49 protein-coding genes and 2 pseudogenes (1 of these 51 cut by a window edge) are annotated in these 55,968 nt (G+C 72.4%); 20 read left to right on the top strand and 31 right to left on the bottom strand.

What is annotated here, in order from left to right:
• Positions 1–2,365, top strand: a pseudogene (locus ACIOHG_RS09145) (fumarate reductase/succinate dehydrogenase flavoprotein subunit) (it extends 244 nt beyond the left edge of the window).
• Positions 2,366–2,459: 94 nt separating this feature from the next.
• On the opposite strand, the gene ACIOHG_RS09140 reads toward ACIOHG_RS09145, so the two are convergent.
• The 6 genes from ACIOHG_RS09140 to ACIOHG_RS09115 form a co-directional block, all read right to left on the bottom strand.
• Complete coding sequence (locus tag ACIOHG_RS09140; protein ID WP_400947326.1) at positions 2,460–2,885, bottom strand: cytotoxic translational repressor of toxin-antitoxin stability system; 426 nt, start codon at positions 2,883–2,885, stop codon at positions 2,460–2,462.
• A complete protein-coding gene (locus ACIOHG_RS09135) occupies positions 2,882–3,298 on the bottom strand; it encodes a prevent-host-death protein (protein ID WP_400947323.1) in 417 nt (138 codons plus the stop codon). Before ACIOHG_RS09135 ends, ACIOHG_RS09140 begins: the two co-directional genes overlap by 4 nt.
• Positions 3,299–3,359: 61 nt before the next feature.
• Positions 3,360–6,077 (bottom strand): poly(A) polymerase, encoded by a 2,718-nt coding sequence (locus tag ACIOHG_RS09130; protein WP_400947321.1) that lies wholly within the window; start codon positions 6,075–6,077, stop codon positions 3,360–3,362.
• The gene (locus tag ACIOHG_RS09125; RefSeq protein ID WP_400947317.1) at positions 6,077–7,768 is read right to left on the bottom strand and encodes an RNA ligase family protein; all 1,692 of its coding nucleotides are present in this window, start codon (positions 7,766–7,768) and stop codon (positions 6,077–6,079) included. Before ACIOHG_RS09125 ends, ACIOHG_RS09130 begins: the two co-directional genes overlap by 1 nt.
• A gap of 54 nt (positions 7,769–7,822) precedes the next feature.
• A complete protein-coding gene (mqnP, locus tag ACIOHG_RS09120; RefSeq protein ID WP_400947314.1) occupies positions 7,823–8,728 on the bottom strand; it encodes a menaquinone biosynthesis prenyltransferase MqnP in 906 nt (301 codons plus the stop codon).
• Positions 8,725–10,182, bottom strand: coding sequence for a menaquinone biosynthesis decarboxylase (locus tag ACIOHG_RS09115; RefSeq protein WP_400947311.1), 1,458 nt, complete (start codon positions 10,180–10,182; stop codon positions 8,725–8,727). The genes mqnP and ACIOHG_RS09115 overlap by 4 nt, the downstream gene beginning before the upstream one ends.
• 75 nt (positions 10,183–10,257) lie before the next feature.
• Between ACIOHG_RS09115 and ACIOHG_RS09110 the strand changes: the two genes are divergently transcribed.
• The 3 genes from ACIOHG_RS09110 (at position 10,258) to ACIOHG_RS09100 (ending at position 12,870) form a co-directional block, all read left to right on the top strand.
• A complete protein-coding gene (locus tag ACIOHG_RS09110; protein WP_400947309.1) occupies positions 10,258–10,668 on the top strand; it encodes a PLD nuclease N-terminal domain-containing protein in 411 nt (136 codons plus the stop codon).
• 351 nt (positions 10,669–11,019) lie between these two features.
• Positions 11,020–12,612, top strand: a complete 1,593-nt coding sequence (locus ACIOHG_RS09105; RefSeq protein WP_400947307.1) for an acyl-CoA carboxylase subunit beta — start codon at positions 11,020–11,022, stop codon at positions 12,610–12,612.
• 57 nt (positions 12,613–12,669) lie between these two features.
• Positions 12,670–12,870: an acyl-CoA carboxylase epsilon subunit gene (locus ACIOHG_RS09100; protein ID WP_400947305.1), complete on the top strand. Its 201-nt coding sequence runs from the start codon at positions 12,670–12,672 to the stop codon at positions 12,868–12,870.
• A gap of 219 nt (positions 12,871–13,089) precedes the next feature.
• Here ACIOHG_RS09100 and ACIOHG_RS09095 read toward each other — a convergent pair whose 3' ends face one another.
• The 7 genes from ACIOHG_RS09095 to hemL form a co-directional block, all read right to left on the bottom strand.
• Positions 13,090–13,494: a hypothetical protein gene (locus tag ACIOHG_RS09095; protein ID WP_400947303.1), complete on the bottom strand. Its 405-nt coding sequence runs from the start codon at positions 13,492–13,494 to the stop codon at positions 13,090–13,092.
• A gap of 56 nt (positions 13,495–13,550) precedes the next feature.
• On the bottom strand, positions 13,551–14,672 hold the full coding sequence (ccsB, locus tag ACIOHG_RS09090) for a c-type cytochrome biogenesis protein CcsB (RefSeq protein ID WP_400947301.1): 1,122 nt from the start codon (positions 14,670–14,672) through the stop codon (positions 13,551–13,553).
• A gap of 3 nt (positions 14,673–14,675) precedes the next feature.
• Complete coding sequence (locus tag ACIOHG_RS09085) at positions 14,676–16,445, bottom strand: cytochrome c biogenesis protein ResB (protein ID WP_400947298.1); 1,770 nt, start codon at positions 16,443–16,445, stop codon at positions 14,676–14,678.
• A 2-nt stretch (positions 16,446–16,447) separates the two neighbouring features.
• Positions 16,448–17,161 carry a cytochrome c biogenesis CcdA family protein gene (locus ACIOHG_RS09080; RefSeq protein ID WP_400947657.1) on the bottom strand — a complete coding sequence of 238 codons (714 nt, stop codon included), beginning with the start codon at positions 17,159–17,161 and terminating at the stop codon, positions 16,448–16,450.
• A gap of 59 nt (positions 17,162–17,220) precedes the next feature.
• A complete protein-coding gene (locus ACIOHG_RS09075) occupies positions 17,221–17,820 on the bottom strand; it encodes a TlpA family protein disulfide reductase (RefSeq protein WP_400947296.1) in 600 nt (199 codons plus the stop codon).
• A gap of 175 nt (positions 17,821–17,995) precedes the next feature.
• A complete protein-coding gene (locus ACIOHG_RS09070) occupies positions 17,996–18,646 on the bottom strand; it encodes a histidine phosphatase family protein (RefSeq protein ID WP_400947654.1) in 651 nt (216 codons plus the stop codon).
• 71 nt (positions 18,647–18,717) lie between these two features.
• The gene (gene hemL / locus ACIOHG_RS09065; RefSeq protein WP_400947294.1) at positions 18,718–20,058 is read right to left on the bottom strand and encodes a glutamate-1-semialdehyde 2,1-aminomutase; all 1,341 of its coding nucleotides are present in this window, start codon (positions 20,056–20,058) and stop codon (positions 18,718–18,720) included.
• Between the two features lie 368 nt (positions 20,059–20,426).
• On the opposite strand from hemL, the gene ACIOHG_RS09060 reads away from it, so the two are divergent.
• Entirely contained in the window at positions 20,427–20,915 is a 489-nt protein-coding gene (locus tag ACIOHG_RS09060) for a hypothetical protein (RefSeq protein WP_400947291.1), read from the top strand.
• A gap of 137 nt (positions 20,916–21,052) precedes the next feature.
• On the opposite strand, the gene ACIOHG_RS09055 is transcribed toward ACIOHG_RS09060, so the two are convergent.
• Positions 21,053–21,421, bottom strand: coding sequence for a hypothetical protein (locus ACIOHG_RS09055; protein ID WP_400947288.1), 369 nt, complete (start codon positions 21,419–21,421; stop codon positions 21,053–21,055).
• Between the two features lie 409 nt (positions 21,422–21,830).
• Here ACIOHG_RS09055 and ACIOHG_RS09050 point away from each other — a divergent pair, with 409 nt between their 5' ends.
• The 6 genes and pseudogenes from ACIOHG_RS09050 to ACIOHG_RS09025 all read left to right on the top strand — a co-directional run bounded on the left by ACIOHG_RS09050 (position 21,831) and on the right by ACIOHG_RS09025 (position 33,823).
• Positions 21,831–29,705: a ricin-type beta-trefoil lectin domain protein gene (locus tag ACIOHG_RS09050; RefSeq protein ID WP_400947285.1), complete on the top strand. Its 7,875-nt coding sequence runs from the start codon at positions 21,831–21,833 to the stop codon at positions 29,703–29,705.
• An 86-nt stretch (positions 29,706–29,791) separates the two neighbouring features.
• Positions 29,792–30,064, top strand: a complete 273-nt coding sequence (locus ACIOHG_RS09045) for a hypothetical protein (protein WP_400947283.1) — start codon at positions 29,792–29,794, stop codon at positions 30,062–30,064.
• A 221-nt stretch (positions 30,065–30,285) separates the two neighbouring features.
• A complete protein-coding gene (locus tag ACIOHG_RS09040; RefSeq protein ID WP_400947281.1) occupies positions 30,286–31,110 on the top strand; it encodes a tetratricopeptide repeat protein in 825 nt (274 codons plus the stop codon).
• A 209-nt stretch (positions 31,111–31,319) separates the two neighbouring features.
• Entirely contained in the window at positions 31,320–32,213 is an 894-nt protein-coding gene (locus ACIOHG_RS09035) for a hypothetical protein (RefSeq protein ID WP_400947280.1), read from the top strand.
• A gap of 55 nt (positions 32,214–32,268) precedes the next feature.
• Complete coding sequence (locus tag ACIOHG_RS09030; protein ID WP_400947277.1) at positions 32,269–32,736, top strand: hypothetical protein; 468 nt, start codon at positions 32,269–32,271, stop codon at positions 32,734–32,736.
• Between the two features lie 92 nt (positions 32,737–32,828).
• Positions 32,829–33,823, top strand: a pseudogene (locus tag ACIOHG_RS09025) (IS5 family transposase).
• Between the two features lie 19 nt (positions 33,824–33,842).
• On the opposite strand, the gene ACIOHG_RS09020 reads toward ACIOHG_RS09025, so the two are convergent.
• Both ACIOHG_RS09020 and ACIOHG_RS09015 read right to left on the bottom strand, forming a co-directional pair.
• Positions 33,843–34,661: a hypothetical protein gene (locus ACIOHG_RS09020; RefSeq protein ID WP_400947274.1), complete on the bottom strand. Its 819-nt coding sequence runs from the start codon at positions 34,659–34,661 to the stop codon at positions 33,843–33,845.
• A 301-nt stretch (positions 34,662–34,962) separates the two neighbouring features.
• A complete protein-coding gene (locus tag ACIOHG_RS09015) occupies positions 34,963–35,724 on the bottom strand; it encodes a GntR family transcriptional regulator (RefSeq protein WP_400947271.1) in 762 nt (253 codons plus the stop codon).
• A gap of 167 nt (positions 35,725–35,891) precedes the next feature.
• Here ACIOHG_RS09015 and ACIOHG_RS09010 point away from each other — a divergent pair, with 167 nt between their 5' ends.
• Entirely contained in the window at positions 35,892–36,425 is a 534-nt protein-coding gene (locus tag ACIOHG_RS09010; RefSeq protein WP_400947269.1) for an ATP-binding protein, read from the top strand.
• Between the two features lie 55 nt (positions 36,426–36,480).
• Here ACIOHG_RS09010 and ACIOHG_RS09005 read toward each other — a convergent pair whose 3' ends face one another.
• The 3 genes from ACIOHG_RS09005 to ACIOHG_RS08995 form a co-directional block, all read right to left on the bottom strand.
• Entirely contained in the window at positions 36,481–37,509 is a 1,029-nt protein-coding gene (locus ACIOHG_RS09005) for an N-acetylglucosamine kinase (RefSeq protein ID WP_400947267.1), read from the bottom strand.
• Positions 37,506–38,261 (bottom strand): sugar isomerase domain-containing protein, encoded by a 756-nt coding sequence (locus ACIOHG_RS09000; protein ID WP_400947265.1) that lies wholly within the window; start codon positions 38,259–38,261, stop codon positions 37,506–37,508. The genes ACIOHG_RS09005 and ACIOHG_RS09000 overlap by 4 nt, the downstream gene beginning before the upstream one ends.
• 121 nt (positions 38,262–38,382) lie before the next feature.
• Complete coding sequence (locus ACIOHG_RS08995; RefSeq protein ID WP_400947262.1) at positions 38,383–39,468, bottom strand: SMI1/KNR4 family protein; 1,086 nt, start codon at positions 39,466–39,468, stop codon at positions 38,383–38,385.
• Positions 39,469–39,543: 75 nt separating this feature from the next.
• Here ACIOHG_RS08995 and ACIOHG_RS08990 point away from each other — a divergent pair, with 75 nt between their 5' ends.
• Positions 39,544–40,122, top strand: coding sequence for a DUF4291 domain-containing protein (locus ACIOHG_RS08990; RefSeq protein ID WP_400947259.1), 579 nt, complete (start codon positions 39,544–39,546; stop codon positions 40,120–40,122).
• 9 nt (positions 40,123–40,131) lie between these two features.
• Here ACIOHG_RS08990 and ACIOHG_RS08985 read toward each other — a convergent pair whose 3' ends face one another.
• Positions 40,132–41,787 (bottom strand): RICIN domain-containing protein, encoded by a 1,656-nt coding sequence (locus ACIOHG_RS08985; protein ID WP_400947257.1) that lies wholly within the window; start codon positions 41,785–41,787, stop codon positions 40,132–40,134.
• 246 nt (positions 41,788–42,033) lie between these two features.
• Complete coding sequence (locus tag ACIOHG_RS08980) at positions 42,034–42,273, bottom strand: chaplin (protein WP_400947254.1); 240 nt, start codon at positions 42,271–42,273, stop codon at positions 42,034–42,036.
• Between the two features lie 546 nt (positions 42,274–42,819).
• Here ACIOHG_RS08980 and ACIOHG_RS08975 point away from each other — a divergent pair.
• The 3 genes from ACIOHG_RS08975 to ACIOHG_RS08965 all read left to right on the top strand — a co-directional run bounded on the left by ACIOHG_RS08975 (position 42,820) and on the right by ACIOHG_RS08965 (position 43,963).
• Positions 42,820–43,062 carry a chaplin gene (locus ACIOHG_RS08975; RefSeq protein WP_400708048.1) on the top strand — a complete coding sequence of 81 codons (243 nt, stop codon included), beginning with the start codon at positions 42,820–42,822 and terminating at the stop codon, positions 43,060–43,062.
• Positions 43,063–43,148: 86 nt separating this feature from the next.
• On the top strand, positions 43,149–43,424 hold the full coding sequence (locus ACIOHG_RS08970; RefSeq protein ID WP_400947251.1) for a chaplin: 276 nt from the start codon (positions 43,149–43,151) through the stop codon (positions 43,422–43,424).
• A 155-nt stretch (positions 43,425–43,579) separates the two neighbouring features.
• Complete coding sequence (locus ACIOHG_RS08965; RefSeq protein ID WP_400947248.1) at positions 43,580–43,963, top strand: hypothetical protein; 384 nt, start codon at positions 43,580–43,582, stop codon at positions 43,961–43,963.
• A gap of 109 nt (positions 43,964–44,072) precedes the next feature.
• Here ACIOHG_RS08965 and ACIOHG_RS08960 read toward each other — a convergent pair whose 3' ends face one another.
• A complete protein-coding gene (locus tag ACIOHG_RS08960; protein WP_400947245.1) occupies positions 44,073–44,780 on the bottom strand; it encodes a hypothetical protein in 708 nt (235 codons plus the stop codon).
• A 245-nt stretch (positions 44,781–45,025) separates the two neighbouring features.
• Between ACIOHG_RS08960 and ACIOHG_RS08955 the strand changes: the two genes are divergently transcribed.
• From ACIOHG_RS08955 to ACIOHG_RS08945, 3 genes are all read left to right on the top strand, one after another.
• A complete protein-coding gene (locus ACIOHG_RS08955; protein ID WP_400947243.1) occupies positions 45,026–45,370 on the top strand; it encodes a rodlet layer protein in 345 nt (114 codons plus the stop codon).
• Positions 45,371–45,512: 142 nt separating this feature from the next.
• Complete coding sequence (locus ACIOHG_RS08950; protein ID WP_400947240.1) at positions 45,513–45,857, top strand: rodlet layer protein; 345 nt, start codon at positions 45,513–45,515, stop codon at positions 45,855–45,857.
• Positions 45,858–46,057: 200 nt separating this feature from the next.
• A complete protein-coding gene (locus ACIOHG_RS08945; protein ID WP_400947238.1) occupies positions 46,058–46,315 on the top strand; it encodes a hypothetical protein in 258 nt (85 codons plus the stop codon).
• A gap of 88 nt (positions 46,316–46,403) precedes the next feature.
• Here the strand turns inward: ACIOHG_RS08945 and ACIOHG_RS08940 are convergent, their stop codons facing one another.
• Complete coding sequence (locus ACIOHG_RS08940) at positions 46,404–46,751, bottom strand: nuclear transport factor 2 family protein (RefSeq protein WP_400947235.1); 348 nt, start codon at positions 46,749–46,751, stop codon at positions 46,404–46,406.
• Entirely contained in the window at positions 46,748–47,347 is a 600-nt protein-coding gene (locus ACIOHG_RS08935; protein WP_400947233.1) for a TetR/AcrR family transcriptional regulator, read from the bottom strand. The genes ACIOHG_RS08940 and ACIOHG_RS08935 overlap by 4 nt, the downstream gene beginning before the upstream one ends.
• Positions 47,348–47,468: 121 nt before the next feature.
• On the opposite strand from ACIOHG_RS08935, the gene ACIOHG_RS08930 reads away from it, so the two are divergent.
• On the top strand, positions 47,469–48,284 hold the full coding sequence (locus ACIOHG_RS08930; protein WP_400947230.1) for a hypothetical protein: 816 nt from the start codon (positions 47,469–47,471) through the stop codon (positions 48,282–48,284).
• Positions 48,285–48,306: 22 nt separating this feature from the next.
• Here the strand turns inward: ACIOHG_RS08930 and hemB are convergent, their stop codons facing one another.
• From hemB to ACIOHG_RS08895, 7 genes are all read right to left on the bottom strand, one after another.
• Positions 48,307–49,287, bottom strand: coding sequence for a porphobilinogen synthase (hemB, locus tag ACIOHG_RS08925; protein ID WP_400947228.1), 981 nt, complete (start codon positions 49,285–49,287; stop codon positions 48,307–48,309).
• A 92-nt stretch (positions 49,288–49,379) separates the two neighbouring features.
• Entirely contained in the window at positions 49,380–50,999 is a 1,620-nt protein-coding gene (locus tag ACIOHG_RS08920; RefSeq protein ID WP_400947227.1) for a uroporphyrinogen-III synthase, read from the bottom strand.
• Positions 50,996–51,970, bottom strand: coding sequence for a hydroxymethylbilane synthase (gene hemC / locus ACIOHG_RS08915; RefSeq protein WP_400947225.1), 975 nt, complete (start codon positions 51,968–51,970; stop codon positions 50,996–50,998). Before hemC ends, ACIOHG_RS08920 begins: the two co-directional genes overlap by 4 nt.
• 40 nt (positions 51,971–52,010) lie before the next feature.
• Complete coding sequence (locus ACIOHG_RS08910; RefSeq protein WP_400947223.1) at positions 52,011–53,417, bottom strand: glutamyl-tRNA reductase; 1,407 nt, start codon at positions 53,415–53,417, stop codon at positions 52,011–52,013.
• A 31-nt stretch (positions 53,418–53,448) separates the two neighbouring features.
• Positions 53,449–54,336 carry a redox-sensing transcriptional repressor Rex gene (locus tag ACIOHG_RS08905; RefSeq protein ID WP_400947220.1) on the bottom strand — a complete coding sequence of 296 codons (888 nt, stop codon included), beginning with the start codon at positions 54,334–54,336 and terminating at the stop codon, positions 53,449–53,451.
• A 101-nt stretch (positions 54,337–54,437) separates the two neighbouring features.
• Positions 54,438–55,112: an exonuclease domain-containing protein gene (locus ACIOHG_RS08900; protein ID WP_400947217.1), complete on the bottom strand. Its 675-nt coding sequence runs from the start codon at positions 55,110–55,112 to the stop codon at positions 54,438–54,440.
• A gap of 547 nt (positions 55,113–55,659) precedes the next feature.
• Positions 55,660–55,932, bottom strand: a complete 273-nt coding sequence (locus ACIOHG_RS08895; protein WP_400947215.1) for a glutaredoxin family protein — start codon at positions 55,930–55,932, stop codon at positions 55,660–55,662.
• Positions 55,933–55,968: the final 36 nt, after the last annotated feature.

Raw genomic sequence — 55,968 nt, 5'->3', positions numbered from 1 at the left:
CGGAGAAGGTGCCGCACGGGCTGACCCGGCTGGAGGGCCTGGCGGAGACCCTGCACGAGCACGGCGAGTACGCGGTGCGGCAGGTGCACCGCTCCGGCTCGTACGTGCTGCCGATGCCGGAGGGCAAGGACGTCAAGAAGGTGCTGTACCGCGTGCTGCGGGAGCGCCGGATGCGCGAGAAGGTCACCATCGAGAACCGGGTGATGCCGGTCCGGGTGCTCACCTCCGGCGGCCGGGCGGTCGGCGCGGCCGGATTCGACACCCGCAGCGGCGAGTTCGTGCTGGTCTCGGCCGGGGCGGTGGTGCTGGCCACCGGCCCGTGCGGGCGGCTCGGCCTGCCCGCCAGCGGCTACCTGTACGGGACGTACGAGAACCCGACCAACGCGGGCGACGGCTACGCGATGGCGTACCACGCGGGCGCCGAGCTCTCCGGCATCGAGTGCTTCCAGATCAACCCGCTGATCAAGGACTACAACGGACCCGCCTGCGCGTACGTCGCCAACCCGTTCGGCGGCTACCAGGTGAACCGGCACGGCGAGCGGTTCGTCGACTCCGACTACTGGTCCGGGCAGATGATGGCCGAGTTCGCGGTCGAACTCGCCTCCGAGCGCGGCCCGGTGTACCTGCGGACCACCCACCTGCCGGAGGAGACCGTGCAGGCCCTGGAGTCGATCCTGCACACCACCGAGCGCCCCAGCCGGGGCACCTTCCACGCCGGGCGCGGCCACGACTACCGCACCCACGACGTGGAGATGCACATCTCCGAGATCGGCCTGTGCGGCGGCCACAGCGCCAGCGGCGTCTGGGTGGACGAGAACGCCGCGACCACGGTGCCGGGCCTGTACGCGGCCGGGGACCTGGCCTGCGTGCCGCACAACTACATGATCGGGGCGTTCGTCTTCGGCGAGCCGGCGGGCACCCATGCGGCCTCCCGACTGCCGGATTTTCCGGCGGAGTTGCCGGAGGAGCAGATCGCCGAGGCGCACCGGCTGGTCTACCGGGCGCTGGAGCACCCCGACGGGCCGCCGCAGCAGCAGGTCGAGTACAAGCTCCGGCGCTTCGTCAACGACTACGTGGCGCCGCCGAAGACCGGCGCCCGGCTGTCGGTCGCGCTCGACCACTTCGAGCGGATGCGCGGCGAGGTCGCCGGGATCGGCGCCCGCACCCCGCACGAGCTGATGCGGGCCGTCGAGGTCGACTTCATCCGGGACTGCGCCGAGATGGCGGCGCGCGCCTCGCCGGCCCGCGAGGAATCCCGCTGGGGCCTCTACCACCAGCGCCTGGACCGGCCCGCGCAGCACGACGACTCCTGGTTCCGGCCCCTCAACCTGCGCAAGCGCGCGGACGGCGCGATGGAGTTCCTGACCCGCCCCGTCGCCCCCTACCTGGTCCCGGTCGAGGGCCTGGAGCCCCCCGCCGGGGAGGTCGAACTGCTCGGCACCGTCGAGGCGATGGTGGTCGGCCGCACCGGGGCGAGCGCCACGGCCGCGGGCGGGGCGGCGGCGCCCGGGGCGGCCCGGCCGCAGGACCGCGTGCTGGAGGTGTTGCGGGCCGAGGGCGCCGAGATCGTGCGCTACCTGACGGACCGTGAGCCGGACGTCCGGCTGGCCGCCGTCGCCGCGCTCGGCGAGCACCTGCCCGAGGGCACCGGCCCCGCGCTGGTCGGCGCCCTGGCCGACGCCGACGCGCGGGTCCGGGCGGCGGCCGTCGCCGCGCTCCGCGAGCTGGTGGAAGTCCTGGACGCCTCGCTCGGCCCCGGCCTGGCCGCCGTCGCCGACTCCCCCGACCCCGTGGTGCGGGCCGGCGTCCTGGAGTCGGCCCGCGTCCTGCGCACCGGGACGGTCGGCCTGTTCGCGGCCTGCAGCCGGACCGGGAGATCCCCGTCCGGCTGCAGGCCGTCCGGGGCCTGGTCTCGCTGGACGCGGCGGCGGAGCTCGCGCTCGGCGCGACGGACCCGGCCCGGGAGGTGCGGGTCGCCGTCGGCGAGGGGCTCGGGGTGATCGGCTCGTTTTCCTCTGCGGAGGCACTGGCGACGCTGGCCCAGGACCCCGACCCGCTGGTCCGAGCCGGCGCGTTCACCGGCGCCGCCGGCCTGGGCGGCCCCGCGCCCCTGGCCGACCTGGCGGAACGCCCGGACGACGCCTGGCAGGTCCGGAAGGCCGCGGCGGCGACCCTGGGAGCGGCCGGGCGGTGGCACGCACTCGTTCCGCCGGCCACGGACGGCAACGGCGACGTCCGCAAGGCGGCGGTCCGCGCGCTGGCCGCCGGCACCGCGGAGACCGCGGTCGCGGCCGCCCTCCGCGAACGCCTCACGGACCCGGACGCGGACGTCCGCGCGTACGCGCGGCTCGCCCTGAACGCCTAGGCAGGCACATGGGTACTCAGGGGCCTGCTGGGAGCGGCGCTCCAGGAGCCCGGGGAACGGCGGGGATCCTGATTTCGCTCCCTGGAGCGCGGGTTCAGGTGCCGTCGGTCCAGAACTGGTTGAGCCGTTCGATCGCCCGGGCCTTGTCCAGCTCGGCCACCTGCTCCTCGGTGAGGCCCACTTGGCTGAGCAGCAGGTGGACGAGTTGGGCGGGCAGTGCCTCGCGCGGGAGCACGGGGGCGCCCCGGTTCGGCAGTACCGCGTCCAGGACACAGGCCCAGAACACGTCCTCTGTGACCTCGATCTGGTCCCGAAGGATGTGCGCCCACAGGCTCGGTCCGTATCCGGTGCGGTCCACCGGGTGCGAGATCCGGGTCCGGAGGATGCGTCCGTCCGGGAGGGTCAGCTCGTAGGTGACGTGGTGGGTGCCGGTGCGGCCCCGCGCGTCGCGTACGCGCTCCCACTCCTCGACCCGGCAGAACTTTTCGTGCCGTTCCCGGGTCGGCTCGGGCCAGGTCACTCGACGGCTCCCAGCACCCACGTCCGCAGCTGCGCGTCGTCACTGAGCGTGATCAACTGGACCAGTCCCCAGTTTCCCGCGTGGTTCGGGGCGTTGAGGAGACGCTCCTGCCAGTCCTCTGCGTACTCGCGCAGTGCGTCGACCAGCTCGTCGATGGCCTCTTCGAAGCTGGCGCCGTCCGCCGCGATCGGGAGGCCGGGAAAGAACGCCGACCAGCCGTCGCCCTCACGAACGACCTCGGCCCTGGACGTGCAGAGCAGTGAAAGGGCCCGGCGCAGCCGCCCGGCGTCGACCACGGCCGTGCGCTCGGCGTCCCGGCGGATCGTCGCGACACGCCCCTGCTCAGCCGCGTCCAGCAGATCCTTGAAGTGCTTTCTGGCCTCGGTGTAGCTCTCGTAATGGACCGACGTCATCGGAGCCCTCCCTCTGCTTGTTCCCCCACCATCACCGAGGCAGGTGAGTACGTCAAGTACGTCACGTACGTATGGCGCGTCCAGGCAGGTCATGCACGTCCAGGTCTCCGCCCGGGAGGTATTCCGCGGTGGTGCCCGGGACGGTGCGGAGCCAGGGGCGGAGGGTGGCGGTGAGGGTGGTGCGGTCCGGGGGGTGGGGGCCGAGGCCGATGGCGAGGGTGGGGCCGGGGAGGGGGTGGGGCCAGGCATGGGAGGTGGGGGGCAGGGCGGGGAGGAGGGCGCGGAGGCGGCTGCGGGTGGGGCCGAGGTGGGTGGGGGTGAGGAGGAGCCAGGCGGCGTGGCGGCGGTGGAGCGGGGGGAGGGTGCGGAGTTCGGGGTGGGTGGGGCCCAGCTCCCAGGCGCGGTAGAGCTCTTCGGTGATCAGGTCGCGGGTGGCGGCGCCGACGTGGGCGGTGCAGCTGCGGACGGGGGCGGTGGGGGTGAGGACGGTGAGCGGGTCGGGGTGCGGGGTGGCGGGGTCGCCGAGCAGGGTGACGGGGTGGTGCCAGTCCCAGGCGGCCCAGGTGGCGGTGAAGTGGCGGAAGAGCGTCGCGGGATCGTCCTCGCCGGGGTGTTCGCGGACGGTCCGGGCGGCGAGCACCGTCCAAGCGAGGGACGGGAGTTGGCCGAAGGGGGCGGAGTGCAGGCCGCGGGCCCGGGTCCAGGCCTTGACCTGGCGGGCGAGGGCCGCGAAGGCGGGGCGGCGGTCGCCGACGGCGGCGAGGATCGCCTCGGCGTCGGTGACGGCGCTGCGGGCGAGGTCGGCACCGGGCGGGGCGAGCACCAGGTCGACGGAGAGGCCGGCCACGTCCGCGCGCAGGCCGGGGACGCGGGCGCCGTGCACCTCGCGGAGGTCGCGGGCCTCGGGGAGGGCGGCGGCCAGCCGGGCGAGCAGGTCGGCGGGGTCGGGGTCGGCGGGGAGGGCGGCGACCAGGTCGAGGTCGGCGCCGTCGAGGTGGCAGTCGAGGCGCCGGGAGCCGACCTGGTGGAGCTCCGTCCCGGCGGGCAGGACGGCGGCGATCCGGCGGGTCAACTCCGCGCCGTCGACGGCGGGTTCGGCACGTTCGGGGAGCGGGCCCTCGGGGAGTTCGCGGATCTCGCCGGTGCCGAGCGCGACCACCGCGCGCGGCCGCATCGGGCCGCCGCCGCGCCGGGAGAGCACGACGAGTTCGCCGACGGTGGCGGTGCTGGTGCCGAGGGCGGCCGCGGCGTTCGCGGCGTCGGCCGGGTCGTGGGCCCGGCCGAGGGTCAGGTGCGGGTGGTAGCCCTCGCCGTGGGTGGGGCTGTCGGGGAAGCGGCGGGCCAGGGCGTGCCGGAGCGCGGCCCAGGGCGCGGCGGTGCCGACCGCGGGGTCGAGCCAGAGGGTGGTGGTCAGCCGGTGGGTGAAGGTGTGGACGCCGGACAGCGTGGTGCCGAACGGGGCGATCTCGGCGGCGGCCTCGGCGAGCAGCGGGAGGGCCCGGTCGAAGTGGTGCTCGGCGACGAAGCCGAAGAGCAGGTTGACGTGCGGCGGCCAGCGGTCGTACTGCGGGTCGCAGTCGGCGCGCAACTTCTGGACAGCGGGCAGGAGTTCGGCGGGCGGGAGCCAGGCGACGGCGGTCCGGGCGGTCGACGGGACGTCCAGTCGGCCGGTGTCCGGGGCGGGGGCGAGGTCGAGCTCGACGGCGAGGCCGTAGTGGTCGGAGGGGTGCAGGCCGGTGGCGTCGGGGCGGTCGCCGAGCAGCCGGGCGGCGGTGGCGCGGGCCGGGCCGGGGCGGAGCAGGACGCGGTCGAGCCGGCCGGGGCGGCCGCTGAGCGAGGCGACGGCGGCGAGCGGGTTGGCGACGGGGTCGAAGGTCGGGGTGTCGTCGTGCGGGCCGTGCACCTCCGCCCAGGTGTCGCGCAGGGCGAGGGCGGCGGCGGGGGTGCGAGTGCCGTCGTTGAAGTCGCCGAGCACCAGCAGGTCGCCCTCGATCTCGGCGAACCCCCGGGCCAGATCGGCGAGTTCGGCGGCGCGCCGGTCGGCGCCGCGCGGCGAGTGGTCGCTGCTGAGGTGGACGGCGGCGACGGTGAGCGGGGTGCTGCCGGTGTGCACGGCGATCGCGGTGACGGCCTTGTGCGGTCCGAGTTCGTGCCGGCCCGCCTCCAGCACGGGCAGCCGGGAGAGCAGCAGCAGGCCGTGGCCGTCGATCTCGCGGCCGAACGGGTCGGCACCCAGGGTGTAGCCGTCCCGGACCCAGTCCTGCGCCAGCAGCTGCTTGACCAGGGCGGGTTCGACCTCCTGAAGGGCGATCAGGTCGGCCTCGGCGGCTTCGAGTTCGGCGAGCAGCAGCGGGCGGCGGCGGGCGGTGCGGATCAGCTCGGGGTCGTAGCGGTCCCACAGGGTGTTCCAGCTGACCACCCGCAACTGCCGGGTGAACTGGCCGGGTTGGAAGTCGGCGGGGCGCCAGCCCCGGTCGCGGTGCCAGGCGTGCGGGGTGCTCGGGGTGAAGTACGGGGCGGGCAGGCCGCGCGGGGCGGTGCGCCGTCCGGCGTCGGTGGTGTCGAGCAGGTCGGTGCCGGTGGTGCGGTCCCAGACCACCTGGCCGTCGGCCTCGACGTACCGGACCCGGTGCCAGGGCACGTCCCCGGCGGCGGTGAAGGTCTCCAGCGGGACGCGCTTGGTGCGGTCGTCGCGCTGCCGGACGCCGAGCACGAACCGGGCCGGGTCGAAGCGGTCGTCCCAGCGGATGCGCCGGCAGATCTGCTCGATGGGGCGCATCAGTCCTCCTCGTCCAGGGATCCGGCGGTGTCCTGCACGGTGCCGTCGGCGCCGAGGTAGCGGGTGCGGTGGGCCTGGCCGGGGTAGGGCGGGTTCCAGCGGTGCAGCTGGGCCGTCAGCACCTCGGCGGGGACGGGGTGCGGGCGGACGGCGTTGCGGCGGAGCAGTTCGGCCTCGTCGACGACGGCGACCACCTGGGTGAGCAGCGCACCCCGGCGTTCGGCGATGCCGTGCACGTGGCCGCGCTGGTGGCGGTTGAGCGAGGTGGCGTCCCAGACGGCGGTGCCGTCGCCGGCCAGGGCCGCCTCCAGGGTGGTGAGACCCTCTCGCAGGAGTTCCGGGTTGTCACGCTGTTCGGCGCGGGAGCCGCGGGCGGCCCGCAGGTCGTCCAGCGAGATCCGCGTCCCGGGCAGCGTCGCCGCGTACGTCGACTTGCCGCTGCCGGACGGCCCGCACAGGTGGACCAGCCGGGGGAAGCGGCCGTCCCGCCGGGCCCAGCTGGCGGCGACGGCCTCCTCGACGGTGGAGATCCGGCCGCGCGCGTACGCCTCCCGGGCCTGCGCCCAGCAGCGGTCCCGGACGTCCGGGTCGAGGTCGGCCAGGGCCTCGCGCAGCCCGGCGCGCAGCCGGGCCAGCGGGTCGGGGCCGAGCAGTCCGGCGTCCTCCGCGTGCAGTGCGGACCAGGCCACCTGCTCGTCGCCGGGCAGTGCGGCGGCCGCGACGGCGTGCAGCACCCCGAGGTCGGCGGCGGCGGCCAGGCCGGTCAGTCCGGCCCGCCGCTCCTCGTCGGGGAAGGGCTGCCCGAGCCGCGGGTACAGGCCGACCAGGTCGGCGACCCGGCGGGCCTGCCGGAGGCCGAGCGGCCCGGCCAGCCGGGGCATCAGCTCGGCGCGGCGGGCGGTGCGCAGCCCGTGCGCGAGCACGCCGGCGAGCCGGGCGTCGCCGGTGCGGCCGAGCGCGTCCAACCGGGCGGTGACGTCGTCGAGTTCGGGGAGCAGCGGGAGGCCGAGCGCCGCACCGAGCCCGGCGGCGTCCGGCTCGCCGCCCGAACGGACGTGCCAGAGCGCGGAGTTCGGGCCGAGGCCGTTCTCCACCACGGCAGCGTGCATCCAGTGCGTGTCGGTCCGGACGTGGTGCGGCCGGACCCACTTGGCGACCCGCCGCCCGAACTCGGCGCGGTCGAACCCGGCGACGGTGCGGACGACGTAGCCCTCCTGGCGCTCCGGGTCGAGCTTCAGCGCGCGGATCGCCCGCTCCTCGTACCGGCCGCGCCACAGCACCCTGGGCGTCGGGACGCCGAGGCGGCCCAGGAAGCGGACGGTGGCGTCCCAGTCGAGGCAGCGGTCCTCGGCCGTCCAGACCGAGAAGCCGTAGAACCAGCTGTCCAGGTCGGTGTAGGCCAGCGAGTGCCGGGCGAACAGGTTCTCGCCGCAGATCCGCCAGCCCGCCGGGACGCCCGCACCGATCCGGCCCTGGAGGCCCTTCACCCAGGCCCGGGACGGGTGGTGCCCGGAGTCCGGCGAGCGGGCGTGCAGCCCGTCCGGGTACAGCGTGGTGTTCTCGCCGTCGAGCTTCTCGGTGACCACCACCTCGGCCCCGGCCAGGCCGGACAGGTCGCCGCTGCGGAGGTCGTCGGCGGCCGCCCCCGGCGACCACGGAAGGTGCGGAGTCCGGGGGTAGGAGACGCGCATGCCCGCCACCCTAGGGACGGGCGGCGGGCACGGGCCAGCGGATTAGTGCGGCCGTCAGACCGTCAGGCCGCGGGCGATCAGGTCGATCAGGGCGAAGGCGAACAGCGAGATGCCGACGAAGCCGTTGGTCGAGAAGAACGCCCGGTTCAGCCGGGACAGGTCGTTGGGCTTGACGATGGTGTGCTCGTAGACGAACGCGCCCGCGACGACGGCGAGGCCGCACCAGAAGAAGCCGCCCGCGTCGGTGCGGACGGCGTACCAGGCGAGCAGCGCGGTGGTGATCGCGTGGCAGACCCGGGCGCCGTTGATCGCGGCCGGGATGCCGAACCGGGCGGGCACCGAGCGGACGCCCATGCCCCGGTCGGCGGCGACGTCCTGGCAGGCGTAGATCAGGTCGAAGCCGCCGATCCAGATGCCGACGGCGAGGCCGAGCACCACCGCGTCCCAGGACCAGCTGCCGGTGACGGCCAGCCAGGCGCCGATCGGGCCCATCGCCTGCGCGAGGCCCAGGATGGCCTGCGGGAAGTCGGTGAACCGCTTGCCGTACGGGTAGACCACCATCGGGACGACGGCGACCGGGGCGAGCAGCAGGCAGAGCGTGTTCAGCAGCGCCGCCGAGCCGAGGAAGACCACCAGGGCGATCGCCGAGCCGATGTACGCGGTGCGCAGCGAGACGGCGCCGGTGACGAGTTCGCGGCCGGCGGTGCGCGGGTTCCGGGCGTCGATCTCGCGGTCGATGATCCGGTTGGCGGCCATCGCGAAGGTCCGCAGGCCGACCATGCAGACGGTGACCAGCAGCAGTTGGCCCCAGTGCACGGACTTGTCGGCGAGGAACATCGCGGTGAGCGCGGCGATGTAGGCGAAGGGCAGCGCGAACACCGAGTGCTCGATCGCGACCAGGCGCAGGAAGGCCCGGGTCCGGCTCGGCGGGGCCTCGAACGCGTCGGCGGTGGCGCTCACAGTCCGTACTCCTTCCAGCGGCGGGTGACCCGGGCGGCGGTCTCGGGGTCGGAGGAGACCATCTCGGGCCAGCCGCCGTCGCGGGTGTAGCCCTCCTCGGGGAGCTTGCGGGTGGCGTCGATGCCGGCCTTGCCGCCCCAGAACTGCTGGTAGGAGGCGTGGTCCAGGTGGTCGACCGGGCCCTCGACGACCGACAGGTCCCGGCTGTAGTCCACGTTGCCCAGGGCGCGCCAGGCGACCTCCTGGTAGTCGTGGACGTCGCAGTCGGCGTCGACCACGACGATCAGCTTGGTGAGCGACATCATGTGCGCGCCCCAGATGGCGTGCATGACCTTCTGCGCGTGCTTCGGGTACTTCTTGTCGATCGAGACGATCACGCAGTTGTGGAAGCCGCCGGCCTCGGGCAGGTCGTAGTCGACGATGTCCGGGATGATCACCTTGAGCAGCGGCAGGAAGAAGCGCTCGGTGAACTTGCCGAGCGGGCCGTCCTCGGTCGGCGGCCGGCCGACCACGATGGACTGCAGGACCGGGCGGCGGCGCATCGTCACGCAGTCGATGGTCAGCGCCGGGAACGGCTCCTGCGGGGTGTAGAAGCCGGTGTGGTCGCCGAACGGCCCCTCGGGCAGCAGCTCGCCGGGCTCCAGCCAGCCCTCCAGCACCACCTCGGCGTCCGCCGGGACCTGTAGCGGCACCGTCTTGCAGTCGACCATCCTGGTCCGCTCGCCCGCGACGAAGCCGGCGAACAGGTACTCGTCGATGTCGCCGGGCAGCGGCGCGGTGGCGGCGTAGGTGACGGCGGGCGGGCAGCCGAAGGCGATCGCCACGGGCAGCTTCTCGCCGCGCCTGGCGGCCACCGCGGCGTGGTTGCGGCTGTCCTTGTGGATCTGCCAGTGCATGCCGATGGTGCGCTTGTCGTGCCGCTGGAGGCGGTACAGGCCGAGGTTGCGGACGCCGGTGTCCGGGTCCTTGGTGTGGGTGAGGCCCAGGTTGAAGAAGGAGCCGCCGTCCAGCGGCCAGGTGAACAGCGCGGGCAGCTGCTCCAGGTCGACGTCCTCGCCGGTGAGCACCACCTCGTGCACGGGCGCATCGGCGGACTTCACGTTCCGCGGCGGCACGTGCGCCATCGAGGCCAGCTTGCCGAACGCCTCGCGGAACCCGGTGAAGCCCTGCGGCAGTTCGGGCTTGAGCAGGCCGCCGATCTTCTCGGCGATGTCGTCCGGCGACTTCAGGCCGAGCGCCTTGGAGAGCCGCCGCTCGGTGCCGAAGACGTTCATCGCCAGCGGCATCGCCGAGCCCTTGACGTTCTCGAACAGCAGCGCCGGGCCCTTGGCCTTCTGCACCCGGTCGACGATCTCGCCGACCTCCAGGTAGGGGTCGACCTCGACCTTGATCCGCTTCAGGTCGCCTTCCCGCTCCAGGGCCCGCAGGAAGGAACGGAGATCGTCGTATGCCATACCTGCCAGTATCGGGTACGGGCTACCCTGGGCCCGCCAAGGGTCCCGTTCGAACTTTCACCGGAGTTCCGCGCTGTGCTGAGAATCGTGCCCGTGGTGGCGCTGCTGGCCCTGTGGGTCTGGGCCTTCATCGACTGCCTGACCACTCCCGAGGACGAGGTCCGCCACCTGCCGAAGGTGGTGTGGGTGATCGTCGTGCTGTTCTTCCCGCTGCTCGGCTCGATCGCCTGGCTGGTCGCGGGCAAGGACCGGACGCGGCGCCGCCGGGTGCCGTGGCCGTCCGGCCCGACCGCCGGGTACCCGGAGTACGAGCGGCCCCGACCGCTCGCGCCGGACGACGACCCGGAGTTCCTGGCCTCGCTGAAGCGCGGCAACGAGCAGCACGAGGACATGCTCAAGCAGTGGGAGGCCGACCTGCGCCGCCGCGAGGAGGAGCTGCGCCGCGGCGAGGGCCGCGACCCGAAGGACGACGGCGCCGGGAGCTGATCACGCCTTTTGGCGCATCCCTACCATCCGGGCCCGCCCGGGCCCCGCTCCGCCTGTCCACCGCCCCTCGTGCGCCCCTCCCCGCCCGGCGCGGCCGGACGGCCCGCGCCCGGCCGCGATCACGCCGCTGACCTGCCGATTCGACCCCTCCCCTGCCCCTCGCCCGGGCCCCCCGGACGGCCCTGCCCGGAGCAACCCGGAAGTAGGGCCGCGCGCCCCCTTATGTGGGGCCTGTACAGCGATCGGCGTCCGACCTTGTACGGAATCGACGCCGAAACGCGGGCGTCCCGGCTCGTACTGTCGTAGCAGCAGAGGTGTTCGCTGCCCCACGCGAGCTTGGAGTGGTTCGAAATGACGGTCCTGCACGATGCGCCGGTCGGCGGCGAGGCTCCGGCGGACGCCCGTAGTCGGGTCGCCGAGCTGCACGAACTGCGCGAGCAGGTCCGCCGCGGTCCGAGCGAGAAGGCCACCGAGGCCCAGCACGCCAAGGGCAAGCTGACCGCGCGCGAGCGGATCGACCTGCTGCTGGACGAGGGCTCGTTCCACGAGGTGGAGCCGCTGCGCCGGCACCGGGCGCAGGGCTTCGGCCTGGAGGCGAAGAAGCCGCACACCGACGGCGTGATCGTCGGCTGGGGCACCGTGCACGGCCGCACCGTGTTCACCTACGCGCACGACTTCCGGATCTTCGGCGGCGCGCTGGGCGAGGCCCACGCGCAGAAGATCCACAAGATCATGGACATGGCCATCGCGGCCGGCGCGCCGCTGGTCTCGCTGAACGACGGCGCCGGGGCCCGGATCCAGGAGGGCGTCACCGCGCTGGCCGGCTACGGCGGCATCTTCCAGCGCAACACCCGCGCCTCCGGCGTGATCCCGCAGATCTCCGTGATGCTCGGTCCGTGCGCCGGCGGCGCCGCGTACTCCCCCGCGCTGACGGACTTCGTGTTCATGGTCCGCGAGACCTCGCAGATGTTCATCACCGGCCCGGACGTGGTCCAGGCCGTCACCGGCGAGAAGATCACCCAGAACGGCCTCGGCGGCGCCGACGTCCACTCCTCGGTGTCGGGCGTCTCGCACTTCGTCTACGACGACGAGCAGTCCTGCATCGAAGAGGTGCGCTACCTGCTCTCCCTGCTGCCGCAGAACAACCGCGAGATGCCGCCGACCGTCCCGAACGACGACCCGGTGGACCGCCGCAACGAGTCGCTGCTCGACCTGGTCCCCGCCGACGGCAACCGCCCGTACGACATGCGCAAGGTGATCGAGGAGATCGTCGACCACGGCGAGTACCTGGAGGTCCACGAGCGCTGGGCCACCAACGTGCTGTGCGCGCTGGCCCGGATCGACGGCCACGTGGTCGGCATCATCGCCAACCAGCCGCAGTCGCTGGCCGGCGTCCTGGACATCAACGCCAGCGAGAAGTCGGCGCGCTTCGTGCAGATGTGCGACGCCTTCAACATCCCGCTGGTCACCATGCTCGACGTCCCCGGCTTCCTGCCCGGCGTCGACCAGGAGCACGACGGCATCATCCGGCACGGCGCCAAGCTGCTCTACGCCTACTGCAACGCCACCGTCCCGCGCATCCAGCTGATCCTGCGCAAGGCCTACGGCGGCGCCTACATCGTGATGGACTCCCGCTCGATCGGCGCCGACCTCTCCTTCGCCTGGCCCACCAACGAGATCGCCGTGATGGGCGCCGAGGGCGCCGCCAACGTCATCTTCCGCCGCGACATCAACGGCGCCGAGGACCCCGAGGCGATGCGCGCGCAGAAGATCAAGGAGTACAAGAGCGAACTGATGCACCCGTACTACGCGGCCGAACGCGGCCTCGTCGACGACGTCATCGACCCCAGCGAAACCCGAGCCGTTCTCGCTTCCTCCCTGGCGATGCTCCGCACCAAGCACGCCGACCTGCCGAGCCGCAAGCACGGCAACCCGCCGATGTAACGGCCCGTCAAGCACGCCGAAACCATTCAGACTTCAGCCTGGGGGAGAACAGGAACCATGAGCGAACCTCTCGTCCGCATCGTCCGCGGCACTCTGAACGCCGAAGAACTCGCCGCCCTCACCGCCGTCCTGGCGGCCCGCGCCGCGGCCACCGCCCACGCGGCGGCCGCCCCGGCCGTCGAGCCCATCGCCACCTGGTCGCGCGTCGAGCGCCGACCGGCCTACTTCTCGCCGGTCAGCTGGCAGCAGGCGGCCTGATCCGGAAGGGCTTGCTTTCAGGGGCCCGCTGGGAGCGAAGCTCCAGGGGCCCGGGGAACGGCGGTGCCGAGGGGCGGTGCGCCGGAACCCGGCGGGGCGCCACGGGGCGTCGGCCGAGGACCTCGGGCCCGAAACGGAGTAGCCCCCCGCAGCTCGTCGGACACCAGCCCCTCGGCCCCGCCCGTTCCCCGGGCCCCTGATTGCTCCCGACCGTGTGCCTTACGCCGCCGCGAGGGCCGGGTGGCGCCCCGCGTGCATGGTGGTGAGGTTGGCGGCCAGGCGTTGCGGGTCCTGGGCCAGCCAGAGGCGGACCGCGGCTCCGAGCATGATGCAGGAGGAGCCGAGCCGGACGCCGGTGGACTGGGCGATCCGCGCGGTGGCGATGGTGAGCAGGTCGGCGAGCTCGGTGGGGAGCCAGACCGTGAGCGCGCACGGCGCCGGGGTGGTGAGGGCGGCGAGCAGCCGGTGCGCGTCCGCCGGGCAGTGCAGGGTGGGCAGGACGTCCAGGAGCCCGTCGGCGACGACTTCGGAGACGTCGCTGTGGTGGCCCTGGGCGAGCCGTCGCAGCAGCGTGCGTTCCGCTGCGGTGATTCGGACGGTCATGATGACCTCGTCGCACTCCATGGTGCGGCCCTCCTCGCGGCTTTGTGGTGCGTGGGTGAGGTGGTGGTGCGGAGGCGTCAGACGCCGGCGTAGGAGTGCTTGCCGGTGACGAAGATGTTGACGCCGTAGTAGTTGAAGAGCCAGCAGGCGAAGGCGAGCAGCGCCAGGTAGGCGGCCTTGCGGCCGCGCCAGCCGGCGGTGGCCCGGGCGTGCAGGTAGGCGGCGTAGGCGACCCAGGTGATGAAGGACCAGGTCTCCTTCGGGTCCCACTCCCAGTACTTGCCCCAGGCGGCCTCGGCCCAGATCGCGCCCGCGATGATGGTGAACGTCCAGAGCGGGAAGACCAGCGCGTTGATCCGGTAGGAGAGCTTGTCCAGGGTGCCGGAGGCGGGCAGCCGGTCCATGAAGTTCGCGGCGCGGACGGTCAGTCCGGCCGCGACCCGGTGCTCGTAGCGGTCCTTGAGCAGGTAGGTGCCGGTGGCGATGAAGGCCGCGAAGAAGGCGCCGCCGCAGATGATCGCGGTGGAGACGTGGATGCCCAGCCAGTACGAGTGCAGGGCCGGGACGAGCTGCTCGGAGTCGGTGTAGAGGACGGTCACCGCGATGCCGAGGAACAGCAGAGCGGCGATCACCACGGGCAGGCCGAGCCAGCGGACGTTCTTCTTGGCGGCCAGCATGGCGACGTAGGTGGCGACCATCATCAGCGCGAAGGCGCACGAGAACTCGTACATGTTGCCCCACGGCCAGCGCATCACCGACAGGCCGCGGGTGACCACGCCGCCGACGTGCAGCAGCAGGCCCAGGACGGTGAGCGAGACCGCGATCCGGCCGGCCAGGTCGGCCTTCTCGCTGGTGCCGGCCGGGCCGGGGCCGTCGGCCGGGGTGCCGTCGCCGCGGCCGCTGGTGACGGTGGTGGCGCCGGCGTCGGCGAGCGCGGTGCGGGTCAGAGTGGTGGTGCCGCCGCCCTGGGCGGCGACGGTGACGGTGACCTTGCGGACGCCCTTCGCCGCGGCCGCGGACTCGGCGACCGTCTCGGCCAGGGTGCTCTGCTGCGCGGAGCGGACCGCGACGCCGCCCTTGGCGCCGAACGTCCACTCGATCATCTGGGCGAACATGGCCAGGGTGTAGACGGCCATCGCCGAGTAGATCAGGTTGTTGGAGGTCTGGGCCAACTGGGTGTTGACCTGTGCGAGCAGCACCGTCTACTCCTTGGTTTCCGGGGCGGTGGGGACGGCTGCGGCCGGGGGTTCGGCGGCGGCCGGTGCGGCGTCTTCGGGGCGGTCGGGGTCTGGTGCTTCCTCGGCCGGTTCGTCGGCCGCCGGGGCGTCGTCCTGGAGCTCGACGGCAAGTTCGGCGAGTTCCTCGGCGGTGCGGGCGGACTCGCTGCGGCCCAGCCCGGCCACCTCGACCAGGGTGCGGCCGTCGGGGGCGGTCACCGCCCGGACCCAGATCCGGCGGCGCTGGACGAACAGCGAGCCGATCAGGCCGAGGATCGCGGCGACCGCGCCGACCAGCGCGACCGCGTTGCCGGGGCGGTGCGAGACGGTGAAGTTGGCCCACTGCTGGTAGCCGTCGAAGGTGACGCTGCCGTAGCCGTCGGGCAGCGTCCAGCCCTCGCCGACCTTGAGCGGGACGGAGGCGGGCGCGCCGTTGACCTTCAGCTGGGTCATCGCCTTGTCGTCGAGCTCGTACACGTTCTGCGGCAGGCCGCTGTCGGTGCGCAGGTCGCCGACGTAGGCGGTGATCAGCAGCATCGGGTTGGCCGCGGCGGGGAAGACCGAGACCGGGCGGCCGGTCTGCTTGAAGTCGGGCGCGGCGGTGGGCAGGAACATGCCGCTGAGGGCCAGTTGGGTCCGCTTGCCGTCGGGGCCGGTGCCGTAGTCGTTGACCTTGATCACGCCGGGCGAGGTGACGTTGGAGTCGCGCGGGAGGAACACCGTCGGGCCGCGGTAGACGACCTCGTTCGCGGCGTTCCGGACGGTGACCACCGGGGCGAAGCCATGCGCGGTCAGGAAGACCTTGGAGTCGCCCACCTCCAGCGGGTGGTTGACCTCGATCCGGGCGTTCTTCTGCTTGGACGCGTCGGCGCCCTCCCAGTAGCGGACGTTGGCGACGAACTCCTTGGCGGTGCCGGCCGCCGGGCCCTTGGTCTGGAAGTCGGCGGTGAAGCCGTCCAGCTTGAAGCCGAAGGCGTCCAGGTCGTCGACGCCGTAGAACCGGGAGCCGGTGAAGTCGTCCAGCTGGGTGGTGGTGTTGGAGTAGCCCTGGCCCTCCAGCACGATCTTGGTGCCGGATCCGCTGGCCAGGCTGGCCCAGGCGAACCCGGCCAGCAGGGCGAACAGCGCGAAGTGGAAGAGCAGGTTGCCGACCTCGCGCAGGTAGCCCTTCTCGGCGGCGACCGAGCCGGTGCCGAGGTGGGTGCGGAAGCCGCGCTTCTTCAGCAGCCGGTGCGCGGCGGCGTTCACCGCGTCGGGGGCGGCGTCGGTGTGCCAGGCCGCGTAGACCGGCATCCGGGTCAGGTTGCGCGGCGCGGCCGGCGGCGCGGCCCGCAGCACGCCGACGAACTGCCAGGTGCGCGGCAGGATGCAGCCGGCCAGCGAGAGGAACAGCAGGATGTAGATCGCGGAGAACCACACCGAGCTGTAGACGTCGAAGAGTTGGAGCTTCTCGAAGAGCGGGGCGACGCCCTTGTGGGCGTTCTTCCACTCGGCGACCTTGAAGGCGTTGGTGTTCTGCGGCACCAGTGAGCCGGGGATCGCGGCCAGCGAGAGCAGGAACAGCAGCAGCAGGGCGACCCGCATCGAGGTCAGCTGGCGCCAGAACCAGCGCAGCCAGCCGAACACGCCTATGCCGACCGGGGCGGTGTCGTTCTCCTCCGGCGCGGTGCTGAGCCGTTCGACGTCGGGTTCGGCCGCGGCGTCGGGTTCGTCCGCGGCGTCGGCCGGCGGCGGACTGGTCTTCGTGTCGCTCACGGTCAGATTCCGATCGAGAAGTTCTGGGTGAGGTACTGGAGCTGGTTGACCAGCGCGTCCCACACCCCCGTCACCAGGGCCAGGCCGACCGCGACGAGCATGCCGCCGCCGATCCGCATCACCCACTGGTAGTGGCGCTTGACCCAGCCGAAGGCGCCGAGCGCCCGGCGGAACGCCAGCGCGGCCAGGACGAACGGTACGCCGAGGCCGAGGCAGTAGGCCGTCATCAGCAGTGCGCCGCGCCCGGCGCTGGCCTGATTGAACGCCAGCGACTGGATCGCGGCCAGGGTCGGGCCGATGCACGGCGTCCAGCCGATGCCGAACACCAGGCCGAGCAGCGGGGCCCCGGCCAGGCCGATCGCCGGGCGACGGTGGCTGCGCAGCTCGCGCATCGTGAAGCCGGGCAGCAGGCCCATGAAGGCCAGGCCCATCAGCACGGTGAGCGCGCCCATCACGATCGACAGCACCCGGCGGTGCTGCTGCAGGGTCTCGCCGAAGGAGCCGAACAGCGCGCCGCCGGAGATGAACACCGCCGCGAAGCCGGCCACGAACAGCACCGCGCCGGCCAGCATCCGGCCGCGCCGGGCGCCCTTGGCGTCGGAGAGGTCGGCGGCGGAGAAGCCGGTGACGTAGCTGAGGTAGCCGGGCACCAGCGGGAGCACGCAGGGCGAGAAGAACGAGACCAGGCCGGCGGCGACCGCGATCGGCAGCGCCATCAGCAGGGCGCCGCTGCCGACGGTCTCGTTGTAGCCGACGCCGGCCGCGAGCGGAGTGCTCACTTCGACTCCGCCAGGACCGGCTCGATCATCCTGTCGAGGTCCTCGGTGGACAGCGCGCGCATCGCCCGGGCTGCCAGCTTGCCGTCCCGGTCGATCACGATGGTGGTCGGGATGGACTGCGGGTTCAGGCTCCCCTTGGGGAACTTGAGGATCTGGTTGCCGTCCGGGTCGTAGATGCTCGGGTAGGTCACCCCGAAGTTCTTCTCGAACGCGACGGCGTTGGCCGGGTCGGTGTCCCGGGTGTTGATGCCGAGGAACTGGGCCTTGTCGCCGTACTTCTCGGCCGCCGCCTGGAGTCCCTTGGCCTCGGCCCGGCAGGGGCTGCACCAGGAGCCCCAGATGTTCAGGACGACCACCTTGCCGCGGTAGTCGGCGAGCTTCAGCGCGCCGCTGCCGTCCAGCGAGGTGCCGGTGATGTCCGGGGCGTCGGTGCGCCGGCCGGCCGGGGCGGTGTCGATGCCGCCCTTGCCGGTGACGAAGCCCACACCGCCCTCACTGCTCGCGGTCCCGGAGCTGCTGCACCCGGCGAGGACCAGTGCGGTGGCCGCGCCGAGGGCGGCGGTGAGGCGGATGCGGCGGCTGGACGTCCGTGACATGTGAAAAGTTTCGCATGGCTCCGCGGCCCGTTTGAGGGGGGTCCGGCGCTGTCGACCGGACCCCCCTTGACCTGCGCTTTCTCCGCTTATGATCGTCTTAATTCGGGCATTTCACCGCCCCCGGACCTTACCTTCCGGGGGCCCGGTGTGAGCTACGCCCCGAAGCCGTTCCGGGCTACGCGCCGAAGCTCTTCCCGACCGGCTTGTCGCCCTTCTTCCCCTTGCCGACCAGGTGGGCCGGCAGCAGGTCGCGGGCCGGCTCGCGGTAGCCGATCGAGACGATCCGGTCGCCCTCGAAGGTGAAGCTGGTCAGCGAGGCCAGCGAGCACTGCCGGCGGCGCGGGTCGTGCCAGAGCCGCTGCCGCTCGGCGAAGGAGCGCAGGATCCAGATCGGCAGCTGGTGGCTGACGCAGACCGCCTCGTGCCCGCGCGCGGCGTCCCGGGCCCCGGCGATCGCGCCCATCATCCGCACCACCTGGTCGATGTACGGCTCGCCCCAGGACGGCTTGAACGGGTTGGTCAGGTACTTCCAGTACGAGGGATTGCGCAGCGAGCCGTCGCCGACGCCGAAGGTCTTGCCTTCGAAGATGTTCTCCGCCTCGATCAGCCGCGGGTCGGCCGCCACGTCCAGGCCGTGCGCCTTGGCGATCGGCTCGGCGGTCTCCTGGGCCCGCTCCAGCGGGGAGGCCACCACGTACGTGATGTCGCGGTCCTTCAGGTGCTCGGCCACCCGCTCGGCCATCTGCCGTCCCAGGTCGGACAGGTGGTAGCCCGGCAGGCGGCCGTACAGCACGCCCTCCGGGTTGTGCACCTCGCCGTGCCGCATCACGTGGACGACGGTGACGTCCTTGGTGCTGTCCTTGGTGCTGTCCTGCTGGCTGTCCTTGTTGCTGTCGGTCACTTGGACTCCTCGGTGGCCTCGGCGGCGGCGCGGGCGGCGGCGGGCAGGGCGGCGGCGATCCGCTCGATCGCGCGCTCGTCGTGCGCGGCGGAGACGAACCAGGACTCGAAGGCCGACGGCGGCAGGTAGACGCCCTGGCTCAGCATCGAGTGGAAGAACGGGTTGAAGCGGAACGCCTGCTGGGTGCGCGCCTCGTCGTAGTTCGTCACCCGCCGGTCGGTGAAGAAGACCGAGAACATGTTGCCCGCGGTCTGCAGCCGGTGCGCCACGCCCTCCTTGGCGAGCGCGGCGGTGACCAGGCCGGAGACCTCGGCGGCGACCTGGTCGACCGTCGCGTACACCTCGTCGGTGCAGTTCCGCAGCTGGGCCAGGCCGGCGGCGGTGGCGATCGGGTTCCCGGAGAGGGTGCCGGCCTGGTAGACCGGGCCGGCCGGGGCGAGGTGCGCCATCACGTCGGCACGGCCGCCGAAGGCCGCGGCCGGGAAGCCGCCGCCCATCACCTTGCCGAAGGTCAGCAGGTCGGGCGCCCAGCCCTCGTGCGCGGCCTCCAGGCCGTACCAGCCGGCCTTGGAGACCCGGAAGCCGGTCATCACCTCGTCCGAGATGAACAACGCGCCGTCGGCGCGGCAGAGTTCGGCCAGGCCGCGGTTGAAGCCGGGCAGCGGCGGGACGACGCCCATGTTGCCGGGCGAGGCCTCGGTGATCACGCAGGCGATCTGGCCGGGGTGGGCGGCGAAGGCTTCTCGCACCGCACTCAGGTCGTTGTACGGCAGCACGATGGTGTCGCCGGCCTGGGCGCCGGTGACGCCGGGGGTGTCCGGCAGGCCGAAGGTGGCGACGCCGGAACCGGCGGCGGCCAGCAGCGCGTCGACGTGACCGTGGTAACAACCGGCGAACTTGACCACCTTCGCGCGGCCGGTGAAGCCGCGGGCCAGCCGGATCGCCGACATGGTGGCCTCGGTGCCGCTGGAGACCAGGCGGACCTGCTCGACCGGGGCGATCCGGGCGACGATCTCCTCCGCCAGCTCGACCTCGCCCTGGCCGGGGGTGCCGAAGGAGGTGCCGTTGGCGACCGCCCGCTGCACCGCGTCGATCACCGCCGGGTGGGCGTGGCCGAGCAGCATCGGGCCCCAGGAGCACACCAGGTCGACGTACTCGCGGCCGTCCGCGTCGGTCAGGTACGGCCCGGTGCCGGACACCATGAAGCGGGGCGTGCCGCCGACCGCGCGGAAGGCCCGGACCGGCGAGTTGACGCCGCCGGGGGTGACCTCCAGCGCGCGCTCGAAGAGCGACTGGGAGTGGGGTGCTTCGTACGGGTAGCTCATCTGCTCGCTCATCCGTTGGGTCCGCGGGGTGGCCTGGAGCCTCTCTTACCCGCACATGGTCTCAAATCGTGTCCTGGCGTTCTGCATGTCCGGCCCGATCATCTGGAACGATGATCCGTGTGCTGTTCCCCTCACTGGCTGTGGCAAAGGTAAGGTCGAGTAGGCGCACGCTCGTGTAGCACGCCGGCAGGCGGGGTAAGGGGCATGTTCGGAGGGACACCGAGCATGCGGGGGTCTGTCGATTCCGGCGAGTTCCGGTGAGGATGGTCCGAGTGTCCGAGTGGCAGGACGGTTTCGACGAGGCTGCGGAGCGTACTCGCAGGCCGCGCGCGACCGGCGGGGGTACGGGAGCGGGCCGGCAGAGGAGGGGCGAGGGCAGAGTGGGGGTCACCTACAAGTACTTCGGCGCACCCGACCGAGCCACCGCCGCCAGAGTCCCCACCGCCCTCGGCCCCGGCGGCCTCGGTCTCGACGCCGGCGAGCTCGGCGCCCTCGGCCGGCTCGGCGACCTGATGGAGACCAGCGGCTCCGGCAACGGGCACCTCTCCACCAAGATCAAGCCGGAGACCATGAGCGCGATGGTCCTCACCGGCATCAAGGGCGTCCCGCTCCACCAGGTCCCCCCGCTCGAACTGGTCGTCCTGCACCCCGACTACGCGGTCGTCCAACTCCCCCACACGGTGGTCGAGCCCCTCCGCAAGGCCGACGAGACCGAGCTCGGCGCCGCCGCCTTCATCTGGTCCACCGTCCCCGACCGCCGCGGCCCCCGGGACGCCTTCGTCATCTACCAGATGCTCCACGAGTGGCAGGACTTCGCCAACCGCCTCCACGAGGCCGGCCACCAGCTCTACTGCCTCGTCTGGCCCTGACCGACCCGGCCCTCCACCCTTTGGGACAAGCACGGACGCGGGTCAGTGCTTCGCGCCGACCTCGGCCCAGAAGTCGCGGTCCGTGGGACGGAGAGGGGCAGAGGTGGAGGCGGCCGCGCTTGGCATTCCGCAAGAATTCATGACGCGATCTCGGTGATCGTTCCCGGTGGGGTGTACCCGATGTGACGATGCGCCCGTTCGCGCCGGTGCGGGCAACAAGCCGTATGGCGACGGGCTGCGATCCCGGATCGGGCCGCTGCCGCCGGCGCGGCCGCCAGGCCCGCGTCCGCTGGACGACCGGTTGTGCCCGCAGGGAATCCCGGAACGCTATCGGCCCCGGCAAGCTCCGCCACGTCGTCGAGCAGGCCTTTGCCCGACTCCGCCGGTTCAAACGCCTTGCCGTCCGCCGGGAGAAACACCTCGACCTCCACAATGCCTTCGCTCCACCCACCTGCGCACTCATCCGCCGACGACGCCTCGACCGGTCGGCCCAGTGATTGCGCCATGAGACCGCAGTTGACGAGACGTCAGTTCCCCCCGTCCGGGCGGCGGGTAGGTCGACATCGGCCTGAAGTGGCGACCTTGCAGGCCAAGGCCGAGCCGGAGAGCCCGTTGATGCGTCGATATGTCTCGATTTGCGAACCCTGGCGCGACCCGAATGCCTGAATCATGCAACATATACGGTTGGCGACCGAATTGTCTTCTATGCAATTAGATGTCGTCGATTGCGACCATCCCAAGGAAGATCGTCGCCAAATTGATATCGGCGACCACTGGACACATCGACGGCGCATGCGATCTTTAGTTTTTTGCACAGTCTTTGTGTTTGCTGTGCAATAAATTAAGACTTCCTGGGGAGTGACGTTGCAACGGAAGTTCCTGGCCTCACGCGTGTTCGCGGGTGGGGCCTTCACCATGCGCAGGACACGGCGGATAGCCGTGCTCGCTGCGCTCGGTCTGCTGGTGGAGAGCGGGGTGGCGCTGGACGCGCTGACCGCCGTTCCCGCCGCGGCCGCGGAGCCCGCAAGCTCTGCGCCACCCGCCAAGTCCTCGGCCACGGAGGCGCCGGACGAGGCGTCGGCGCTGATGGCGGCGCGGTTGAACAAGCGCCGGATCGAGGTGACCGGAGCGCGGACGGAGACGTCGACGCTGTGGGCGAACCCGGACGGCACACTGAGCCAGGAGATGGCCGCCGGTCCGATCCGGATGAGGGTCGGCGAGGCGTGGGTGCCGATCGACACCACGCTGGTGGAGACGGGTGACGGAAAGGTCGCTCCGAAGGTGCACCCGGAGGGCCTGGTGTTCTCCGGCGGCGATGCGAGGGTGACGGTCGGGGACGCGCTGCCGACTGCTGCTCCGGTCGCCGCACCGAGCGGATCGGCGGCACCGGAGGCCTCGGCCTCTCCGTCCTCAGCGGTCTCTCCGTCTCCGTCGGCCACGGTGTCCGCGAGTGCTTCGCCGTCCGCCTCGCCCACCGCGTCCACGTCGCCCGGCGCCTCGGCATCTGCGTCGGCGGACGAGCGTGCGTCACGCTCCCTGTCCCGCCTGGTCGTTCCCGCTGCCGACCCGGCTCCGGCGCCGTCTGCCGCGCCGGTCGAGCAGGAGTTGGTGAGGGTCGGCCACGGTGACGCGCAGGTGGAGCTGGGCTGGCAGGGCAAGCTGCCGAAGCCGAAGCTGTCCGGCAACACCGCCACGTATGTGGATGCCCGTCCGGGTGTGGACCTGGTGCTGGAGGCGACCCGGACCGGCTTCGAGCAGTACCTGGTCGTGAAGGACCGAGGCGCGGTCTCGCAGGCCGGCACCCTCACGATGCCGCTGGACACCACCGGTTACAAGGTGGAGCGGCAGGAGGACGGTTCGATCCACCTCACCGATGCGGCCGGCGGCAAGCCGACCGTGCGGATCCCGGCGCCGGTGATGTGGGACGCCGCGGTGGACGAGAAGTCCGGTGAGCACCTGCACCGCGGCGCGGTGTCGATGGAGCTGAAGGGCGAGGGCGCGGACGCGGAGCTGGTGTTCACCCCGGACGCCGCGTTCCTGGCCGACCCGGCGACGCAGTTCCCGGTGACCGTGGACCCGGTGGTCGACGTCGGCACGAACTTCGACACCTTCGTGCAGAGCGACTACACCTCCGACCAGTCCGGCTCGACCGAGCTGAAGATCGGCACGTACAACGGCGGTGCGGTCAAGGCCCGTTCCTTCCTGCACTTCCCCGGCGGCGGCTTCAACGGGAAGCAGATCCTCGGTGCCAAGCTGTACCTGGCGAACTTCCACTCCTACTCCTGCACGCCGAAGGACTGGGAGGTGTGGGCCGCCCAGTACGCGAGTACCAGCAGCCGCTGGGGCAACCAGCCCGGCCTGATCTCCCGCTACGCGGTCTCGAACGAGACGCGGGATGTCGCCGGCGACGGCGACGGCTACGACTGCTACGGCAGCGACGGCACCTACTGGGCGGGTGCGGACGTCACCAACCTGGTCCGGGACTGGGCCGGGATGGGCGCGGGCACCTACGCGCTCGGCCTGAAGGCCTCGAACGAGAACGACTCGTACAGCTGGAAGCGCTTCGAGTCCTCCGAGGGCGCGCACTCGCCGTACCTGTCGATCACGTACAACTCGGTTCCGCCGACCCCGTCGACGGTCGACGTGCTGCCCTCGCAGCAGGGCAACCCGCGCTACACCTCCTCCGCCAACCCGGTCTTCCAGGTGCTGGCCAGCGACCCCGACGGCGGCCCCGTCGGCGCGGACTTCGACCTCTACCGGGACGGCACGTTCGTCAAGCGGGTCTACAAGGAGGGCCCGAACGGCACCTACCTGCAGGTCCGCCCGACCGACTTCGGGCTGACCCGCCTGGACGAAGGCGTGTCGTACTCGATCGGCTCCCGTCTGTGGGACGGCCGGGTCAACTCCGGTTGGACGCCCAGCGTCACCGTCATCGCCGACACCGCCAAGCCCGGCGCGCCGTCCGTGTCCTCCGCGTCGTACCCGGCCGACGGACTGTGGCACGGCGCTGCGGGGCAGGCCGGCACGTTCACCTTCACCCCGGCCACCGGGGTGAGCGACCAGATCGCGTTCGTCTACAGCCTCGACGGCGCCGCCGCGGTCAACGTCGACGCCACCGGCACGGCGAACGCGACCATCACCCCGTCCGCGGACGGCCGCCACACGCTGAAGGTCCAGTCGAAGGACCGGGCGGGCAACCTGTCCGACCCGGCCTCGTACGCCTTCTCGGTCGGCCAGGCCGGCCTGGTCTCGCCGGTGGACGGCACCCAGTCCGCCAAGCGCGTCAAGCTGCAGGTCGACGCGCAGACCCAGTACAAGCGGGTGGTCTACCAGTACCGGCGCGGCCCCGGGGCGACCGAGTACAACGTGCCGCTCGCCAACCTGACCAAGGCCGACAACACCCCCGTCACCGACCCCAAGCCGCTGCTCGCCGACCTCGGCCCGCACGCCAACTGGACGGTCGTCGACACCCTCGGCAACGTCGGCGGCGTGGTCCAGATCCGCGCCCTGCTCTTCCCGCAGGACGGCTCCGGCACCGGCTACGCCACGGCCTGGAACACCATCACCGTCGACCGCAACGCCGACGGCGCCGCCGGCACGGGCGTCGGCCCGGGCTCGGTCAACCTGCTCACCGGCGACTACTCCGTCAACGTCACCGACGCGAACGAGTTCGGGGCCTCGGTGGCCCGCTCCTCCTCCTCGCGCGACCTCGCGCGCGGCTGGCAGCCGCAAGGCGAGCGCCTGATGCCCAATCAGCGCCAACTCACCTACGACACCAACGGCTACACGGCTGGTCAGAACACCCTGGAGCGCTCCACCGCGCGCGGCCACGACAACTCCACCGACTCGCTGCGGATCGTCCCCACCGGCCAGGACTCCTACGCCGCCATCGGTGACAACTCGATGGCCCTGGGCATGAAGCCGGGCAGGACCTACCGGCTCACCGGCTGGATCTACGTCCCCGCCGCCACCGGCCTCGGCCCCGACTACACCGACCGCGGCCTGCGCCTGGTCGGCTTCACCCGCACCGCGGCCGGCTACACCCAGATCGCGTCCAACAAGGCGTCCTTCACCGACGGCTGGCAGCAGCTGACCGTCGACCTGGCCGTCCCGCAGGGCGCCACCGAGGCGTTCTTCCGCCTCTACAACGGCTTCTCCGCCTCCGGCAAGGAAGTCTTCTTCGACGACCTGTCGCTGAAGGAGATCGTCGCCCCGTTCGGCCCGCAGTGGTCCGGCGGCCCCGACGCCGGCACCGGCTCCGACTACCGCTCACTGTCCTTCCCCGAGTCCGACCTCGCCGAGATCAAGCTCAACGACGACTCCTCGGTGACCTTCGCCAAGGGCGCCGACGGCAGCTTCTTCCCCGAGCCCGGCGCCGAGTCGCTCACCCTGACCGCCCAGCCCGGCGCGTCCGGCCCGATCACCACCCCGACCACCGGCCGCTGCCTGGACGTCAACGGCGGCAACACTGCCAACGGCGCCGCCGTCCAGACCTGGGACTGCAACGCCTCCGATCCGCAGAAGTGGACCCTGGCCGACGACGGCTCGCTCCGGGCGTTCGGCAAGTGCCTGGACGTCCCGAACGGCTCCACCGCCGACTATGTCAAGCTGGCCATCTGGGACTGCAACGGCGGCGGCAACCAGAAGTGGGAGCTGCGCCCCGACGGCAGTCTGATGAACGCCAACTCCGGCAAGTGCCTGGACGCTCCGGACTCCGGCGGTCAGGGCACCCAGGTCACCCAGCACTGGTGCCACGGCGGCCCGAACCAGAAGTGGAACCCGGCCAACACCGGCACCACCTACACCCTGACCGGCCTGGACGGCTCCGCCACCGTCTTCGCCCGCGGCTCCGGGACCGACCAGTTCCAGGTCCGCAGCGAGAGCGGCCCCGAAGCCGCGTCCACCACCCGCTACGTCTACGACGTCACGGACGGCCGGGTGCTGCCCAAGCGCGCGGTGCCCGCCGTCGAGCCGGGCGTGGACGACGCCAACAAGTGCACCGTGGACCCGCTGCCGCGCGGCTGCGAGGCAATGGACTACGAGTACGCGGTCACCACCACGGCGACCGCCGGGACCCCCGGTGACTTCACCGACCGGATCCGCGCGGTGAAGGCCTGGTCCTGGAACCCGGCCACGTCCAAGCAGGAGGCCGTCGAGGTCGCCCGCTACCTGTACGACGAGCAGGGCCGACTGGTGCAGGTCTGGGACCCGCGCCTGGCGCAACCGCTGAAGACCTCGTACGCGTACGACGCGGCGGGCCGGGTCACCCGGATCGCGCCCGCGGGCGAGCTGCCGTGGGACTTCGACTACGGCACGGCGGCCGGCGACCCGGACGCCGGGCGGCTCCTGAAGGCCCGCCGGGGCACCCTCGCCGCGGGTTCGAAGGACCAGGTCAACGGCGAGATCGCCACCAAGGTGGTCTACGGCGTTCCGCTGACCCGCGGCGCGGGCGGCCCGTACGACCTGTCCGGCGCGGACGTCGCGCAATGGGCGCAGACCGACGCCCCCACCGACGCCACCGCCGTGTTCGGGCCGGAGGACGAGCCGGGCACCCATACCGCGACGGCCACCGCCCCGGGCAAGGACGGCTACAAGCCGGCCGTGCTGCACTACCTCAACGCCTCCGGCAACGAGGTCAACACCGCCACCCCGTCGGTCGTCGACAAGGGCGACATCGACACCAGCGAGTACGACCGCTACGGCCACGTCGTGCGCACCCTGGACGCGACCAACCGCGCCATCGCGCTGGGCACCCACCCGGACGCCGCACGGTTCACCGCCGAGCTCAGCCTGCCCGCGGCCTCCGCGGACCGGGCCCGGCTGCTCGACACCCGCACCACCTACACCGCCGACGGCCTCGACGTCCTGGAGACCCTCGGTCCGCTCTACCGCGCCACCCTCGCCGAGAACGTCGCCGGCTCCACCAACCCCGCGACCGTCACGGTCGAGGGCGAGGACATGCCGCGCCTGGGCACCACCGCGCAGGTCGCCACCCAGACCGGCGACTCCACCTGGGTCGGCGGCGGAGGCTGGTCCGGCAACGCGCAGGTCATCCTGGTCGGCAGGCAGGCCGGCGACAGCGCCTCGTTCCGGGTGACCGTCCCGGAGAGCGGCCAATACCTGCTCTCCGCCAAGCTGACCAAGGCCGCCGACTACGGCACCGTCAAGTTCGTCCTCGACGGCACCGACGTCACCGGCACCTTCGACGGCTACAACAACGGCGTCACCACCACGCCCTGGTCCGCCGGGTCCCCCGTCCAACTCGCCGGCGGCGACCACCAGTTGGACCTGGTCGTCACCGGCACCAACCCGTCCGCCGTCTCGCCCTACTACCAGGCGGGCATCGACACCCTCACCCTGACCAAGACCACCCTCAACCCGTCCCTGGCCGCCGGAACCCCGGTCCTGGCCCGCGACCACAACACCAACACCTACGACGAGGGCAAGCCCGACGGGCAGGCGTACCACCTGGTCACCACCGCCACCGACGGCGCCCGCATCGACGGCTACGCGCAGGACGCCGAACTGCGGGTCACCAAGACCGGCTACGCCACACCGATCGGCGGCACCTCCGGCTGGACGCTGAAGAAGCCGACGTCGGTCACCACCGACGCCAGCGGTGCGGCGCTCACCAGCACCACTCGCTACGACGCGCAGGGCCGTACCCAGGAGACCCGGGTCCCCGGTTCCACAGCTGCGGACGCCACCACCGTGTTGAGCGTCTACTGGACCGCCGGCGCGAACACCGCCGACGCGGCCTGCGGCAACCACCCCGAGTGGGCGGGGCTGCCGTGCACCAGCGGCCCGGGCGCCGCTATCACCGGCGCGGACTCGGCACGGATGCCGACCACCCTGCCGGTCAAGCGCACCACCCGCTACTCCCGCTTCAACACCCCTGAGGAGACCACCGAGACCAACGCCGGCCAGACCCGCACCACCACCACCGTCTACGACACCGCCGGCCGCACCCTCTCCACCGAGATCACTGGCGGCCTCGGCCCGGCTGTCCCGAAGACGGTCACCGAGTACGACCCGGCCAGCGGTGCAGCGGTGAAGACCACGGCGGGTGGCAAGTCCGTCACCAAGGTCGTCGACCAGCTCGGCCGGACCATCTCGTACACCGACGGCGACGGCGCCACCACGGCCACCGTCTTCGACCGGTACGGCAAGCCGGTGACCGTCACCGACCCGACCGGGACGACGACCTACACCTACGACCGCGCCAAGGAACCCCGCGGCATGGTCACCTCCGTCAACGACAGCAAAGCGGGCGAGTTCACCGCCAAGTACGGACCGGACGGCCAGCTCACCGAGCAGACCTACCCCGGAGGCATCGTCCGCAAGGACACCTTCAACGCCTCCGGCAAGGCCGTCTCCCGCTCCTACATCCGCACCTCGGACAGCTCCGTGATCTGGTCGCAGTCCCAGGACCCGTCCACCCAGGGCCAGTTGGCCAAGGACACCAGTTCCACCGCGACCAAGTCCTACACCTACGACCGTCTCGGCCGCCTCACCAAGGCCGAGCAGACCACCGTCGGCACCGGCTGCACGACCCGGAGCTACACCTACGACACCCACTACAACCGCACCGGCAAGTCCGTCGCGGCCGCCGGCCCGACCGGATCCTGCACCACCGACAACGCGGTCACCGCCGTCCACACCTACGACAGCGCCGACCGGATCACTGATGCCGGCTACCAGTACGACGCGTTCGGCCGCACGGTGAAAACCGCCAGCGGCACGACGAACACCTACTGGAACAACGACCTGGTCGCCTCCCAGGAGACTGCCACCACCCGGCAGACCTGGACCCTCGACCCGGCCGGCCGCCTCGCCTCGACGACTACCGCCACCAAGCAGGGCGACGGCACCTGGGCGAGCGACGCCACCAAGCTCAACCACTACACCGGCAGCGGCGACGAACCGCAGTGGACCATCGAGGACACCGCCACCGGAGCCTGGACCCGCAACATCACCGGCCCCGACGGCAACCTCACCGCCACCGCCACCAACACCGGAGGCATCCAACTCCAACTCACCAACCTCTTCGGCAGCGTCGTCGTCACCACCGACACCGCCCTGACCACCCCGCTCGTCCTCGACCATGACGAGTTCGGCATCCCCTCCACCGGTCAGACGAACGTCCGCTACGGCTGGCTCGGCGGCAAGCAACGCTCCGCCGAAGCACTCGACGGCGTCATCCTCATGGGCGTCCGCCTCTACGACACCGCCGTCGGCCGCTTCCTCTCCGTCGACCCCGTCCACGGAGGCAACGCCAACGCCTACGACTACGTCTACGGCGACCCGACGGACAAGTACGACCTCGACGGCCGAATCTGCTGGAGCTGCGGCTGGAACAAGGCCAAGAAGGCAGTCGCCAACAAGTGGAATGAAACCTCCCGGGATTGGAAGAAGAACTGGAAACACAAGCTCGTGAACCTCGGCGTCGGTGTGGCAAGCGGCTTCCTGATCGGAGCATGTGCTGCCACAATCGCCTGCGGAATGGGCATGGTTGCCGTAGGGTCGGCGGCGATCTTCGCCGGCGGAATGGCTGGACACTACGCCGTTTCCAATAGCGCCGAACGGCGAAGGGGAATGGGGCAGTGGGTCCTTCCCACTCTGTATTCGCAAGCAAAGGGAATGGCCTGCGGATACGGAGGTGGATCCGGATGCCTCGGCGCACTTTTCAGGCCAAAGGCCAGTTCACCGTGGAGTGCGATCAGGGGACTCTCCGCTGCCAGCATGGTCTCTCGCATAAGCCAACTCTGGAAGCATCGCTGGGGATGGTAGCCTGATGCACCCGCGCGCTGCCCTCCCTATCCACAGGGAGGGCAGCGCGCGGGTGCGCAGGAATCAATGGACAGGAGGCTTGAGAAATGAAGAAATCGACGGATCGAAGTCCTTCCGAAGATACCCTTGCGCCCTCTTTTGGAATTGCCCATATCGGACTCTGCGCCACGATCGCAGCCTTGATTTTCATACTTCTGGTGTTCGGGATCGAGGGCGCCGCGATCGTCGCCGGCTGCTTCGCTGCGATTTTCGCCGCAGTCGTGGCCTGGAATCTCGCTCACCACAGGAGCTTTCGAGCCTCGCTGAAGCGAGCATACTTGCATACGTTCGGAATTTGGCAATGGTTCTCCGGATGGTGACCAAAAGTCTCTGTCGACATATTGAGCACTAGTCAGAATTGAGACGTTGTCACGCTGTACTTCGTGCTACTGAACTTGGACTCGTGATATCGGCTCAGGGTCTTGCCGCATCGGGGACGGCTGTCCCCCTGCGGCCTGCCTACGACAAACCGGTGCTCGGCAGCCATGGGGCGAAAGTCGCCGCGAAGTGTTGCAAGACTGCGAACAGCAGCATCCGCGTCTTGTCGGAGAAGACCTCTGCCTGCTTCTCCTCCTCGAAAGCGTGCAGAACCACGGTCGCGGCTGTCGGCCCGGGAGCTGGCCGTGCGGGCGAGGAAGGGCCCCACCCGGAACCAAGCGGCCTCACTGGGCTCGACATGCGTGGCCCGGCCTTCACCCGCACCGGTCCCGGCGGTGCGAGCGCAGTACAGATCGCTGTCGCACTCCCAGGTCGGCAAAGACAGGACGGTGATGCCGCCGCACCCGGCCGCCGCCTGGCGGAACTGCTGGAGGCGCGCGGGGACACGGCGGGCGCGGTCGACGCCTACCGCGCGTTCTCCGCGCAGTCGCCCCACCACGCGGCGGAGCTCGCGCACCTGCCGGCCCGGCACGGGCGCGGGGCCGTGGCGATCGAGTTGCTGCGCCGGCGGCGGACCGCCGAGCTGCTCGGGCGGCCGCTCGCGGAGGCGTCCGAGCCACCGAAGTCCTACGAACCCGAATACCTACCGGTGCCCTGCGTCCTGACGGTTGAGCAGCTGGTGGACTTCCCGTACCCGGAGGAGCTGCCGTCCGAACTGCGAACCCGGCTGGACAAGTTGATCGCGCAGCTCTCCCCCGGCGGCGACCCCGCCACCCGGGTTCCCGGCTGGAAGCTCGGCGGGCGGCCAACCTGGCACCTCAATCATCCGCACACACCCACGTGCGAGTCCTGCGGTCGACGGACGGAACTGCTGCTGACGATCGCCAGTGACGGCGCACCCGGGGTGTGCGTCGAGCGGTCGGGCGAGTTGCGGGTGTTCGGCTACCCCGGCGATCACGCGCACCCACTTGCCTTCGACCTGCACTGACGAGCAGAAGAGGTCACGGTCGGTCAGTTGCGGTCGTCAGCACGCTAGTTGGGCGTTCGGGCGGGACCGGGTTCGACCGTTGGGCGGTCGGGTTCGATCGGGTCGGCGGACGGGTGGTGCGTGTGCTACGTTCCGTCACCGTACGAGAAAAGATTGACCCCGGCAGCGCGCCAACGCTCCGGGGTCCGGCACAGGAGTAAGCCCCTCCCATGCGTATTCATCGTAGCGCCCACCGGCGCGACTTCATCGTGCTGCCGAACGTGACACTCCAGGATCGGCGGCTCTCCTACACCGCGCGCGGACTGCTCGTGGACCTGCTCTCCCGGCCGGACGACTGGCAGGAGGACGGGCGGCGGATGGCCGACAGCAGTCCGCAGGGGCGGGCGGCCGTCCGGAAAGCGCTCAAGGAGCTGACCGAGGCGGGCTATTACGTGGTCGAGACGTCCCGACTGGCGGACGGCACGATCGTCAGCGAGAACCACGTCTTCGACCTGCCGCCGCACGCCCGCACACCGGACGCTCAGCCACCGGGACCCGGTGGCCCGGGAGGCGATGCGCGTGACACCGTTCCAAAGAACCCGGAGAAAGAACCCTCCCTCCCGGCCGCCGAACCGGAGCTTGACGGATCGTCAGCGCATCCGGCTCCGGAAGGTCCGGAAGGGTGGGTCGCGGAGGCCGTCGCCCTGCTGTTCCGGGTGATCCGGCCGGAGCCGCGACTGCGGCTCGGGGCGGCCGAGGCCGAGAGTCTCGCTCCGCTGGTCGCCCAGTGGCTCGAACGCGGCAGCTCCGCCCATGACTTGGCGCACGCCCTGCTCCCCGGCCTGCCCGCCGCACTGCACTCCCCCGTGGCCATCCTCCGCCACCGCCTCACCCGCAAGATGCCACCCGTCCCGGGCCCGGCCGCATCCGTTCGCCCTCCCGAGTGCGCCCGCTGCCACGACCCCGTCCCCCGCCCGGGCATCTGCGGCCCCTGCGCGGGCCTGGGCCGACCGCAACCCGCCACCCGGATCGGCGGTGGCGCCGCCGCCACCGTCCTCGGCGCCGCCCGCGCCAGAGCGGCCCTGCGCGCCACCCGCTCCCCCGGCGCCCCCGCGTTCGGCTGAGCCCGCCGCCACCCGCATGCTTCGCACACAGTTCAATCCCGAGGGGGGATGGCTCGTGGCGATTCGCAAATCGGCGGTCTTCCGGTCGGCCGTCGCACTGAGCGCCGGAGTGGGGGCCGGGCCCTACCTGCTCCTCGCCCTGCTGCTCGCGCTGGACGGGGAGGTCGGGGTCGCATGCACGCTCGCGGCCATCGGCCTGATCACGGGGGTACTCCCCGGACTGGCCACCGGCGCGGCGCTGATCGTCGGCAGACCGGGCACGCCCACCCGCGACTGGCCGCTCCGGGCCGCCCTGGTGACGGGGCCCGTGTTCTTCACGGAGTACATCGTCGTATCGGGGTACGGCGGCCCGGCCTTCGCTGGCGTGGCGTTCTTCGGCACACCCATCGCCATGGCGATCGCCGCCCTGTGGGCCTCCGGCCAGACCAGCGCGGTCGGCGGCTACGCCTGGACCACCTCCGAGGAAGCCACCCGCCTCGCCCTGATCGCCCGGGGCAAGGCCCGCCAACGCGCCCGCTCCTGAAGAACCGGGGAGGGGGCTAGGGCTCGTATTCTGTTGTGATCATTCTGGGAAGTTGCTCTCGCGGCGCGGCCTGATCCGGTAGACCGTGTTCCGTGACGCGAGTGCAACTTTCCGATGCGGAGTGGGAGTTCATCGAGCCGTACCTGCCGATCGGCGAGTACGGTCCGTATCCCGAGGGGCTGCGCCGGCAGTTCGAGGGCGTGATCTGGCACTTCAGGACCGGCAGCCAGTGGCGTGAGACGCCCCGGGAGTTCGGTGCATGGTCGACCGTCCACAACCGGTTCCGACAGTGGAGGGACGCCGGCGTCTTCGAGGCCCTGCTGGAGGGCGCGATCGCGGAAGCCGCCAAGCGCGGCGAGGTGGACTTGTCCCTGGTCAGCGTGGACTCCACCACCGCCCGGGCCCATCAAGACGCTGCCGGGATGCACCTGGAGCCCGATGCCCTGGCCGCCTTGGAGAAAGCCGCCGAGGAGACGGACAGGGCCCGGCAAAAGGGGGCGGCCCGCAGGAACAAGACGGGCACGACGACCCGGAACGGGAAGAGCGGCGGCGCGTCCGACGCCGACGCAAGCTCCGCTTGAGGGCGGCCCTGATCGGACGTTCCAGGGGCGGGCAGACCAGCAAGGTCCACATCGCCGGGGAGCGAAACTGCCGCCCTCTGGCCTTCGTCCTGACCGAGGGCCAGGCCGCCGACAGCCCGCAGTTCATCACCGTGCTGAAGAGGATTCGTGTTCGCGGGCCCGTCGGCCGTCCCCGCACCCGGCCCGACGCGGTCGCCGGAGACAAGGCCTACTCGTCCCGCAGTAACCGCTCTCACCTGCGCAAACGTAGCATCAAGGCCGTCATCCCGGAGAAGGTCGACCAAGCCGCCAACCGCAAGAAGAAGGGCAGCAAGGGCGGTCGGCCCGTCAGTCACGACGCCGAGCTCTACAAGGACCGAAACACCGTCGAACGCCTGATCAACAAGATGAAGGCCTGGCGAGGCATAGCCACGCGCTACGACAAGACCCCGACGAGCTACCTCGCCGGCCTCCACCTTCGAGGCGCGATGATCTGGATCAAGGACCTCACCAGAATCGCCACTTGATCACGACCAAATACGCGCCCTAGGACGGCATGAGACAGCGAGTGGCGACAGTGAGGATGAGCCGGTCGATGGCCGCGCCGCTGCTGACGTCGATGAAGTGACGCCCTTCGTCATGCCTGGCATAGAGGAGCACGTCGGGCTGGTCATGCACCGTCTCGCGGTAGTCGGTGATGGTGAAGCCGTCCTTCTCAAGGCCGGCCTTGATCTTGCGGATGGCCTCCAACTGCTGGGTCCGCGAAAGGGGGCTGGTGACGTCATAGGCGAGGGTGTAGCGGCCGTCCTCAACCACCTCGCCGTTCCTGCCCTCGCAGTTGCTGAAGAAGGGCGTGGCACCGTCCGAGTCCAGGGTGATGCCAGCGCTCTGAGCCATGTACTCGGTCATCGTCCGCGCCCGGGTTTCGGCCTCACTCTTGGCCATGACGGGCAACGGCTCGTTCGGATCGGGACCGTTCATGCACGCACCCAGCAAGAGCGACAGGGGCAGAGCGACGGCGGCTGCCAGAACGCCGTGCCGAAAAGTTCTGCCCGGGGCCGGGTCTGCGCCGGTCTGCCCGCTCACTGGTCCCCCTCTGATCGATGGCACGAACCGCGAGCGTACGGTTGCGGCTCGGCAGGTCGCATCCGTATGAGTACTCAGGTTCAGTGTGCTGCGGCGGCGAGCCGGCCGGCGGGTCTGCGGGAGGGCCATCAGGGCCGGGTCACCAGTCAGCCGGTGGAGATCGAACTGATCGTTGTCGTAAGGGTGTTCCGGGCAGGCGACGACCATCGCCAGATCGATCGCACCGTCCGCGAGCAGGTCGAGCAGGTGCCCCGAGAGTCTCTTGGCGAGGGTCGGCACGATCCCCGGACGGGCCGTCAGGAGAGTCGGCCGGCGTAGCCGGGACGAGCGCGGCGTTGTACTCCATCCAGCAGGCTCACAGCCAGCGGGAACAGTGCGACGCCATGCAGGTCGGCGGTCATGGGCGGCAGGGCGGGCAGCATGGCCAGGGCGGCGGGCCCGCGCGGGGCGGGCGGGTTTCCCACCGGAAGGTCGGAGTTTTCCACAGGGCTGTGGAAAAACAGGCCCTCGGGGGGCGGTTTGTCCACAGGGTGCGCCCCCGTACGAACCGATCCGCCCTCGGGTGCGGAGCCGGCTCGGGTCAGGCGTCGAAGGAGTATTCGAGTATGTAGGAGGCCGAGTCGAGGACCATCTCGTTGACCTCGACCGCCTGGCCGTCCCCGGCGAAAGCGGTGCGGTGCACCAGGAAGACGGGGGTGCCCGGGACCAGCTCCAGCCGCTCGGCCTCCTCGCCGAGCGGCATCCGGGAGCGGATGTGCTCCTGGAAGTGCACCGGCTTGTGGCCGAGTTCGGCGAGCCGGGCGTAGGTGCCGCCCGGGCCGGTGTCCCGGTCGGTGATCCGGCTGCCGGCGACCAGCGCGGCCGGGAGGTAGGACTCGGAGAGCAGGACGGGCTTCCCGTCCAGCACGAAGCGGCGGCTGCGGACGCAGGCGGGCTCGCCCGGCTTCAGGCCCAGGACGGCGGCGATCCGCTCCGGCGCCTCCCGCTCGGTGACGTCGAGCTGGTCGACCGTCAGTTCGCGGCTCGCTATGTCCGCCGACCAGACCGAGGCGCCGCCGCCCCACTGGCGGTCGGAGAGCCGCTGGATGCCGCGCCGGCGTATCGGCCGGAACTCCCGCACGAAGACGCCGACGCCCTTGCGGGACTCCACCGCTCCCTCGGCCTTCAGCACGCCGAGCGCCTGACGGGCCGTCATCCTGGCCACGCCGTACGTCGCCATCAGGTCGTTCTCGCCCGGGAGGCGGTCGCCGGGCCGGTAGCGGCCGGAGTCGATCTCGCCCTTGAGGTCCTCGGCGATCCGCTGGTACTTGGGCTGCGCGCCCCGTGGGTGGCTGTTGTTCATGGCGGCGGACTTCCTTCCCTCTCTAGACATCCTACGCGCGGCAAGGGGCTTGACGCATTGACATCTCTAGAGATTTCAGCTTGTCTAGAGATGTCAGGATCTGACACACCCTCATATCGGCCGCCGAGTCACCCGCTCATCGGAGCGAACCGCGTGAGGAGTCCGCCATGTCCGTCCACCGTCGATGGTTCTCCCTGCCCCGCGAGCCCGCCACGGTCGCCACCGGACGACGCCGGGTGCGCGACCTCCTCACCGCCTGGGGCACCCCACTCGACGAGGACACCCGGTTCGCCCTCGACCTGATCACCTCCGAACTGCTCGGCAACGCCGTCCGCCACGCCAGCGGCCCCGCCGTCACGGTCGGCGTGCACGCCGACCCGCTGCACCGCCGCGCCGTGGTCGAGGTCTACGACTCCTCCCCCGCGCTGCCCGTCACCGGGCCGCCCGCCAGCGACGACGCCGAGTCCGGGCGCGGGCTGCTGCTGGTCACCGAACTCGCCCTCGCCCACGGGGTGGTGCGCAAACGCGGCGGCAAGTGGGTCTGGGCCGAGATCGCCCTGCCGGGCCGGACGGCCGACGGCGACGCCCCGGACGGCGAAGCCCGCCACCGGGGCCGGGCCGGCCGCCGAACCGAGGGACGGGCGAAGGGGTGGGCGGCGGCGCTCGGACGCTTCGCCCCCTGGGCGATGGCCCGCCCCTGACGGAATCCCTGGCGGAGCCCCCGACGGAGCCCCTGCCGGAGCACCTGACGGGGCTTCAGGACTGCCAGGACGTCAGGCGGCGGTGCAGTTCCGGTGTGCCGCGGCCGAGCGAGCGGGCCGCGAGCCAGGCCGCCGCGCCCGCGCCGTTGCCGGCCGGGTGCAGGGTCGCCCCGGGCCAGCGCGCGGCCAGGCGGGGGCGGAGCAGCGCGGCGAGCGGGGTGTCGGTGGTGAGCAGGCCGCCGGCCAGCACCACGGGCAGCGGGGAGTCCGGCTCGCGGATCAGCGCGAGGGTGTCGACCAGGTGGTCGGCCGCCCGGTCGAGCAGGGACAGTGCCACCGGGTCGCCCTTCGCCGCGTGGTCGAGGACGACCGGGGCGAAGCGGGCCAGCTTGGCGGGGGCCTGGGCGTGCGCCGCGGCGATCAGCGCGGACCGCGGCTCGCGGCCCGGGCCACCCTGGCTGCCCTGATCGGGTTCCGGTCCGAGCAGGGCGTCCGCGACCGCCGCCGCCAGGCCGGACAGCCGCAGCGGCGCGCCGTCCAGGGCGTCCAGGGGCAGCAGCCGGTCCACTGCGGTGAGGGTCGCCGAGACCGCCTCGCGGCCCAGCCAGAATCCGGAGCCGCGGTCGCCGAGCAGCCAGCCGTGGCCGTCCGCGGTGCGGCGCAGCCGGTGGTCGCGGAGCTCGGCGGCCACCGCGCCGGTGCCGCTGAGCAGCAGGTGGCCGTCCGGGGCGTCGGTGCCCGCCGCGTGCGCGAGTTCCGCATCGCTGATCAGGGCGGGGAGGACGGTCAGTCCGGTGGCGGGCCACAGGGCGAGCAGTTCCGGCGGGGCGACCAGGCCGCCGGCCAGGCCGATCACCCCGGCCGCCACCCGGGCCGGGTCGAGGTCGGCCAGCGCGGACCGGACCGCGCCGCCGATCTCCCGGACGGCCGCCTCGGCGCCGTGCGCGACCGGGTTGCCGCCGGCGCCGAGCGCGGTGCCGAGGACCCGCCCGTCCAGGTCGGCGACCAGTACCCGGGTGCTGGTGCCGCCCACGTCCAGTCCGAGCACCAGCGGCTCGGGGCAAGGGAATTGACGGTTCGTCATGCCGTGCGGCGGATGCGCCCGGCGTACAGCGCCTCCAGCTTGTTGTTGTGGGCGTCACCGGCCGGGATGTTCGCCGACAGGTAGACCGGCGGGACGCCGCCGGCCTCCTCGATCCGGCGGACCACCTCGGCGACCACCTGCTGGGCGAGCAGCGCGGCGGTGATCGAGGAGATGCCGCACGCCTTGCCGCCGGAGGCCATCGGCAGCACCGCGTCGCCGAACGGGGCGCCGTTGTCCAGCACCACGTCGGCGTAGTCGCGCAGCCGCAGGCCGGAGGGGTGCTTGGGTTCGACGCCCGCGGTGTGCTCGGCCGAGGTGACCACGATCAGCGGGTGCCCGTTCTCCTTGGCCAGCCGGGCGAGTTCGACCACGCAGCCGTTGACGCCGGAGTTGGAGGCGAGCACGAAGACGTCCGCCGGGTGCGGGTCGGTCAGCTCCCAGAGCAGTGCCGCCGATTCGGTGCCGCGCTCCAGTTCGGAACCCGCCAGGATCTCCACCGGGCGGCCGCCGAACAGCACCACGTCGCGCAGCGCGATCCGGTTGCTGGGCACCAGGCCGCCCGCGCGGCCCGCGATCTCCATCGCGAACGCCTCGGAGTGCCCCGTCCCGAACGCCTGGACGACGCCGTCGGCGGCGAGCGCGGCGGTGATCAGCTCGGCGGCCCGGGCGATCTCCCCGGCCTGCGAGGCGCTGACGCGGTCGATGGCGGCATGGGCGGCGGCGACGAAGTCCGCCGCGGAGGGGCTGGGCACCGGGATACCTCCAGGCTGGGCACTGCGGGACGGCTCACATCGTCGGCCCGCGCCACCACCGCTGTCAACGAAAGGACTAGACCAGTCGATCCACCCGGACCGGCCAGGTCACCCGGGCCGGTCAACCCACCCGGACCGGCCGGTCCGCTTCCCGGGGCTCGAACCGGGCGAGCTCGAACGGGTCGTCCTCCGGGTCCAGCCCTGGCAGCCCTTCCACGGACAGCCCGCCGCGCAGCCAGACCGTGAGCACCTCCACCAGGCCACCCGGCAGCGGCACCTCGCCCCGGACGTGCCGGGGCCGGACCACCACCGGCCAGCGCTCCGGGTCCGGCCCGGTCACCCGCCAGCCCAGCCGGTCGTTGTCGATGCTGCAGCCGATCGGCAGGAACCCGCCCGGCTCCGGCCAGCACGGGCCCGGCACCGAGCGGCCGATCCGCCCGGGCAGGCCGGCCAGGTCCTCGGGCGCGTACAGGCCCAGCCACTCCGACCAGTGCCCGGGGCCGTAACTCTCCAGCAGGGCCCGGTAGTCGGACGGCAGCGGGGTGCCGAGCTCCGCGCGCACCCGCGCCCAGTCGGGCTTCCGGACGGCCGTCGACGGCGGCGGGGCCAGCAGCCGCAGCGCGGGCAGCCCGGCCGGGCCGTGCAGGGCGAACTCCCGTTCGGCGGGCGTGAGTTCGCGGGGCGGGGGCGGGGCCCACGGCTCGGGTGCGTCCCAGGTCGGGCCGGCGGTGGCCGGCAGCGGGCCGAGGTGGCCGACCCGGTCCAGCACCACCGTCTCCAGGAACTCGGCCAGGCCGAGGCCGGAGTCCAGCACCGCTTCCGCCCGGGTCGGCCGGGTCGGGTCGCAGAGCACCACCGTCCAGCGCTCCGGGTCCGGGTCGGCGGTGTTCCAGAGCAGGGAGGTCCGCCCGCCGAGGGTGTGCCCCCACGGCAGCAGGCCGCCGGGCTCGGGGTGCAGCCGGACCGGGGCGAAGCCCGCCTCCCGCAGCTCGGTCCGGAGGTCGTGCTTGGCCCACGGCAGCGTGCCGAAGTGCGCCCGGACCGGGCCTCCCAGCACGATGCCGCCCCCGATCAGCACCGAGCCGCGGGCGGCCGACTCCCAGTAGTCGCGCGGCAGTCGGACGCCCAGCCAGGACTCGATCGCCGCCCGGTCCACCGGCAGCAGCGGGCGCGGGTCGTCGAAGCCCAACCGGGCGAGCAGGTCCACGCCCCCCACCCTACGGGCGTCCGCAACCGGAAAAACCGGAGGCGACGAAAGGGAGTGACCGGCCAGGATGCGGGGATGGACGATGTACCGACGCGGCAGGTCAGGGCGCGCTACGACGAGGGGACCGTGACGGTCTATCAGGCGTTCCGGGCGGAGATCGCCGGGCCGGCCGCCGCCGAGGGGCGGTTCCCGGCGGCCTTCGCGCTGGACCGGATGACCTGGGTCAAGCCCTCCTTCCGCTGGCTGATGCACCGCAGCGACTGGGCGCGGGCCGAGGGGCAGGAGCGGGTGCTCGGGGTGGTGATCCGGCGGGAGGGGTTCGACGCGGCGCTGGTGGCGGCGGTGCTGAGCTCGTACAAGCCGGGCGTGCACGCCTCGAAGGCGGACTGGCAGCGGGAGTCGCGCCGCAGCCAGGCCCGGGTGCAGTGGGACCCGGAGCGGGACCTCCACCTGCGGCCGCTGGCGCACCGCTCGCTCCAGCTCGGCCTGCGCGGGGAGCTGGTGCGCCGGTACGCCGGCGACTGGCTGGTCCGGATCGACGATCTGACCGACCTGGCCCGGGAGTTGCACGCGACGCGCGACCCGGCCCTGCTGCCGCCGGAGCGGCCGTACCCGGTGTGCGCGGGTACGGCCGCCCGGTTGGGGATGCGCTGACCGGCCGGGTCAGCCGTGCAGGTAGACGATGCCGAGCTTGGTGAGCTGCCAGTGCTGGGCGGCGGAGCCGTTGTCCGGGGCCAGCTGGACCAGCGGGTTGCCCTGGGCGTCGCTCTGCGGGCCGGCGGTGGCCAGCATGCCGGGGGCCTGGGAGTCGGCGAGCTTGTAGCTGCCGTCGCCGACCGGCTGGAGCAGCCAGTGCTGGTTGGCGCCGCCGTTGCAGCCCCACTGCTCGATCTTGGCGCCGGTCGAGGTGGCGGCCCCGGCCACGTCGAGGCACATGTTGCGGTTGCCGCTGAAGTCGAGCTCGTAGGAGCCGCCGGCCTTGATCTCGAACACGAAGGACTGGTTCAGGCCGCCGGTGGCCGGATAGGTGATGGCGGTCCGGCCGTTGGTGGAGTCGCCGTAGCTGCCGCCGCCGGAGAGGTCGAGCGCCTTGCCGTCGGCCCGGTTGGTGAGCTGGTACCAGGCGCCGTCCTCGGGGGCGTCGGGGAACGGCTTGCCGGGCGTGAGCGCGGTGATCGAGGTGCCGTCCTGCTGGTTGAGCGAGCAGAACGCCTGGGCGAGCGAGGACTGCTGGAAGAACTGGCGCAGGCAGGCGGCCTCGGCCGCGTACCCGGCGACCCGCAGGTGGTACGACTGCCGGACGTTGTTCATGCACAGGCCCGGGATGGAGATCGGGCTGTCGCAGCCGTTGCGGGTCTTCTCGGAGAGGTCGATCACGTCGCCGTTGGTGTACTCGTACGGCGAGCTGGTCCACTCCGCGCAGACCTCGTGGCCGAAGGCGACCCGGCGCTGGTCGAGGTAGCGCACCCCGGGGACGGCGGACGCGGCCTCGCGGAGCGCGTCGCTGAGCGTGGGGACCACCCAGTTGTGGCCCCAGGCGAGGTCCTCGGGGAAGGCCGGACAGCCGTCGGCGACCTTGCCCGCGTAGTCGTTGCGCCGGATGTCGGGCGTGATCGGGTTGAAGTACGACTGGTAGACCAGCTGGTAGGAGTCGTCGGCGTAGCCGGCCTTCCGCATGGTGGTGCGGATGTTGGTCAGCGCGGCCGTCACCTTGGGCTTGACCCCGGCGGCCCGGCGGAGGATCTCGGCGCTGCCGATGGTGTCCCGGCAGCCCTGGGACTTCGGGACCGGGAAGTACTGGGCCAGGCAGTCCATCATGATGCCCGCGAACTCGAAGTCGTCGTTCGCGCCGATCGTGACGACCACCATCTTCACGTCGTACTGGCTCGCGGTGGCGGCGAGTTGGACGTCCTGCTTGGGCTCGCCGAAGTCGCCGCTGCCCGGGCCGGTGACCTTCGCCAGCTCGGGGTCGCTGACCAGGTCGCCGGTCTGGGCACCGGAGCAGGCCAGGTCGATCGGGGTGACGCCGGGGAGCTGGGTCACGAAGATCTCGGACTTCGTGGAGCGGTGGCAGTAGTTGGTGGGGCTGTCGGTGCCGGGGACGTAGTCGTCGTTGGTGTCGGTGCCGGCGCCCTCGCCGGAGATGGCGCTGTCGCCGAGCGCGACGATCGCGGCGGGCTTGGCCGAGGTCGCGGGCGCGGCCGCGGCGCCGGTGGTCAGGCCGCTGCCGAGGCCGAGGGCGGCGAGCAGCGCGGCGGTGGCGAGCAGGGCGGGTGGCCGGCGGCGGCCGAACCGGCCGCGGGGTGAGGTCCTGGACACGCATGACTCCTTGCGAGGGTGGGGGGTTCGCCCGGCGGCTGCCGGGCGGCGCGGAGCATGGCGGAGCACCGGGCGTGGGGGCCCGGAAAACATGAGGCAGGCTCACATGCTAGGTACTGACAGGTAACCCAACAAGGGTCCGGACGTTCAACACTCGGTCAGGAGCCGTACGCACCAAAACAGTTGAGCCGCCGCCCGCACCCCCGGGAGGGGTGGGGCGGCGGCTCGACCGGCCGGAGCGTCGCGTCAGCCGACGTTGGCGCAGGAGTTGCCGAACGCCGGGTTCAGGGCGCCGATGACGTCCACCGAGTTGCCGCAGAGGTTGACCGGGATGTGGACCGGAACCTGGATCTGGTTGCCGGAAATCACACCGGGGGAACCGGCGGCGACACCCTCGGCGCCGCTGCTCGCCATGGCGGAACCCGCACCGGCGGCGACGATGCCCACGACGGCGGCGCCGACCGCGGCAGCCTTCTTGATGCTCATTTGAGTCTCCTCGATGAATCAGGTCTTCCAAGTTGCCGCGCCGGGGGCTACCGGAAGGAAGCACACGGGACGTGCACCAGGCCAACGAAGCGCTTCGGACTGAGTTGCGGACGCCCCCGAACAATCACCCGGGTGGAGTAATCAACGCATTCGGGTGATCGGGGAATCCGCCCGTTTCCCCGACCGCGCCTGCTCGTTCTTCTTGGCGAAACCAGCTCCACGGCGCGCTGGCCCGGCGCCTCCCGGGGCGGCCGCAGCGGCCGGCTCCACCGCAAGAAATGAGACTGCACCATGCGCAAGCTCGTCCGGGGTGCGACCGGCTCCACAGCACCGCCCCGGGCGCGCCACGGCACGACCCGTTCCCGGCCGTGAGGAACAGGTCGTCGGCGCACCACCGATGCGGCACGCGTCGCCCAAGCCACGGGCGACACGCAGGTGTTGAGCCGCGTGAGTGACATTCACGGCGCATCCCGAAAACCGCGGGCGATGATGCGATCGCCCGGCACCCGACCCTCCTGAGTCGGGCAGAACGTGAGGAAGAGAGCTATGCGCAACTTCAAGAAGGCCGCGGTCCTGTCCGTCGCCGCCGCCGGTATGGTCCTCGGCTCGGCCGGCCTGGCCGCCGCCTCCTCCGGCGCCGAGGGCGTCGCCGCCGGCTCCCCCGGCGTGCTCTCCGGCAACCTGATCCAGGTCCCGGTCCACGTCCCGGTCAACGTCTGCGGCAACACCGTCAGCGTCATCGGCCTGCTGAACCCGGCGTTCGGCAACTCCTGCGCCAACGTCGGCTGAACTGCCTGACGCGGCGTTCGCGCCGGGCCGCGCACCCGCGCGGCGCGGTGCATCAACTCCCTGTGTGATCTAGGAGATCAACCCCCATGCAGAACGTGAAGAAGGCCGCCGTCCTCGGCGCCGCCGCTGCCGGCCTCGTCCTGGGTTCGGCCGGTCTGGCCAACGCCTCCGCCGGTGCGGAGGGCGTCACCGCCAACTCCCCCGGTGTGGGCTCCGGCAACGCCGTGCAGGTCCCGGTCCACATCCCGGTCAACCTCTGCGGCAACTCGGTCAACGTGATCGGCCTGCTGAACCCGGCGTTCGGCAACACCTGCGCCAACGTCGACATGCCGCACCACCCGCCGGTCGACGAGGACTGCTGACCGGCCCAGGCCGATCGGTAACCCCGTGCAGACTGCCCCTCGGCTCCGGCCGGGGGGCAGTACGCGTTCCCGCAGTGCCTCGCCCCACCCCTGACCGCACCACGCGTCAGACCCGTCCCACCCGTCCCACCCGTCACACCTGTGAGGAATGGCCGATGTCCCGGAAGACCACCGGCGCCGTGGCCGCGCTCGGCGCCGCGATGCTGCTCGGCGGCGTCACCGCGCAGGCCGCGCACGCCCAGACCGAAGGGCTCGGCGCGCTGCCCGTGCCCACCACCCACCTGCAGAACACCGACGCCCAGCAGGCCCTCGGCAGCACCACCGGCGCGCTCGGCTACGCGGTCGCCCCGGTGAAGGACCTGCGGCTCGACCCCTGGGCCGGGTCCTCCGCCGACGTGTTCGACAACGGCGTCGCGGTCGTCCCCGACAACGGCCTCGGGCCGGTCGGCACCGCCCCGCTCACCTCGCCGCTGTCCGGCGGGGGCGGCGCCAAGGACCTGCCGGTGGCGGGGCCGCTGCTCGGCGGGCTGCCGCTCTGAGCGCACCGCCGGGCCAGTAACGCCGACGCGCCAGTAACGCCGCCACCACACGGCGCGGCCCGGACCCCCGCGGGGGTCCGGGCCGTTCGCGGCGTTCGTCGACGGCGCGTCAGAACTGGGACTGCTCCAGCGAACCGGTCAGGGTCTCCACCGGGGCCGCCTGGTTCAGCATCTCGCCGGTGGTCGCGGTGGTGGTGCCGACCAGGTTCCGGGCCGAGTCGGTGAGCGAGATCTGGTCCTGCTCGCCGCCCAGCGAGGCCTTCGCCCCCGGCACCGCCTGGACCGGGGCGGTCACCAGGTGCGGGTCCACCTTGTCCAGGCTCAGCGCGGCGTCCGCCACCCGGCCGCCCTCGCCCTCGGCGAAGGACACCGGGTGGCCCAGGCCGACCGCCGGACCGCCCAGGTTCAGCGGGGCCGCCGGGGCGTCCAGGCCCAGGGTGCCCAGCTCGGCGCCGTGGTCCACCTCGGGCAGCGGCAGCGCCGCGGCCAGCGACGGGCCGGCCTTGCCGCCGTTGAGCGCGGGCAGCACGTGGTCCGGGATCGGCTGGTTCGGGTCCGCGTTGGTCTCGGTCGGCGGCATCAGCGGCGAGGTGGGGATGCCGCCGTGGACCTCGCCGCCGTCCGGCAGCAGCGGGAGCGGGGCGGTCGCGGCGCTGAGCGGGATGCTGAACGGCACCTCCCGGGTGGCCAGGCCGTCCTCGATCGCGGCCACCTCCGCCGGGGTCTTCGGGGCCGCCTGGGAGACGCCCTGCGCCGCCGCCACGCCGGCGCCGACCGCCAGCAGCAGGGCGCCGGTCGCCCGCTTGGAGAGCTTCATGGTGTTCGCCGTTCGTTCGGTTTCTCGGTTCTGATACTTGGTGGGCAACCTGGCGAACGAGCCACCTCCCGCACGGATAGCGGGAGTTAACCGGAACGGCTTAATGATCCGACCGGCACACGGGGAAACCGGTGATCCTTCACGAATTTCCTCCGCACCCCGTAACTTTCCGAGTCGCCGTTCTTTGATCCCGACGACGACGGGGCAGCACCCCTCGAACGGTATTCCAGAGAGGTATCTCCACCATGCTGAAGAAGACTTTCGCTGGCATCGGCCTGGCCGCCGCCGCGCTGGCCGCGGTGTCCACCCCCGCCGTCGCGATCGGCAACGCGGACGGTTCGGCCGGCTCGATCCAGGGCAACGGCGGCACCAACGCCACCGGCACCTGGGGCAACCACAGCCCCAACTTCCACTTCGCCGACAACCCGAACATCTGCCTCCCCGAGATCCACAACATCGGCGTCGGCGTGCTGGGCGTGGCCGTTCCGGTCGAGCTGGCCGCGCTCAACAACCAGCCCAAGCAGACCTGCGTGGTCGGCCAGGGCACCGTCGGCAGCGGCGACGGCGGCGTCTCCCACCTGATCGGCTGACGCACCGTCACTGTCGGGCGCGGGGCCCCACGCCCCGCGCGGCACCATCCGCCCGCTCCGTTCCCCCGGTAGGGCGGAAAGTCCCGGTGCGCGCCACGCGCCGGGCGCTGCTCCACTCCATCAGATCCGAAAAGGAAATCCCATGCTGAAGAAGGCTCTCGCCGCCGCCGGTGTTGCCGCCGCCGGTCTCGCCACGATCGCCTCCCCCGCGATGGCCATCGGCGACGCGGACGGCGCCGCCACCTCGGTCCAGGGCAACGGCGGCACCAACGCCACCGGCACCTCGGGCAGCCACAGCCCGAACTTCCACACCCTGGACAACCCGAACCTCTGCCTCCCCGAGGTCGACAACGTCGCCGTCGCCGTCATCGGTGTCGCGGTGCCGATCAAGGCCGACGTCCTGGACAACAAGCCGTCGCAGACCTGCACCGTGGGCCAGAACACCGTGGGCAGCGGCGACGGTGGCGTCTCCCACCTGATCGGCTGACCTTCCCGGTCGCAACCGACCGCCGGGTCCGGGGGAGCGATCCCGCGGGCCCGGCGGTTCCATGTCTCCGGCCGCTCCCCTTCCGCCCGTCCGTCTGCGGCGCGATCGGGTGATCGGAGCGCCCGGTGGGCGCGTGCAGCGCCGCTTCAGCCGCACCCCTGTGTTGACGTAGAAACCCCTGACGCAGAGAGGACCTCTCCATGAAGAGCAAGCTGGGCAAGGCCGTCGTCACCTCGGTCGCCGCGATCGCCCTGGCCGCCGTCGCCGCCCCCGCCTACGCGCACGTCGTGGTCGGCGGCGGCCACGAGGGCATCGCCACCGCCGACGAGCCCTTCGTCGCCGGCCACTGGGGCGGCTTCGCCGAGACCTCCCACATCTTCACCGCGGGCGGCGGCTACGGCTGGGCCACCGACACGGCCACCGGTGGCGGCGAGGGCGGCATCATCGCCATGCACTGACACCCCGTCAGCCCCGAAGGGCGCCGGAGCCCCCCAGGCCCCGGCGCCCTTCGGCGTCCGCGCCCGGGACGGGTGGTGCGGCGCCCGCTCAGGCGGGGAGGAAGAACCCGGTGATGTCGGCGAGCCGGCCGTCGCGGTGCAGCGCGGTGCTGATGCCGGACATCGCGGGCTCGTCCCGCTCGCCGAGTTGGGTCCAGCGGGCCAGCGAGCGGTCGTGGTGGTCGAGCACCTCGTCGATCCGGAACCGGTGGCCGGGGAAGGCCCCGGCGAACCCGGCCATGTAGGCGGCCAGTTCGGTCAGCCCGCCGACCTCCGTGCCCGGGTCCCGGTAGGCGACGTCCGCGACCGCGACCGCGTCGAGGGCGGCGAGCCGCTCGCCGGGCTCGGCCGACCAGCAGGCCGCGTAGTCCGTCCAGAGCTGCTGCAGGTCACTCATCGCTGTGCCTCTTTCTCCACGGGGCCGATCGACGCCATCGCGCCGTCGGTGACGGTGTGCAGTTTCGTCCGGGGGGTGCCGGCCCGGACCAGCACCAGCAGGCCCTGGTAGAGCGCCAGCAGGTGGGCCGCGGACAGCTCGACGTCCAGCCCGGCCGGGACCAGCCCCAGGGCGCGGGCCCGGGTCAGCGCGGCGGCGAGGCCGGACTCGATCGCCTCCAGCCCCCGGCGGACCCCCTCGGCGGCCTCCGGCAGGCCGAAGGACTCCACCGCGGTGTTGGTCAGCAGGCAGCCCGGGTCGGGGCCGGGTCCGGTCTCGAACGTCGACGTGAAGAACGACCGGATGCCCGCCACCGGGTCGGCCGACTCCAGCAGGTGGGTCCGGACCCGGACCCGCACCACCTGCTCGTTGTAGCTGTCCAGGGCCGCCAGGAACAGGCCGTCCTTGTTCCGGAAGACCCGGTAGAGGCTGCCCGGGTGCAGCCCGGTCGCCTCCTCGATGTCCCGCACCGAGGCGCCGAGGTAGCCCCGGTGCCGGAACAGGCGCATGGCGGAGGCGAGGACCTCGGAGCGGTCCCAGAGCTGCTTGCGTCCCATCGGACCCCCATAGTTGAACGACTGCTCACAAAAAATAGCACGGCGGCGCTCGGTCGACCCAGCGGGGATTTCTGTTATGCCAATTGACACAACGGAAATGGCTGACCTACTGTCAGCGGCCATGGAGGAGCAGAAGCGGGGGCCCGGGCGGCCGCGGAAGGTGGCGGGGCAGGTGGCGCGATGGGTGCCGCCGGAGGGGTGGTCCCGGCTGGTGGCGTGGGTGTCACCGGAGGAGAAGCTGGCGCTGAAGCGGGTGGCCGTGGAGGCGGGGGTGTCGGTGGCCGACCTGGTGCGGTCGCTGGCGGGCGGGCTCGCGGCGGGGGTCGTGGCGCCCGAGGAGCTCATCGGTCAGGTACGGAGGGGGATGACGGTCATGGAGAAGATTCCGACGCTGTTCGAGCGGGACGGCGACTTCCGGGTGGTGGACCGCCCGCGCGCGGAGTGCGCCTGGGTATTCGCGGGCGAGGGCGCGCCGACCGAGAAGGTGGACGGGACGAACGTCCGGCTGACGGTCCGTTCGGGGCAGCTCGTCCGGGTCGAGAAGCGGCGCAACCCGAGCGCGGCGCAGAAGAAGCTGGGCATCGTCGACGGCTGGTACGTGGACACCGCGGAGGGCGCGGCCGAGGACCGCTGGATCCTGGCGGCGGCGCAGGGCACCGACGTGACGGGCTGGCCGAACGGGGAGCACGCCTGCGAGGCGCTGGGCCCGCGCATCCAGGGCAATCCGCTGCAGCTGGCGGAGCACCTGTGCCTGCCGTTCGACCGCGAGGCGCCGGTGTACGAGGGGGTGCCGCGCAGCTACCAGGGCCTGCGGGAGTACCTGGCGGGGCTGGAGAGCCGGTTCGCGCCGGGCGCGCCCGCCGAGGGCATCGTGTTCCACCACCCGGACGGGCGCCGCGCCAAGATCAAGCGGAAGGACTTCCCGAAGTCCGCCTGACCCCGGCGCGCGTGACGACCCGTCAGCGGATCATGCGGGCGGCCTCGACCGCCCAGTAGGTGAGGATCTGCTCGGCGCCGGCCCGGCGGATCGAGGTGAGGGTTTCCATGATCATCCGTTCGCGGTCGACCCAGCCGTTGGCGGCGGCGGCCTCGACCATGGCGTACTCGCCGGAGACCTGGTAGGCGGAGACCGGGACGGGGGAGGCGTCGGCGACCTGGCGGAGGATGTCGAGGTAGGCCGTCGCGGGCTTGACCATCACCAGGTCGGCGCCCTCGGCGACGTCCTGGGCGAGTTCGCGCAGCGCCTCGCGGGCGTTGGCCGGGTCCTGCTGGTAGGTCTTGCGGTCGCCCTTGAGCGAGGAGCCGACGGCCTCCCGGAACGGGCCGAAGAAGGCGGAGGCGTACTTGGCGGTATAGGCGAGGATGCCGGTGTCCTGGTGGCCCGCCGCGTCCAACGCCTTCCGGACGGCAGCGACCTGACCGTCCATCATGCCGGACGGGCCGACCAGGTGGACGCCCGCGTCGGCCTGGACGACGGCCATCTCGGCGTAGCGCTCCAGGGTGGCGTCGTTGTCGACCGAGCCGTCCGCGGCGAGCACGCCGCAGTGGCCGTGGTCGGTGAACTCGTCCAGGCAGAGGTCGGACATCACGACCAGCTGGTCGCCGACCTCGGAGACCACGTCCCGGATGGCGAGCTGGAGGATGCCCTCGGGGTCGGTGCCCGCGGTGCCGGTCGCGTCCTGGACCAGCGGGACGCCGAACAGCATCAGGCCGCCGACCCCGGCCTCGGCGGCCTCGACGGCGGCCCGGCGCAGGGTGTCCCGGGTGTGCTGGACCACGCCCGGCATGGAGCCGATCGGCTGCGGCTCGGTGATGCCCTCGCGGACGAAGGCCGGGAGGATCAGCTCGGCCGGGTGCAGCCGGGTCTCGGCGACCAGGCGGCGCATCGCCGGGGTGGTGCGCAGCCGGCGCGGGCGGACGGACGGGAATTCGGCGGACACTTCGAAGGCTCCCTGAGTCACGAGCTGGGTCACGAGCTGGGTCACGAGAAATGCGTCAGGGGGAGGCCGTCGGGCCTCCCCCTGACGGAGGGTCAGCGCGCCTTGCGGCGCGAGCCGGGACGGCGTTCGCTCGGCCGGTAGACCGGCTCGCCCGCCGCGGTGGCGGCGTCCCGGCGGGTGGCCCCGAAGTCGGCGAGCGCCTGGGCGAGCGCCGACGCGGACGGGGCCGGGGCCATCACGTCCACCCGCAGGCCGTGCTCCTCCGCCGTCTTGGCGGTGGCCGGGCCGATGCAGGCGATGACGGTCACGTTGTGCGGCTTGCCGGCGATGCCGACCAGGTTCCGGACGGTCGAGGACGAGGTGAACAGCACCGCGTCGAAACCGCCGCCCTTGATCGCCTCCCGGGTCTCGGCCGGCGGCGGCGAGGCGCGCACCGTCCGGTACGCGGTCACGTCGTCGACCTCCCAGCCCAGTTCGACCAGGCCGGCCACCAGGGTCTCGGTGGCGATGTCGGCGCGCGGCAGCAGCACCCGGTCGATCGGGTCGAACACCGGGTCGTACGGCGGCCAGTCCTCCAGCAGCCCGGCGGCGGACTGCTCGCCGGACGGCACCAGGTCGGGCTTGACACCGAAGTCGACCAAGGCCTGCGCGGTGGTCTCGCCGACCGCCGCGACCTTGATCCCGGCGAAGGCGCGGGCGTCCAGCCCGTACTCCTCGAACTTCTCCCGGACGGCCTTGACGGCGTTGACCGAGGTGAAGGCGATCCACTCGTAGCGGCCGGTGACCAGGCCCTTGATCGCCCGCTCCATCTGCTGCGGGGTGCGCGGCGGCTCGACCGCGATGGTCGGCACCTCCTGCGGCACCGCGCCGTACGAGCGCAGCTGGTCGGAGAGGCCGTGCGCCTGCTCCTTGGTGCGCGGGACGAGGACGTTCCAGCCGAACAGCGGCTTGGTCTCGAACCAGGAGTGCGAGGCGCGGTGGGCGACCTGCTCGCCGACCACGGCTATCACCGAGGTCGCCGGGTCCACCGGGGCGGAGACCGGCGAGGGCAGCACCCGGGCGGCCTTCAGGTCCGCGGCGATGGCGGCCAGCGTGGAGGTGAAGGTGCGCTGCCGGGTGGTGGTGCCCGACAGCGTCGCGGACAGCGCCGCGTCGGGCTTGCGGCCGTGCGCCACCAGCGAGTTGGCGGTCGCGGGCAGCTGGCCCAGGGTGGTCCGCACCACCAGGGTGGTCTCCGGCGCGCCCAGGTCGACGACCTGGCCGGCCAGCAGCGCCTCGGCGTCGACGAAGCGGACGTCCGCCCCGCTGCCGCCGCGCAGCGGCACGCCCGCGTAGGCGGGCACGCCCACCGACTGGGCGACGCCCGGGACGACCTCGAACGGGACGCCCGCGGTGGCGCAGCGCAGCATCTCCTGGGCGGCGCAGCCGTCCAGGCCGGGGTCGCCGTCGACGGTGCGGACCAGGTGCCGGCCGGCCTTGACGGCGTCGGCGGCCAGGTCGCACAGCTCCTTGCCGACCTCGGCCGGGTCGAGGACCTGGACGTTGGCCGGGCAGTGGGTGCGGACGGCGGCGGCGGTCAGCGGGTCGGCCACCAGCACGTCGGCGGTGGCGAGCACGTCGACGGCGCGCAGGGTGAGCAGTCCGGGGTCGCCGGGGCCGGCGCCGAGGAAGGTGCAGCGCCCTGCGGGCGGGTGGAATCCGGCGGCGGTCATCGGGCGCGCTCCCCCATCAGGTCGGCCGCTCCGGTGTCGAGCAGCCTGGTGGCCAGGGCGCGGCCCAGGGCCGCGGCCTGCTCCTCGGCGGTCTCGTCGGGGACGAGCGGGCCGTTGGCGGACATCTTGAGCAGTTCGGTGCCGTCGGTGGTGCCGACCACGCCGTCCAGGCGCAGTTCGGTGCCGGTCCAGCCGGCCAGCGCGGCGACGGGTGCGGAGCAGCCGGCCTCCAGGGTGGCCAGCAGGGCGCGCTCGGCGACCACGGCGGCCCGGGTGGGCCGGTGGTCGAGCCGGGCGAGCACCGCGGCCAGCGTGGGGTCGACGCACTCGACGGCGAGCGCGCCCTGCCCGGGGGCGGGCAGCATCTGCGCGGGGTCGAGGTGCTCGGTGATCTCGGCGGACCGGCCGAGCCGGTTGAGGCCGGCGGCGGCCAGCACCACGGCGTCGAGCTCGCCGGAGGCGACGTACCCGATCCGGGTGTCGACGTTGCCGCGGATCGGCACGGTCTCCAGGTCGGCGCCGCGGGCCCGGGCCCAGGCGTTCAGCTGGGACATCCGGCGCGGGGAGCCGGTGCCGATCCGGACCGGGCGGCCGGCGCCCTGGCCGACCAGGTCGGCCAGCGTGCGGCCGTCCCGGGCGACCAGCGCGTCCCGGACGTCCTCGCGCTCGGGGACGGCGGCCAGCAGCAGCCCGGCGGGGGCGGCGGTCGGCAGGTCCTTGAGCGAGTGGACGGCCAGGTCGATCCGGCCCTCCAGCAGGGCGTCGCGCAGGGCGGAGACGAACACGCCGGTACCGCCGATCTGCGCCAGCGCCTCACGGGAGACGTCCCCGTAGGTGGTGATCTCGACCAGCTCCACGCGGCGGCCGGTGATCCTGGCCACCTCCTCCGCGACCATGCCCGACTGGGCCATGGCGAGGGCGCTGCGGCGGGTGCCGAGACGCAGCGGCGTCACTGTCTCTGGACCATTCATGAGGTGATCGTCCTGGTCGTGCTGGGGGGCTGACGGGGGTTCATCCGGTGACTCCGGCGGGCGGGGCCACGGCGGACCGGTCGGTGGGGGCCTGGGCCTGGGCGGTGGGGATGCCGCCCGGCGGGATCGAGGACCCCGCCTGCGCACCGATCGGGGTGCCGGAGACAGCGTGCACTGCCGCGGGGTCCAAGTCGAACAGTTCGCGCAGGGCTTCCGCGTAGGAGGCCCCGCCGGGTTCGGCGGCGAGCTGCTTGACCCGGACGGTCGGGGCGTGCAGCAGCTTGTCGACCACCCGGCGCACGGTCTGCGAGATCTCCGCCCGGGAGCGCTCGTCCAGGTCGGGCAACCGGGCGGTGAGCCGGGCGAGTTCGCCGCTGACCACCTCGGAGGCCATGGCGCGCAGGGCGACCACGGTGGGGGCGATCCGGGCGGCCCGCTGGGCCTGTCCGAAGGCGGTGACCTCGTCGGCGACGATGGTGGAGACCGCGTCCACGTCGCCCGCGCCGGGGGTGGCGGCGTGCGCGTGCGACAGGCTCTCCAGGTCGACCAGCAGGGCGCCGGGGAGTCCGTGCACGGCGTGGTCGACGTCCCGGGGCATGGCCAGGTCGAGGAAGGCGAGGGGGTGTCCGGCGGTGCGGGCGGCGACCGCGGCGGCGACCTCGGGGGCCGCGATCACGGTGCCGGCCGCGCCGGTGCAGGAGATCACCAGGTCGACCTCGGCGAGCAGGGCCGGGACGGCGGCGAAGTCGACGGCGCGGGCGGCGCCGCCGAGGATCTCCACCAGGCGCTCGGCCCGGGCCGGGGTGCGGTTGGCGACCAGCAGGTCGGTGACGCCGGAGCGGACCAGGGTGGCGGCGGCCAGCGAGCTCATCGAGCCCGCGCCGACCACCAGGGCGCGCTTGCCGGCGATCGGGCCGGCGCCGGCGGCGACCTGCTCCAGGCCGAAGGTGACCAGCGACTGGCCCGCCTTGTCGATGCCGGTCTCGCTGTGCGCGCGCTTGCCGACCCGCAGGGCCTGCTGGAACAGCTCGTTCAGGCCGCGGCCCGCGGTGTGCTCCTCCTGGGCCTTGGCCAGCGCGTCGCGCAGCTGGCCGAGGATCTGGCCCTCGCCGACCACCATCGAGTCCAGGCCGCAGGCCACCGAGAACAGGTGGTGGACGGCGCGGTCCTCGTAGTGCACGTACAGGTGCGGGGTCAGCTCGTCCAGGTCGACGCCGCTGTGCCCGGCGAGCAGCTGGGACAGCTCGGCGACGCCCGCGTGGAACTTGTCCACGTCGGCGTACAGCTCGATCCGGTTGCAGGTGTTGACCAGCGCGGCCTCGGCGACGGTCGCCGAGGCGGCCGCGTCGTGCAGCACCCGGGTCGGGGTGTCACCGGTGAGCGCGGCGCGCTCCAGCACGCCGACGGGGGCGGTGCGGTGACTCAGACCGACTACCAGAAGACTCATGCCCCCACCTCGTCGGGACGGATCTCGGTGCTCACGCGGGCATCACCGCGGACAGGTCGTCGTCCGGGCCCGCCTTGGCGGCGGGCGCGGCCTTGGCCTGGGCGGCCGGGGCGGCCTTGGCCGGCTCGGCCTTGCCGCCGGCGGCGCGGCGCAGCTTGGCGGCGGCCGCCCGGACCGGGCCGGGGGCCCGGTCCAGCACCGAGTCGCCCGCGGCCGACTCGTCGCCGGACTTGCGCTGCTCGTGGAAGGCCAGGATCTGCAGCTCTATCGACAGGTCGACCTTGCGCACGTCCACGCCGTCCGGGACGGTCAGCACCGTCGGGGCGAAGTTCAGGATGCTGGTCACGCCGGACTCGACCAGCCGGTCGCAGACCACCTGGGCGGCGCCGGGCGGGGTGGTGATCACGCCGATCGAGACGTGCTGCGAGGCGACGATCTCCTCCAGCTCGTCCATGTGCCGCACCGGCAGGCCGGCCGCGGTGGAGCCGACCACGCTGGGGTCGGCGTCCAGCAGCGCGGCCACCCGGAAGCCGCGGGAGGCGAAACCGCCGTAGTTGGCGAGGGCGTGGCCCAGGTTGCCGATGCCGACGATGACGACCGGCCAGTCCTGGGTGAGACCCAGCTCACGGGAGATCTGGTAGACCAGGTACTCGACGTCGTAGCCGACGCCGCGGGTCCCGTAGGAGCCCAGGTAGGAGAAGTCCTTGCGGAGCTTCGCGGAGTTCACCCCGGCGGCGGCGGCCAGCTCCTCGGAGGAGACCGTCGGGACCGAGCGTTCGGAGAGCGCGGTCAGCGCCCGCAGGTAGAGCGGGAGGCGGGCCACGGTCGCCTCCGGAATGCCCCGCGCACGCGAGGTGCGGCGCGCGGCGCCCTGGTCGGGCGTCTGCGAACTGCTGGGTGAGGGTCGGCCGATTGCCACGGTGCTCCTGTGGGTGAAGCTGGGCTTGGACCGCCAGGCTATGCGTTTGTGAACGTGTGCACAAAGATGGTGTCCGATTTGTCCCCGAACAGTGACACGCATCACTCGTAACCCGCCGCGCCGATCAGCGCCCGCGGCCCCTCCACCCCCGCCGGCCACGGGCCCAGCGGCGCCAGTCGCCGCAGCAGCGGCACCCCGCCGTGCTCCCGGGCCGAGCGGGCCGGGGCCAGCCGCGGCCACGGGACCACCGGTGCCTGCGGCGGCAGCTCCTCCACCGCGCCGGTCCGCCGGCAGTGCCGCAGCAGCTCGACGGTGGCCCGGGCGTCGCCCAGCGCGGTGTGCGCCGGGAACCAGCCCAGGCCGGCCGCCTCCACGCAGGCCGCCAGCCCGAAACCGCCCGCCTCCGGCAGCAGCCGACGGGCCGTCCGCATCGTGCACAGCAGCGGCACCGGTGGCAGCACCACCCCGATCCGGGCGAACTCCCGCTCCAGGAACGCCCGGTCGCACGTCACGTGGTGCCCGACCAGCACCCGGCCGGCCAGCAGCTCCAACAACTGCGGCGCGATCTGCCGGAACCGCGGCGCCCCGACCACGTCCTCCTGCGCGATCCGGTGCACGTGCGTCGGCCCCACCGGCCCGACCGGGTCCACCAGCGTGCTGAACTCCCGCTCCGCCCGCAGCCCGGCATCCAACTGCACCACGGCGACCTCGACCACCCGGTGGCGCCAGGGGCTACGACCGGTGGCCTCGACGTCGACGACGGCATAGCCGTTCATCGCGCCCTCCTCTTGCACTGCCCCCGGCGGACGGAAAACCGTTCGATCGTAAGCCGAGAAGTGGAGGAACTCCTAGGCCGATCTTCATCGAACGTTCACGAATCGCCACCGCCGCCGACCAGGCGGGCAGCCGCAGAGCCTCCCCGCCGGAGACGGAAAAGGCCAGCCAACACCGACAGACCCCGCTGCGCGGAGCACCCCGCCGAAAAACACCACCTCAACCCCGCCAGAGACAGCCCGGCACCCGCCGCGCGAAGCACCTGGCGGGAAGCAGCGGAGCCGTCCCCGCCGGAGGCGGAAGGGCCGGGCGACACCGACAGAACCCGCTGCGCGGAGCACCCCGCCGAAAAGCACCACCTCAACCCCGCCGGAGGCGGCTCGGCACCCGCTGCGCGGGGGCGCCCGGCAGACAGCAGCGGAGCCCTCCCCGCCGGAGGCGACCCAGCACCCGCCGCGCGGAGCGTCCGGCAAACAGCAGCGGAGCCCTCCCCGCCGGAGGCGGCCCGGCACCCGCTGCGCCGGTCCCTCGCCGGAGGCGGGGTGGGGGTCAGGTGGTGAGGGCCTTGCGGAGGCGGGTCTCGTCCACGCGCCAGAAGTCGTGCTGGCGGCCGTCGATCAGAGTGACCGGGATCTGTTCGGCGTACTGCTCGTAGAGGGCGGGGTCCTGGAGGATGTCCTTCTCCTCGAAGCGGGCGCCGAGGTCGGCGGTGACCTTGAGGATGGTCGCCCGGGCGTCCTCGCAGAGGTGGCAGCCGGGCTTGCCGATCAGGGTGACCGTGGTCTCGGCGGGGTTCTTCTTCTGGCGTCGCAGCAGGCTCACGGGTTCATTGTGCCGCCGGGCCGGTCGCCCCCCGTT

It is taken from the genome of Kitasatospora sp. NPDC088134 (assembly GCF_044741705.1).
Lineage (GTDB): Bacteria > Actinomycetota > Actinomycetes > Streptomycetales > Streptomycetaceae > Kitasatospora.
The sequence above is the reverse complement of the archived record's forward strand: the minus strand, read 5'-3'. Positions and strand labels throughout refer to the sequence as shown.

What these genes read in the sequence shown, in the direction of transcription:
- ACIOHG_RS09135 (WP_400947323.1), bottom strand. Translation starts at nt 3,298, where the DNA reads ATGACGTCGGTCCATTACGAGAGCTACACCGAGGCCAGAAAGCACTTC.
- ACIOHG_RS09130 (WP_400947321.1), bottom strand. Translation starts at nt 6,077, where the DNA reads ATGCGCCCCATCGAGCAGATCTGCCGGCGCATCCGCTGGGACGACCGC.
- ACIOHG_RS09125 (WP_400947317.1), bottom strand. Translation starts at nt 7,768, where the DNA reads ATGCGCGTCTCCTACCCCCGGACTCCGCACCTTCCGTGGTCGCCGGGG.
- ACIOHG_RS09115 (WP_400947311.1), bottom strand. Translation starts at nt 10,182, where the DNA reads ATGGCATACGACGATCTCCGTTCCTTCCTGCGGGCCCTGGAGCGGGAA.
- ACIOHG_RS09105 (WP_400947307.1), top strand. Translation starts at nt 11,020, where the DNA reads ATGACGGTCCTGCACGATGCGCCGGTCGGCGGCGAGGCTCCGGCGGAC.
- ACIOHG_RS09100 (WP_400947305.1), top strand. Translation starts at nt 12,670, where the DNA reads ATGAGCGAACCTCTCGTCCGCATCGTCCGCGGCACTCTGAACGCCGAA.
- ACIOHG_RS09095 (WP_400947303.1), bottom strand. Translation starts at nt 13,494, where the DNA reads ATGGAGTGCGACGAGGTCATCATGACCGTCCGAATCACCGCAGCGGAA.
- ACIOHG_RS09080 (WP_400947657.1), bottom strand. Translation starts at nt 17,161, where the DNA reads ATGGCGCTGCCGATCGCGGTCGCCGCCGGCCTGGTCTCGTTCTTCTCG.
- ACIOHG_RS09075 (WP_400947296.1), bottom strand. Translation starts at nt 17,820, where the DNA reads ATGTCACGGACGTCCAGCCGCCGCATCCGCCTCACCGCCGCCCTCGGC.
- ACIOHG_RS09070 (WP_400947654.1), bottom strand. Translation starts at nt 18,646, where the DNA reads ATGCGGCACGGCGAGGTGCACAACCCGGAGGGCGTGCTGTACGGCCGC.
- hemL (WP_400947294.1), bottom strand. Translation starts at nt 20,058, where the DNA reads ATGAGCGAGCAGATGAGCTACCCGTACGAAGCACCCCACTCCCAGTCG.
- ACIOHG_RS09055 (WP_400947288.1), bottom strand. Translation starts at nt 21,421, where the DNA reads ATGGCGCAATCACTGGGCCGACCGGTCGAGGCGTCGTCGGCGGATGAG.
- ACIOHG_RS09050 (WP_400947285.1), top strand. Translation starts at nt 21,831, where the DNA reads ATGCGCAGGACACGGCGGATAGCCGTGCTCGCTGCGCTCGGTCTGCTG.
- ACIOHG_RS09045 (WP_400947283.1), top strand. Translation starts at nt 29,792, where the DNA reads ATGAAGAAATCGACGGATCGAAGTCCTTCCGAAGATACCCTTGCGCCC.
- ACIOHG_RS09035 (WP_400947280.1), top strand. Translation starts at nt 31,320, where the DNA reads ATGCGTATTCATCGTAGCGCCCACCGGCGCGACTTCATCGTGCTGCCG.
- ACIOHG_RS09015 (WP_400947271.1), bottom strand. Translation starts at nt 35,724, where the DNA reads ATGAACAACAGCCACCCACGGGGCGCGCAGCCCAAGTACCAGCGGATC.
- ACIOHG_RS09010 (WP_400947269.1), top strand. Translation starts at nt 35,892, where the DNA reads ATGTCCGTCCACCGTCGATGGTTCTCCCTGCCCCGCGAGCCCGCCACG.
- ACIOHG_RS09005 (WP_400947267.1), bottom strand. Translation starts at nt 37,509, where the DNA reads ATGACGAACCGTCAATTCCCTTGCCCCGAGCCGCTGGTGCTCGGACTG.
- ACIOHG_RS08990 (WP_400947259.1), top strand. Translation starts at nt 39,544, where the DNA reads ATGGACGATGTACCGACGCGGCAGGTCAGGGCGCGCTACGACGAGGGG.
- ACIOHG_RS08980 (WP_400947254.1), bottom strand. Translation starts at nt 42,273, where the DNA reads ATGAGCATCAAGAAGGCTGCCGCGGTCGGCGCCGCCGTCGTGGGCATC.
- ACIOHG_RS08975 (WP_400708048.1), top strand. Translation starts at nt 42,820, where the DNA reads ATGCGCAACTTCAAGAAGGCCGCGGTCCTGTCCGTCGCCGCCGCCGGT.
- ACIOHG_RS08970 (WP_400947251.1), top strand. Translation starts at nt 43,149, where the DNA reads ATGCAGAACGTGAAGAAGGCCGCCGTCCTCGGCGCCGCCGCTGCCGGC.
- ACIOHG_RS08965 (WP_400947248.1), top strand. Translation starts at nt 43,580, where the DNA reads ATGTCCCGGAAGACCACCGGCGCCGTGGCCGCGCTCGGCGCCGCGATG.
- ACIOHG_RS08960 (WP_400947245.1), bottom strand. Translation starts at nt 44,780, where the DNA reads ATGAAGCTCTCCAAGCGGGCGACCGGCGCCCTGCTGCTGGCGGTCGGC.
- ACIOHG_RS08955 (WP_400947243.1), top strand. Translation starts at nt 45,026, where the DNA reads ATGCTGAAGAAGACTTTCGCTGGCATCGGCCTGGCCGCCGCCGCGCTG.
- ACIOHG_RS08950 (WP_400947240.1), top strand. Translation starts at nt 45,513, where the DNA reads ATGCTGAAGAAGGCTCTCGCCGCCGCCGGTGTTGCCGCCGCCGGTCTC.
- ACIOHG_RS08945 (WP_400947238.1), top strand. Translation starts at nt 46,058, where the DNA reads ATGAAGAGCAAGCTGGGCAAGGCCGTCGTCACCTCGGTCGCCGCGATC.
- ACIOHG_RS08940 (WP_400947235.1), bottom strand. Translation starts at nt 46,751, where the DNA reads ATGAGTGACCTGCAGCAGCTCTGGACGGACTACGCGGCCTGCTGGTCG.
- ACIOHG_RS08935 (WP_400947233.1), bottom strand. Translation starts at nt 47,347, where the DNA reads ATGGGACGCAAGCAGCTCTGGGACCGCTCCGAGGTCCTCGCCTCCGCC.
- ACIOHG_RS08930 (WP_400947230.1), top strand. Translation starts at nt 47,469, where the DNA reads ATGGAGGAGCAGAAGCGGGGGCCCGGGCGGCCGCGGAAGGTGGCGGGG.
- ACIOHG_RS08920 (WP_400947227.1), bottom strand. Translation starts at nt 50,999, where the DNA reads ATGACCGCCGCCGGATTCCACCCGCCCGCAGGGCGCTGCACCTTCCTC.
- hemC (WP_400947225.1), bottom strand. Translation starts at nt 51,970, where the DNA reads ATGAATGGTCCAGAGACAGTGACGCCGCTGCGTCTCGGCACCCGCCGC.
- ACIOHG_RS08910 (WP_400947223.1), bottom strand. Translation starts at nt 53,417, where the DNA reads ATGAGTCTTCTGGTAGTCGGTCTGAGTCACCGCACCGCCCCCGTCGGC.
- ACIOHG_RS08900 (WP_400947217.1), bottom strand. Translation starts at nt 55,112, where the DNA reads ATGAACGGCTATGCCGTCGTCGACGTCGAGGCCACCGGTCGTAGCCCC.